Annotated in this window: 59 protein-coding genes and 1 pseudogene (2 of these 60 running past the window's edge); 50 read left to right on the forward strand and 10 right to left on the reverse strand. The window is 68.4% G+C overall.

Annotated features, from left to right (window positions below; genetic code table 11):
- Positions 1–46, forward strand: partial view of a protein-methionine-sulfoxide reductase catalytic subunit MsrP gene (gene msrP, locus ACSQ19_RS17780; RefSeq protein WP_296282989.1) — the end only. Its footprint begins 923 nt before the window's first position; only the last 46 of its 969 coding nucleotides appear in the window; its start codon lies off the left edge, out of view; its stop codon occupies positions 44–46.
- 9 nt (positions 47–55) lie between these two features.
- Entirely contained in the window at positions 56–685 is a 630-nt protein-coding gene (gene msrQ, locus ACSQ19_RS17785; RefSeq protein ID WP_296282988.1) for a protein-methionine-sulfoxide reductase heme-binding subunit MsrQ, read from the forward strand.
- Here the strand turns inward: msrQ and ACSQ19_RS17790 are convergent.
- Positions 654–1,457, reverse strand: a complete 804-nt coding sequence (locus tag ACSQ19_RS17790; RefSeq protein WP_296282986.1) for an FHA domain-containing protein — start codon at positions 1,455–1,457, stop codon at positions 654–656. The two genes, msrQ and ACSQ19_RS17790, sit on opposite strands and share 32 nt — an antisense overlap.
- 98 nt (positions 1,458–1,555) lie before the next feature.
- Here ACSQ19_RS17790 and ACSQ19_RS17795 point away from each other — a divergent pair, with 98 nt between their 5' ends.
- Positions 1,556–1,831 (forward strand): polyhydroxyalkanoic acid system family protein, encoded by a 276-nt coding sequence (locus ACSQ19_RS17795; RefSeq protein ID WP_296282985.1) that lies wholly within the window; start codon positions 1,556–1,558, stop codon positions 1,829–1,831.
- A gap of 3 nt (positions 1,832–1,834) precedes the next feature.
- Here ACSQ19_RS17795 and ACSQ19_RS17800 read toward each other — a convergent pair whose 3' ends face one another.
- Positions 1,835–2,551, reverse strand: coding sequence for an FFLEELY motif protein (locus ACSQ19_RS17800; RefSeq protein ID WP_296282983.1), 717 nt, complete (start codon positions 2,549–2,551; stop codon positions 1,835–1,837).
- Positions 2,552–2,637: 86 nt separating this feature from the next.
- Between ACSQ19_RS17800 and ACSQ19_RS17805 the strand changes: the two genes are divergently transcribed.
- The 4 genes from ACSQ19_RS17805 (at position 2,638) to ACSQ19_RS17820 (ending at position 6,246) form a co-directional block, all read left to right on the forward strand.
- On the forward strand, positions 2,638–3,882 hold the full coding sequence (locus tag ACSQ19_RS17805) for a patatin-like phospholipase family protein (protein WP_296282982.1): 1,245 nt from the start codon (positions 2,638–2,640) through the stop codon (positions 3,880–3,882).
- Positions 3,883–3,976: 94 nt separating this feature from the next.
- Positions 3,977–4,537, forward strand: coding sequence for a phasin family protein (locus ACSQ19_RS17810; protein ID WP_435998874.1), 561 nt, complete (start codon positions 3,977–3,979; stop codon positions 4,535–4,537).
- Between the two features lie 242 nt (positions 4,538–4,779).
- Entirely contained in the window at positions 4,780–5,733 is a 954-nt protein-coding gene (locus ACSQ19_RS17815; protein ID WP_435998876.1) for a restriction endonuclease, read from the forward strand.
- Positions 5,734–5,817: 84 nt separating this feature from the next.
- Complete coding sequence (locus tag ACSQ19_RS17820; RefSeq protein WP_435998878.1) at positions 5,818–6,246, forward strand: group II truncated hemoglobin; 429 nt, start codon at positions 5,818–5,820, stop codon at positions 6,244–6,246.
- Positions 6,247–6,324: 78 nt separating this feature from the next.
- On the opposite strand, the gene ACSQ19_RS17825 is transcribed toward ACSQ19_RS17820, so the two are convergent.
- Entirely contained in the window at positions 6,325–8,313 is a 1,989-nt protein-coding gene (locus tag ACSQ19_RS17825) for an SDR family oxidoreductase (protein ID WP_296282975.1), read from the reverse strand.
- A gap of 151 nt (positions 8,314–8,464) precedes the next feature.
- Between ACSQ19_RS17825 and ACSQ19_RS17830 the strand changes: the two genes are divergently transcribed.
- On the forward strand, positions 8,465–8,722 hold the full coding sequence (locus ACSQ19_RS17830; RefSeq protein WP_296282974.1) for an acyl-CoA-binding protein: 258 nt from the start codon (positions 8,465–8,467) through the stop codon (positions 8,720–8,722).
- The gene (locus tag ACSQ19_RS17835) at positions 8,722–9,348 is read left to right on the forward strand and encodes a TetR/AcrR family transcriptional regulator (RefSeq protein ID WP_296282972.1); all 627 of its coding nucleotides are present in this window, start codon (positions 8,722–8,724) and stop codon (positions 9,346–9,348) included. The genes ACSQ19_RS17830 and ACSQ19_RS17835 overlap by 1 nt, the downstream gene beginning before the upstream one ends.
- 51 nt (positions 9,349–9,399) lie before the next feature.
- On the opposite strand, the gene ACSQ19_RS17840 is transcribed toward ACSQ19_RS17835, so the two are convergent.
- A complete protein-coding gene (locus ACSQ19_RS17840; protein WP_435998881.1) occupies positions 9,400–10,353 on the reverse strand; it encodes a helix-turn-helix transcriptional regulator in 954 nt (317 codons plus the stop codon).
- 87 nt (positions 10,354–10,440) lie between these two features.
- On the opposite strand from ACSQ19_RS17840, the gene ACSQ19_RS17845 reads away from it, so the two are divergent.
- Positions 10,441–10,848 carry a GFA family protein gene (locus ACSQ19_RS17845; protein ID WP_299343764.1) on the forward strand — a complete coding sequence of 136 codons (408 nt, stop codon included), beginning with the start codon at positions 10,441–10,443 and terminating at the stop codon, positions 10,846–10,848.
- Positions 10,849–10,909: 61 nt separating this feature from the next.
- On the opposite strand, the gene ACSQ19_RS17850 is transcribed toward ACSQ19_RS17845, so the two are convergent.
- A complete protein-coding gene (locus ACSQ19_RS17850) occupies positions 10,910–11,362 on the reverse strand; it encodes a hypothetical protein (RefSeq protein ID WP_435998884.1) in 453 nt (150 codons plus the stop codon).
- A gap of 125 nt (positions 11,363–11,487) precedes the next feature.
- Between ACSQ19_RS17850 and ACSQ19_RS17855 the strand changes: the two genes are divergently transcribed.
- From ACSQ19_RS17855 to ACSQ19_RS18000, 30 genes and pseudogenes are all read left to right on the forward strand, one after another.
- Complete coding sequence (locus ACSQ19_RS17855; protein ID WP_435998886.1) at positions 11,488–12,342, forward strand: hypothetical protein; 855 nt, start codon at positions 11,488–11,490, stop codon at positions 12,340–12,342.
- On the forward strand, positions 12,326–12,889 hold the full coding sequence (locus ACSQ19_RS17860) for a hypothetical protein (RefSeq protein ID WP_435998888.1): 564 nt from the start codon (positions 12,326–12,328) through the stop codon (positions 12,887–12,889). Before ACSQ19_RS17855 ends, ACSQ19_RS17860 begins: the two co-directional genes overlap by 17 nt.
- A gap of 361 nt (positions 12,890–13,250) precedes the next feature.
- A complete protein-coding gene (locus ACSQ19_RS17865; RefSeq protein ID WP_299343757.1) occupies positions 13,251–14,462 on the forward strand; it encodes a flagellin in 1,212 nt (403 codons plus the stop codon).
- 81 nt (positions 14,463–14,543) lie between these two features.
- Positions 14,544–15,716, forward strand: coding sequence for a flagellin (locus ACSQ19_RS17870; RefSeq protein WP_299343756.1), 1,173 nt, complete (start codon positions 14,544–14,546; stop codon positions 15,714–15,716).
- Between the two features lie 79 nt (positions 15,717–15,795).
- Positions 15,796–17,001 carry a flagellin gene (locus tag ACSQ19_RS17875; protein WP_299343755.1) on the forward strand — a complete coding sequence of 402 codons (1,206 nt, stop codon included), beginning with the start codon at positions 15,796–15,798 and terminating at the stop codon, positions 16,999–17,001.
- 186 nt (positions 17,002–17,187) lie between these two features.
- Positions 17,188–18,336 (forward strand): flagellin, encoded by a 1,149-nt coding sequence (locus ACSQ19_RS17880; protein WP_299343753.1) that lies wholly within the window; start codon positions 17,188–17,190, stop codon positions 18,334–18,336.
- A gap of 174 nt (positions 18,337–18,510) precedes the next feature.
- Positions 18,511–19,710, forward strand: a complete 1,200-nt coding sequence (locus tag ACSQ19_RS17885) for a flagellin (protein WP_299343751.1) — start codon at positions 18,511–18,513, stop codon at positions 19,708–19,710.
- Between the two features lie 424 nt (positions 19,711–20,134).
- Complete coding sequence (gene fliD, locus ACSQ19_RS17890) at positions 20,135–21,502, forward strand: flagellar filament capping protein FliD (RefSeq protein ID WP_435998892.1); 1,368 nt, start codon at positions 20,135–20,137, stop codon at positions 21,500–21,502.
- 50 nt (positions 21,503–21,552) lie between these two features.
- Complete coding sequence (fliS, locus tag ACSQ19_RS17895; RefSeq protein ID WP_296281094.1) at positions 21,553–21,969, forward strand: flagellar export chaperone FliS; 417 nt, start codon at positions 21,553–21,555, stop codon at positions 21,967–21,969.
- On the forward strand, positions 21,966–22,271 hold the full coding sequence (locus tag ACSQ19_RS17900; protein ID WP_299343745.1) for a hypothetical protein: 306 nt from the start codon (positions 21,966–21,968) through the stop codon (positions 22,269–22,271). Before fliS ends, ACSQ19_RS17900 begins: the two co-directional genes overlap by 4 nt.
- 3 nt (positions 22,272–22,274) lie before the next feature.
- Entirely contained in the window at positions 22,275–22,859 is a 585-nt protein-coding gene (locus tag ACSQ19_RS17905; protein ID WP_296281097.1) for a PilZ domain-containing protein, read from the forward strand.
- 214 nt (positions 22,860–23,073) lie between these two features.
- Positions 23,074–23,706, forward strand: coding sequence for a response regulator (locus tag ACSQ19_RS17910; protein ID WP_296281099.1), 633 nt, complete (start codon positions 23,074–23,076; stop codon positions 23,704–23,706).
- A gap of 237 nt (positions 23,707–23,943) precedes the next feature.
- Positions 23,944–25,368 carry an RNA polymerase factor sigma-54 gene (gene rpoN / locus ACSQ19_RS17915; RefSeq protein ID WP_435998895.1) on the forward strand — a complete coding sequence of 475 codons (1,425 nt, stop codon included), beginning with the start codon at positions 23,944–23,946 and terminating at the stop codon, positions 25,366–25,368.
- A 15-nt stretch (positions 25,369–25,383) separates the two neighbouring features.
- On the forward strand, positions 25,384–25,764 hold the full coding sequence (locus ACSQ19_RS17920; protein WP_055944547.1) for a response regulator: 381 nt from the start codon (positions 25,384–25,386) through the stop codon (positions 25,762–25,764).
- A pseudogene (locus ACSQ19_RS17925) lies at positions 25,757–27,217 on the forward strand (sigma-54 dependent transcriptional regulator). The gene ACSQ19_RS17920 and the pseudogene ACSQ19_RS17925 overlap by 8 nt, the downstream one beginning before the upstream one ends.
- 76 nt (positions 27,218–27,293) lie before the next feature.
- Positions 27,294–27,653 carry a flagellar hook-basal body complex protein FliE gene (gene fliE / locus ACSQ19_RS17930; protein WP_296281105.1) on the forward strand — a complete coding sequence of 120 codons (360 nt, stop codon included), beginning with the start codon at positions 27,294–27,296 and terminating at the stop codon, positions 27,651–27,653.
- 47 nt (positions 27,654–27,700) lie between these two features.
- A complete protein-coding gene (fliF, locus tag ACSQ19_RS17935; protein ID WP_435998900.1) occupies positions 27,701–29,365 on the forward strand; it encodes a flagellar basal-body MS-ring/collar protein FliF in 1,665 nt (554 codons plus the stop codon).
- A 16-nt stretch (positions 29,366–29,381) separates the two neighbouring features.
- A complete protein-coding gene (gene fliG, locus ACSQ19_RS17940; RefSeq protein WP_296281165.1) occupies positions 29,382–30,368 on the forward strand; it encodes a flagellar motor switch protein FliG in 987 nt (328 codons plus the stop codon).
- Positions 30,365–30,982 (forward strand): FliH/SctL family protein, encoded by a 618-nt coding sequence (locus tag ACSQ19_RS17945; protein WP_435998902.1) that lies wholly within the window; start codon positions 30,365–30,367, stop codon positions 30,980–30,982. Before fliG ends, ACSQ19_RS17945 begins: the two co-directional genes overlap by 4 nt.
- Positions 30,979–32,376, forward strand: a complete 1,398-nt coding sequence (gene fliI, locus ACSQ19_RS17950) for a flagellar protein export ATPase FliI (RefSeq protein WP_435998904.1) — start codon at positions 30,979–30,981, stop codon at positions 32,374–32,376. The genes ACSQ19_RS17945 and fliI overlap by 4 nt, the downstream gene beginning before the upstream one ends.
- Before the next feature lie 18 nt (positions 32,377–32,394).
- Entirely contained in the window at positions 32,395–32,847 is a 453-nt protein-coding gene (gene fliJ, locus ACSQ19_RS17955; RefSeq protein ID WP_296281110.1) for a flagellar export protein FliJ, read from the forward strand.
- On the forward strand, positions 32,847–34,109 hold the full coding sequence (locus tag ACSQ19_RS17960; protein WP_435998907.1) for a flagellar hook-length control protein FliK: 1,263 nt from the start codon (positions 32,847–32,849) through the stop codon (positions 34,107–34,109). The genes fliJ and ACSQ19_RS17960 overlap by 1 nt, the downstream gene beginning before the upstream one ends.
- Positions 34,110–34,332: 223 nt before the next feature.
- A complete protein-coding gene (locus tag ACSQ19_RS17965; RefSeq protein ID WP_296281114.1) occupies positions 34,333–34,860 on the forward strand; it encodes a flagellar basal body-associated FliL family protein in 528 nt (175 codons plus the stop codon).
- 15 nt (positions 34,861–34,875) lie between these two features.
- A complete protein-coding gene (gene fliM / locus ACSQ19_RS17970) occupies positions 34,876–35,919 on the forward strand; it encodes a flagellar motor switch protein FliM (RefSeq protein ID WP_296281115.1) in 1,044 nt (347 codons plus the stop codon).
- Entirely contained in the window at positions 35,916–36,269 is a 354-nt protein-coding gene (fliN, locus tag ACSQ19_RS17975; protein ID WP_343125254.1) for a flagellar motor switch protein FliN, read from the forward strand. The genes fliM and fliN overlap by 4 nt, the downstream gene beginning before the upstream one ends.
- 8 nt (positions 36,270–36,277) lie before the next feature.
- Positions 36,278–36,670 (forward strand): flagellar biosynthetic protein FliO, encoded by a 393-nt coding sequence (fliO, locus tag ACSQ19_RS17980; protein WP_296281117.1) that lies wholly within the window; start codon positions 36,278–36,280, stop codon positions 36,668–36,670.
- 1 nt (position 36,671) lies between these two features.
- The gene (fliP, locus tag ACSQ19_RS17985; protein ID WP_296281119.1) at positions 36,672–37,484 is read left to right on the forward strand and encodes a flagellar type III secretion system pore protein FliP; all 813 of its coding nucleotides are present in this window, start codon (positions 36,672–36,674) and stop codon (positions 37,482–37,484) included.
- A gap of 10 nt (positions 37,485–37,494) precedes the next feature.
- A complete protein-coding gene (locus tag ACSQ19_RS17990) occupies positions 37,495–37,764 on the forward strand; it encodes a flagellar biosynthetic protein FliQ (protein WP_296281121.1) in 270 nt (89 codons plus the stop codon).
- Positions 37,765–37,782: 18 nt separating this feature from the next.
- A complete protein-coding gene (gene fliR / locus ACSQ19_RS17995; RefSeq protein ID WP_435998911.1) occupies positions 37,783–38,574 on the forward strand; it encodes a flagellar biosynthetic protein FliR in 792 nt (263 codons plus the stop codon).
- A 207-nt stretch (positions 38,575–38,781) separates the two neighbouring features.
- Positions 38,782–39,372 (forward strand): TetR/AcrR family transcriptional regulator, encoded by a 591-nt coding sequence (locus ACSQ19_RS18000; RefSeq protein ID WP_296281125.1) that lies wholly within the window; start codon positions 38,782–38,784, stop codon positions 39,370–39,372.
- Positions 39,373–39,442: 70 nt separating this feature from the next.
- Here ACSQ19_RS18000 and ACSQ19_RS18005 read toward each other — a convergent pair whose 3' ends face one another.
- The gene (locus tag ACSQ19_RS18005) at positions 39,443–40,090 is read right to left on the reverse strand and encodes a hypothetical protein (protein ID WP_435998914.1); all 648 of its coding nucleotides are present in this window, start codon (positions 40,088–40,090) and stop codon (positions 39,443–39,445) included.
- A 231-nt stretch (positions 40,091–40,321) separates the two neighbouring features.
- Between ACSQ19_RS18005 and ACSQ19_RS18010 the strand changes: the two genes are divergently transcribed.
- A complete protein-coding gene (locus ACSQ19_RS18010) occupies positions 40,322–41,305 on the forward strand; it encodes a diguanylate cyclase (protein ID WP_435998916.1) in 984 nt (327 codons plus the stop codon).
- Positions 41,306–41,373: 68 nt separating this feature from the next.
- Here ACSQ19_RS18010 and ACSQ19_RS18015 read toward each other — a convergent pair whose 3' ends face one another.
- The 4 genes from ACSQ19_RS18015 to ACSQ19_RS18030 all read right to left on the reverse strand — a co-directional run bounded on the left by ACSQ19_RS18015 (position 41,374) and on the right by ACSQ19_RS18030 (position 47,570).
- On the reverse strand, positions 41,374–44,535 hold the full coding sequence (locus ACSQ19_RS18015) for an efflux RND transporter permease subunit (RefSeq protein WP_436001023.1): 3,162 nt from the start codon (positions 44,533–44,535) through the stop codon (positions 41,374–41,376).
- A gap of 25 nt (positions 44,536–44,560) precedes the next feature.
- A complete protein-coding gene (locus ACSQ19_RS18020; RefSeq protein WP_435998918.1) occupies positions 44,561–45,838 on the reverse strand; it encodes an efflux RND transporter periplasmic adaptor subunit in 1,278 nt (425 codons plus the stop codon).
- A complete protein-coding gene (locus ACSQ19_RS18025; RefSeq protein ID WP_435998920.1) occupies positions 45,835–47,121 on the reverse strand; it encodes a TolC family protein in 1,287 nt (428 codons plus the stop codon). The genes ACSQ19_RS18020 and ACSQ19_RS18025 overlap by 4 nt, the downstream gene beginning before the upstream one ends.
- Positions 47,122–47,183: 62 nt before the next feature.
- Positions 47,184–47,570, reverse strand: coding sequence for a hypothetical protein (locus ACSQ19_RS18030; RefSeq protein WP_435998922.1), 387 nt, complete (start codon positions 47,568–47,570; stop codon positions 47,184–47,186).
- Positions 47,571–47,681: 111 nt separating this feature from the next.
- Here ACSQ19_RS18030 and flhB point away from each other — a divergent pair, with 111 nt between their 5' ends.
- From flhB to ACSQ19_RS18075, 9 genes are all read left to right on the forward strand, one after another.
- On the forward strand, positions 47,682–48,812 hold the full coding sequence (flhB, locus tag ACSQ19_RS18035) for a flagellar biosynthesis protein FlhB (protein WP_435998924.1): 1,131 nt from the start codon (positions 47,682–47,684) through the stop codon (positions 48,810–48,812).
- Complete coding sequence (gene flhA, locus ACSQ19_RS18040; RefSeq protein ID WP_435998926.1) at positions 48,809–50,893, forward strand: flagellar biosynthesis protein FlhA; 2,085 nt, start codon at positions 48,809–48,811, stop codon at positions 50,891–50,893. The genes flhB and flhA overlap by 4 nt, the downstream gene beginning before the upstream one ends.
- Before the next feature lie 48 nt (positions 50,894–50,941).
- Positions 50,942–52,630, forward strand: coding sequence for a flagellar biosynthesis protein FlhF (gene flhF, locus ACSQ19_RS18045; RefSeq protein WP_435998929.1), 1,689 nt, complete (start codon positions 50,942–50,944; stop codon positions 52,628–52,630).
- A complete protein-coding gene (locus ACSQ19_RS18050) occupies positions 52,620–53,498 on the forward strand; it encodes a MinD/ParA family protein (protein WP_435998931.1) in 879 nt (292 codons plus the stop codon). Before flhF ends, ACSQ19_RS18050 begins: the two co-directional genes overlap by 11 nt.
- Entirely contained in the window at positions 53,495–54,247 is a 753-nt protein-coding gene (locus ACSQ19_RS18055; RefSeq protein ID WP_296281142.1) for an RNA polymerase sigma factor FliA, read from the forward strand. The genes ACSQ19_RS18050 and ACSQ19_RS18055 overlap by 4 nt, the downstream gene beginning before the upstream one ends.
- Positions 54,248–54,371: 124 nt before the next feature.
- Positions 54,372–54,752, forward strand: a complete 381-nt coding sequence (locus ACSQ19_RS18060; protein WP_296281172.1) for a chemotaxis response regulator CheY — start codon at positions 54,372–54,374, stop codon at positions 54,750–54,752.
- A complete protein-coding gene (locus ACSQ19_RS18065; RefSeq protein WP_299343720.1) occupies positions 54,752–55,369 on the forward strand; it encodes a protein phosphatase CheZ in 618 nt (205 codons plus the stop codon). The genes ACSQ19_RS18060 and ACSQ19_RS18065 overlap by 1 nt, the downstream gene beginning before the upstream one ends.
- A 37-nt stretch (positions 55,370–55,406) precedes the next feature.
- Entirely contained in the window at positions 55,407–55,550 is a 144-nt protein-coding gene (locus ACSQ19_RS18070; RefSeq protein ID WP_296281146.1) for a hypothetical protein, read from the forward strand.
- Between the two features lie 27 nt (positions 55,551–55,577).
- Positions 55,578–55,798, forward strand: the start of a protein-coding gene (locus tag ACSQ19_RS18075) for a chemotaxis protein CheA (RefSeq protein WP_299343716.1). 1,525 nt of this gene lie beyond the right edge of the window; the window shows 221 of its 1,746 coding nt (coding positions 1–221); its start codon is at positions 55,578–55,580; the stop codon falls past the right edge of the window.

Here is a 55,798-nt window from a genome sequence, read left to right on the forward strand (position 1 = left end):
GGTGGCGTCCCTGTACGCCGGCATGGATCTGAAGAAATGGTACTGAGCCGACACGATGCGTAAGGCGTCCGCAGGCCTGGTGGCGGCCAAGAGCGTGGTGCATGCGCTGGCGCTGACGCCGCTGGCGATCCTGGGGTGGCAGTTCTACGACGTATGGCAGCGCGGCAGCGATGCGCTGGGCGCGGATCCGGTGGCGGAGATCGAGCACCGCACCGGCCTGTGGGCGCTGCGCCTGCTGATGGTGGCGCTGGCGGTCACTCCCCTTCGCCAGTTGACCGGGCAGCCGGTGCTGCTGCGCTTCCGGCGCATGCTGGGGCTCTACGCCTTCTTCTATGCCACGCTGCACCTGGCGGTCTACTTGGGCCTGGACCTGCGCGGATACTGGACGCAGATCTTCGAGGAGATCGCCAAGCGTCCCTACATCACGGTGGGCTTCACCGCCTGGCTGTTGCTGGTGCCGCTGGCGATCACCTCGACCCAGGGCTGGATGCGCCGGCTCGGCCGGCGCTGGGGCCAACTGCACAAGCTGGTGTACGCCATCGGCGTGCTGGCCGTGCTGCACTTCTGGTGGCTGGTGAAATCCGACATCCGCGAGCCGCTGCTGTACGCCGGCATCCTGGCGGTGCTGTTGGGCTGGCGCCTGTGGAAATCGGTCAGCCGGCGCCGAACAGCAGCAGCGCGCTGAGCGCGCCGGCCATCAGCAACGCCGCAAGCAGCAACCATGGCCAGCGAAGCGCGGACGGGCCCGCCGGACGGTCCGCATCGGCCACCGGGTGGTCGCGATCGGCGTCTTCCAGCGGGGCGGGCTCGTCGACCCTGGCCGTCGGCGCCCACGGCACTTCCAGCACGAAACGGTGCTGCGCATCGAACACGATCTGGTCACCCGCCGACAGCAGCGCATCCCGGACCGCGACCCCGTTGACCCGGGTGCCCTCGGAGGACCCCAGGTCGCGCAGCAGCACGCGCTCGCCCCGCAACTCGAGCCGCGCGTGCCGCTCGGCAAAACCGGGGTCGTCGATGCGGATGTGCGCATCGCGGGCGCGTCCGACGATCCGGGGCTGCTCGAGCGATACGCTCCTGCCGTGGTACTTGCCGCCCAGGCCGCGCAGCACCACGCGCACATCGCCTTGACCGGCGTCGCTGGTGTGCAGATCGGACGCCGGCGCGTAGCCGGACTGCAGCAGCAGCTCGACGCCTTCCACATAGACCGCGTCGCCCGGGCGGAGTACGGCCATGCGCTTCACCGGCCGGCCGTTGATGTGGACCCCGCGCATCCCGTTGGCCACCTGCAGCCACAGCCCGCGCCGGTCGACGCATATCTGCGCGAGCAATGCACCCTGCAGCGCATCGCCGACTCCGATGGTGCCGGCGGCCTCGCGCACGATGCGGTGCACGCCGGTGGTGAGTGGCCGGTCAGGCGCAGGGCGGTTGCTGAAATGAAGTCGGAGGTTCTGCACGCGACGGGAGCCTAGCAGGTTGGCGCGTGGCCGGCAGCACCGGCTTGGCATCTTCACGCGGCGGCCCGCAGAATACCGCCACGTCACAGGAGCCGCGCATGGCCAGCATCGACATCAAGCATCCCCATTCCAAGTCGCCGGCGCAGGCGCGCAAGGCCATCGAGGGCGTCGCGAAGAAGCTCGCCGAGCGCTTCGACATGGATTACGGATGGGACGGCGACACGCTCAACTTCAGCCGGTCGGGCGTGGACGGCAAGATCGCCCTGCTCGACGACACGCTGCGGGTCACCGCGAACCTGGGCTTTCTGCTGTCGGCGATGAAGGGCCCGATCGAAGCCGAGATCCGTCGGGTACTCAGCGAGAAGTTCGACTGACGCTCAGTCCCGGAACGGGTCCGGGTCCGACGAGAAGAGCCGCCGGGACACCGCCCGTTCCGCCCGCTCGATGTCGCGCACGAACGCCTTGCCATCGCCCAGCGCGGCAAACGCGGCGAAACCGCGCTCGAGGAAGCCCTGCAGTTCGCCCAGGCCGGTGGCCTTGGCCGGGCCGCGCGACAGCTTGAGCAGTGTGGCCACGCCCGGCGTCTTCACCGCGCGCGCGAGCCCGACCCCCACCTCGGCGATCAGATCGATCTGGTGCCTGCGCAAGCGGGGCAACCCGACCTGGCGATAGGCCTCGCCGTAAAGGCGCGCGTCCAGCTTGCGACGCTGGGGCGCCAAGCGATGCAGCGCCTCGGCCATGCGCATGTCCAGCGCATGCGTCAGCACGCCCAGTTCGATGCCGTGCGCCACCGTCTCCAGCACCGCGCCCGGCAACAGGCGCTGCATCATCGGCATCACCTTGGCGACATTGGCATCACGACCACTGAAATCATGGTCGCCGTAGACATCGGTCAGGAAAAACATCGCCGCCGCCCGTCGTGTCGGGTCATTCAGGAAATGGGCGAAGCTGGCCTCCAGGCGGGCGGCCTGCCATCGCCGGACTTCGGGGAGCCAGCGCAGCCGGTTGCGCGGCTCGCGGGCCGGGTCGTGCGCCGCCTGGTGCCAGGCCAGGCGCCTGCCGACGCGTTCGATCAACGGATTTCCTCGGGCCATGGCGCCATGATCCCGGCCAGGCGCGACCACCGCAAGCCGGCGACCGGTCGGCTACACTCGGCCGGCAACGTCATCACGGGTAGTACATGCTTTCGATCCACAGCGCGCGGCAACGGGGCCACAACGGCAAGATCGGACTGGCCATCGCCGGCGGCGGCCCCATCGGCGGCATGTACGAACTCGGCGCGCTGCGCGCCCTGGACGAAGCGCTGGACGGCCTGGACCTGACCCGGATGGACTGCTACGTGGGCGTCAGTTCCGGTGCCTTCCTCGCGGCGGGGCTGGCCAACCGCATGGGGACGGCCGAGATGTGCCGCATCTTCATCACCGGCACCAGCGACGACGCCCAGTTCCGCCCGGAAACCTTCCTGCGCCCCAATGTCGGCGAGTACCTGCGCCGCGCCGCGAGCCTGCCGGGCCTGTATGCCGACTGGCTGCAACGCCTGCTGCGGAATCCGCGCCGCGCCACCCGCTGGTCGGACCTGTTCCTCCGCTTCGGTGGCCTGGTGCCGACCGGCATCTTCGACAACGAAGAGGTCGAACGCTTCCTGCGCGACATCTTCAGCCGCCGCGGCCGCAGCAACGATTTCCGCACCCTGGACGCGGACCTGTTCGTGGTCGCGGTCGATCTGGACAGCGGCGAGGCCGTGCGGTTCGGCGAAGAGGGCTGGGACGACATCCCGATCTCGCGCGCCGTGCAGGCCAGCTCCGCCCTGCCCGGCCTGTATCCGCCGGTGGAGATCGGCGGCCGCCATTTCCTCGACGGCGCCCTCCGCCGCACGATGCACGCCAGCACCGTGCTGGACCGTGGCATCGACCTGATGATCGGCATCAACCCGCTGGTGCCGTTCGATGCCAACCAGGCCGCACCGCAGGCGGACCAGGCCGAACAGGTCGGCCTCGCCAGCGGCGGCCTGCCCGCCGTGTTGTCGCAGACGCTGCGCACGCTGCTGCAGTCGCGCATGCAGATCGGCATGGAGAAGTACCCGCATCGCTACCCGGACATCGATCAGCTGGTGTTCGAACCGAACTCGGACGACAGCGAACTGTTCTTCACCAACCTTTTCAGCTTTTCCTCGCGCCACCGCGTGTGCCAGCTGGCCTACCGCAATACGCTGGCCGACCTGCGCAAGCGCGCCGCCGTGCTCAAGCCGATGCTGGCCGCCCATGGCATCCGCTACAACGAGGACATCGTCAGCGACCGCCACCGTTCGATCCTGGACGGACTCGACGTGACCCCGCGCATGACCGAGACCACGGCCCGCCTGCGCCGCGCCCTGGACGATGTCGACCAGCTGGTGTCGCGCCGGCGCGCGACGCGCAGTTCCTGAGCCGATCACGGACACATCACCGGCTGGTGTGAAAACTCTAGACGCGCCGTCGATTCTGGCGCGCACTCCTTTCTCCAACGAACGACGGAACGCCATGGCCACGCTGAAGAAATCCGCACGCAAGAAGACCGCTTCCGCTTCCCGCAACGACGACCTGCAGGCGCAGGCCGAGCAGATGTCCAGGCGCCTGGGCGAATCGGCGCAGCAGGTGTGGCTGGCGGGCGTCGGGGCGTTCGGCCGCGCGCAGGCCGAGGGCACCAAGCTGTTCGAAACGCTGGTGAAGGAAGGCTTGTCGCTGGAGCACATCACGCGCAAGGCGGCCGGCGGCAAGGCGCAGGCCATGCGGGATGCGGTGGAGACCACGGTCGGGCAGGCGCGCGAGCGCGCATCGGATACGTGGGATCGCCTCGAGAAGGTTTTCGAAGAGCGCGTGCACCGCGCGCTGCGCAGACTCGAGGTCCCCAGCCGCGAAGACCTCTCCGCGCTGATCGACCGCGTCGATGCGTTGAATGCCGAGCTGCGCAAGCTCGGCGGCGCGCCTGCGGCGAAGTCGGCCCGTGCGGCACGCCCGCGCAAGGCCAGCGTCAAAAAAGCGGCGCCCGCCGCGAAGAAAACGCCCGCCAAACGTGCATCGCGCAAGAAGGCTGCACCATAAGGCTGCAGCGCGTTTTTGCAGGCTTTTCTGAACAAAATTTTGTTGCGCAGCACCATCGAATGGCGTAACAATCATTCCGCCCGCCAGTCCATCGAAGTTCGTTTGCTCCCCTCCCCTTACGGCTTCGGACTGGCGGGCTTTTCTTTGCCTGCATTCCGCGACGCCGAGCGGCCATCGAAAGACACGCGCCGGGCCGGCCCGGTAGAATCGCGGTCCTAATAACAACAACGCATCCGCGACGCATGTCCCTTTGGCTCCTTGGCTTGGCCGTCACCTTGGTGAGCGGCATCGCGGCGACCGCCTATCTCTGGCTGGTGCGTCGCCCCCGCGATGAAATGACCTACGGCCTGCATGCGCTGTCCGGATTGCGCTGGCGCGAATTCTCCAAGCTCGTCCTGGCCGCGATGGCCGGCCGCGGACTGGTGGAGGCCTCGCCCGAACCGCAGGAATCCCGCGAACCACAGTCGACCTTCCTGCTGCATCGCGGCGACGAGCGCTGGCTGCTGTCCTGCAAGCATGGGTCTGCCTATCGGATCGCCGCCGCGCCGGTCCATGAACTGGCGGCCAGCATTCGCCTGGGCGCCGCACAGGGCGGCATCCTCGCCACCGAAGGCAAGGTGGAAAAGGAAGGCCGCGATGCGGCGCAGGGCACGAACATCGAACTGCTCGACGGCCCCCGCCTGTGGCCGCAGGTACGCCACCTGATCGAACCCGCGCTGCGCGAACAGATCGATCAGTACGCCAGCGGTCGTGCCAAGCGCCATACGGGCATCTCTTGGCTGGGCGCGGTCGCCCTGGGCGCGCTGGCGATGGTCGCCTGGTCCAGCGGACATCCGGCGTCGATGGACGACGTGCCCGCTGCGGTGCCGCCTGCGTCCTCGGCCCGCCCGAGCACACCACCGCCACCCACCGTCACCGCCCCGCAGGCCACGTTCCGGGAACCGACGGAGGAGGAACTGGAGGTGCAGATGCGCGACGTGCTCAAGGCGCTGTCCAAGACCCCCGGCATCACGCGCGGCGTCTGGCAGACCAAGCTGACGCTGAGCATCGATCGCGTCGCCAGCGAGAAGGACATCTGGCCGTGGATCTGCCTGGAACTCGAGCGCTACCCGGCCCTGCGCGCGACCCGCGTGCAGCTCAATCCGCCACCGGGAAGCAGCGAGCCGGTGCGCTGGCGCCAGTGCAAGACGATGTGATCGCCGGCGCACCGCGACACTCCGTCGCTGTGCGTGCCATGTCGCTCCCGGGATGATGGCCACACGGCCCCCACGCTTTGCCCCATGACCGACGTCCCCGAACCCACGCCTTACGACCGCATCGGCGGCGAAGCCGGCCTGCGCCGGATGACGCAGCGCATGTATGCGTTGATGGACACGTTGCCGGAAGCGGCCGCGGTCCGCGCGCAGCATCCGGATACGCTTGAGGGCAGCGAGCAGAAGCTGCTCGAGTTCCTCAGCGGCTGGCTCGGCGGGCCGCCATTGTTCACCCGGAAACACGGCGCGCCGATGCTGCGCGCCCGCCACCTGCCGTTCCGGATCGGCATGGAGGAAGCCAGCGGCTGGCTGGCCTGCTTCCACGGCGCCATGACGGAGACGGTGGCGGACACGGAACTGCGGGAGTTTCTATGGTCGCGGATCGAGCCGCTCGCGCTGCACATGCGGAACATGCAAGCGGTGCCGCTGCGGTGGACGGATCCCCGGGACGCGTAGAGCGGAGCTTGCTCCGCTGCGTTCGCTGCCGCGCGATCGGCATCGATGGCGACGCCGCGCCGGCCCGGCGCGACGCCACTACCAGTGCACGCCCCGCATCAGCGACGCGAACGCGATCTGTTCCTGGCTCGGCGCGGACTCCTTCAGCGCCTTGCGGTCGCCCTTGGCGGCGGCGGAATCGGGGAACAGCTCGAAGGCCGTGTTCATCACCACCTCGTACGCCTTCGGCGCCACCGCATTGACGAGGGCCGCGAAGATGCCGAGGCGGGTCGCGATGCGGCTGGGCTTCTCGATGATCGCCTTGACCAGCAGGTCGGCCGCTTCCTCCGGCGACAGCGTCGGCACGCTGTCGTACATCTTGGTCGGCGCGATCATCGGCGTCTTCACCAGCGGCATGTTGATGGTGGTGAAGCTGATGCCCTTGCCCGACAGCTCGCCCTGCGCGCAGCGGCTGAACGCGTCCAGCGCCGCCTTCGATGCGACATACGCCGAGAAGCGCGGCGAGTTCGCCAGCACACCGATCGAACTGATGTTGATGATGTGGCCCTTTCGACGCTCGGTCATCTTCGGCAGGAAGCCCATGATTAGGCGGATGCTGCCGAAGTAGTTCAGCTGCATGGTGCGCTCGAAATCATGGAAACGGTCGTAGCTGGCCTCGATGGAACGGCGGATCGAGCGGCCGGCGTTGTTGATCAGGATGTCGACCTGGCCGTGCTCGTCGAGCACGGTCTTCACCAGCCGGTCGCAGTCGGCCATGTCCGCCAGGTCGGCGGTGTAGGCGAAGACCTTGCCGCCCGCCTTCTTCATGTCGTCGCGGGCCTTGAACAGTTCCTCTTCGCCACGCGCCACGATGATCGTGGTCGCGCCCGCTTCGGCCACGCGCTGGGCGGTGGACAGACCGATGCCGGAGGAACCGCCGGTGATGACGACCACCTTGTTGCGCACCTTCCCCTTCAACGAGCGATCTATGAACAGGTCCGGGTCGAGGTGGCGCTCCCAGTAGTCCCACAGGCGCCACGCATAGTCGTCCAGCCGCGGCACGGCGATGCCGCTGCCCTTCAGCGCCCGCTCCGTCTCGCGGCTGTCGAAGCGCGTCGGATAGGTGATGAACTTCAACACCTCTTTCGGGATCTTGAAATCGCGCAGCAGCATGCCGATGAAACGGCGCACCGGCGGCAGGTTGCCCACGGCCATGCGGATGCTGCCCGGCACGAAGGCGAACATGCGCGCATCGATGCGCATGGTCATCTCCGGCGCGTGGCCGGCGCGGCAGAACGTGTTGAGCACCTCACCGACGCGCATGGGTTCCGGGTCGGTCAGGTGGAAGGTGTGCCCGTCCAGCTTCGGCTTGTGCGCGATATGGTCCATCGCGTCGGCGACGAAATCCACCGGCACGATGTTGATGCGCCCCCCCTCGATGCCGAGCACCGGCACCCACTGCGGCAGGAGTTCGCGCAGCTTCTTGATAAGGGTGAAGAAGTAGTACGGGCCATCGATCTTGTCGATCTCGCCGGTCTTCGAGTGGCCGACGACCATGCCGGGGCGGTAGATCCGCCACTTGATGCGGGTTTCCTTGCGCACCAGGCCTTCGGAGTCGTGCTTGGTGCGCAGGTAGGGATCGTCCAGGCCTTCGGCTTCCTCGAACATGTCCTCGCGGAAGATGCCCGGGTACAGGCCGGCGGCGGCGATGGAACTGGTGTGGTGGAAGCAGCCGGCCTTCAGCGCCGCCGCCAGGTCGAGTGCGTGCTGCGTGCCGTCGATGTTGGCTGCCTGCTGCGCTTCGCGGCTGGCGGTCAGGTCGTAGACCGCGGCCAGGTGGAAGAAATGCTTCACCTTGCCGGTGAGGGCACGCAACTGGGCGGGGGTCAGGCCGCACTTCGGCTTGGTCATGTCACCGTGCACCACCGCCACGCGCTTCATGTCCCAGCCCGCTTTCTTCGCGATGGCGTCGAACTTCTTCTGCGAGTCCTTGCGGACCAGCACGTGGACCGTCCCGCTGCGCTTGAGGAGGTTGCCGACCAGATAGCGGCCAATGAATCCCGTGGCGCCCGTGACGAAATAGCTCATGACGACCCATCCCTCGAGTTGTGTGGGCCAGCCCCTCCGACCGCCCTGCGGGCTAACTTGCCAGAGCGGCCCACGTTCGACAATCCCGTCACGGATTGACCGCCCCCACCACCCGTGGTCAGATGGCCCCGATCACTGGGAGGGATCATCCATGGCAGATCTGAAGAGCGCATTCGAACAGGCATCCAAGGACATCCAGACGCTGTCGGAGCGTCCGGACAACGACACGCTGCTGCGCCTGTACGGCCTGTACAAGCAGGGCGCCGAGGGCGACGTGAAGGGCGACAAGCCGGGCTTCTTCGATTTCGTCGGTACGGCCAAGTACGAAGCCTGGGCCAAGCTGAAGGGTACTCCGCAGGAAGACGCGCAGAAGAAGTACGTGGACCTGGTGAAGAAGCTCATCGCGTAGTGGCACGCGACACGCGCCAGCGCATCCTCGACGCCGCCCTGGCGATGTTCAACACACAGGGCGAGCCTCACGTCACGACGAACCACATCGCCGACGAGCTGGAGATCAGCCCCGGCAACCTGTACTACCACTTCCGCAACAAGGACGACATCATCGAGCAGCTCTTCGCACGGTACGAAGAGCGCATGGACGCCGCACTGACCCCGCCCACCGAGCGCCTGCCGGGCCTCGAAGACATCTGGCTGCAGCTGCACCTGGTGTTCGAGTGCATCTGGGACTACCGGTTCCTCTACCGCGATCTGGTCGAGATACTCAGCCGCAACCGGCGGCTGCGCATGCGCTTCGCGCGCATCCTCAAGCGCGCCGACGACAGCGCGCATGCGGTGATGCGGGGAATGGGACACGCGGGCGTGATGCGGGCCTCGGCGGCGGAACTCGCCGCCACCGCCACCAACGTGCTGGTGGTCTCGACGTTCTGGCTCAACTATGCCTCCGCGCGTGGCGAAAAGGATGAGCAGGCCGCCATCCGGCAGGGCATCGTGCAGGTGATGATGCTGGTGGCGCCTTTCCTGCGCGATGCCGAGCGCGTCCATCTGAATACGCTGACGCAGGCTTACACCGCCTGAGCGGCCCCGGCATCGTGCGCGCCGGACGCGCGGCGTGCCGAACCTTCCCTTTCAGGCCGCCGCCAGCGTCGCGCCCAGGCGGGCCGATGCCGCCCGCAGGTCGGGCAGCAGTCCACGATCATCGACGATCTCGAAGTCCGGGCCGATCAGCGCCATCAGCGCGAGCAGCGCATCGACGGATTCCGCCCCGAGCTCGAGCATGCAATGGTCCGCATCGCCGGCCTCGAGGATCCCGCACCACGGCGGCACGCGCGCGGCCTGTTCTTCGATGGAACCCGGCAACCGCAGCCTGACCTGGAAGCGGGTGAACGGCTGCGTGATGGACTTGGCCACGTAGTCGGCGACGTCGCCCGGGAACGCGCGGGGCGGGAACTGCGTGCCGGTGTCGTGCAGCGCCTCCACGCGATCGACGCGGAACGTACGCCAGTCTTCCCGCTTCAGGTCCCAGGCCACCAGATACCAGCGGCTGCCCGTGTGCACCAGGCGCAGCGGTTCGATCAGGCGTTCGGTGGCACGCTGGCTGCGGTCGCGGTAGTGCATGCGCAGGCGGAACCCGTCGCGACAGGCGCCGGCGATACGCAGCAGGAGATCCACATCGGAGGTCGGCAGGCCGCCGGCCAGCGACAGGGTGACCGAATACAGCGCGCTGGCGCGCTTGCGCAGGCGCGCCGGCAGCCACTGGTCGAGTTTCGACAGCAGCCGCAGCGCCGTGTCTTCCATCCGCCCCACGCTGGCAGCGGCCGTGCGCAGCGCCACGGCCACCGCAACGGCTTCGTCATCCTCCAGCAGTACCGGCGGCATCGCGGATCCGGCGCCGAGGCGGTAGCCGCCGCCCAGCCCGGGCGAAGCATCGATGGGGTAACCCAGTTCGCGCAACCGCTCGACATCGCGGCGGAGGGTGCGGCGGTCGATTTCCAGCCGCTGGCTCAGCTCGGCACCGGTCCAATGGCGACGGGACTGCATCAGCGACAGCAGGCGGAGAAGGCGGTTGGACGTACTGAGCATGGAGCCAGTATGCCCCGGCATTGAGGACTGATTCTGTCCTCGATAGAGGGAACACTGGAGCCTCCCTCCTGCAGCGAGCGCGTCCCCATGACCGTCCAGACGTACACCGGCAGCTGCCATTGCGGCGCCGTGCGTTACGAAGCCGACCTCGACCTGTCCGCCGGAAGCGGCCGCTGCAACTGCTCGGTCTGCGCCAAGACGCGGTACTGGGGCGTGGTGGTGAAGCCGGATGCCTTCCGCCTGCTGCAGGGTGAAGAAGCGCTGACGCGCTATCCGTTCGGCACGGGCATGGTGGAACACCTGTTTTGCCGTCACTGCGGCGTCAAGTCGTTCGGACGCGGCGAGCTGGAGGTGTTGGGCGGGCGCTATTACTCGGTGAACGTCGCCTGCCTGGACGATGTGGAACCCGCCCTGCTGGCGGAGATCCCGATCCGCTACGCCAACGGCCGCGACAACGACTGGTTCTCGGAGCCTGCGATTACCGCGCACCTCTGATCGGCCCCCGAAACGCAGGACGCCCCGGCATGCCGGGGCGTCCAGTCCGGGATCATCGGCCTCAAGCGCGGCTGCGGCGGGCCGGACGCTTCGCGGCGGCCTTGCGGGGCGCAGCGGCGCGCGTGCGCTTGGCCGCCGGCTTCTTGCGGGTGCGGGACGCGGGCTTCTTGCGCGCCGACGCCTTCAGGCCCAGCTTGACCAGCACGGGCTGCAGGCGGGCTTCGACATCGGCGCTGAAGCGCTCCACGCTCGCCTCGCCCTGCTCGCGGGCCTCCGCCAGGCGCTCCCGTACATCGCGCCGGGCTTGCCCGGCAAGCGCTTCCGCCTGCTGGCGCGCGGCCTGGAGTTTTCCTGCAGCGTCGGCGAAGGTGGTGAGGGCTTCGCGGCGAGCGACGGCGATCAGGCCCAGGCCAGCGAGCCAGACGTGGCGCAGGGTGGGTTCGGGGGTCTTGCGGGTGTTCTTCTTGGCGGCCATGGGGCGATCCACATGCCGGCCGCGACGGCCGGCTTCCATGACGGGATGCTGTCCGGCCTGCGTCGAGCAATCACACTATTGGCCGTTGTCGCGATGGAATGCGTAGGGGTTGCCTGCGGACGCGGTTCGCGGCGATGCTCGCGGCATCCTGGGAGGGACGATCGATGGCAGCGAAATCATCCAAGTGGGCTCCGTTTCCGCACGACGCCAAGGCCTACGCCTATGCCGGCGATGCACTCAAGAAAGCCTGGCCTGCCCTGCATGCCGGCGACCAGGAGCCCTACCCCGACGAAAAACGCGCCAAGGCGCTGATCGCCGCGGCAGGCAAGGCCGCCAAGGGGATCGAGCCCGCCGAACTGGCGCAGCGCCTGCAGGAGGCATGGCGCGCCTTCCATCGCGGCGACTTCCAGACGGCGTTCGAGGCTGGCGAGGCCCTGGGCCCGCTGGGCGCCTCGGTGGCGGTCAAGGCCATGGGAATCCATGCCACGTATCTGGTGGACGACGAAGCCGAACGACTGAGGCGCTTCGAGCAGGCGGCGACGCTGGCGGAGGCTGCCGTCAAGGCCTTGCCCGGCGAGGCGAACAGTCACTATCGCCACGCCTTTGCGCTGGGCCGCTACAGCCAGGGGCTGAGCATCGCCAAGGCACTCAAGCAGGGGATCGCCGGCAAGGTGCGGGCCGCGCTCGACGCCACCCTGGAGCGCGAGCCCAAGCATGCCGAGGCGCACACGGCGCTGGCGCTTTACCACGCCGAGATCATCGACAAGATCGGCGCCATGATCGGCGGGCTGACGTACGGTGCCAAGGCGGGTGAAGCCGAGTCGCACATCAAGACCGCGCTGAAGCTCACACCCGATTCGCCCATCGCCCACGTCGAGTACGCCAACGTGCTGCTGCTCCTGCATGGCGACAAGAAGGAAGATGCGGCCGCTGCGTCGTTCGAGAAAGCGGGCAAGCTGAAACCGCGCGATGCCATGGAAGCACTGGACGCTGCCCACGCGAATGCGCAGATCGAGTAAGGCCTGGCCACTCGTGCTGGCGGCGCTGTCGCTGGCCGGCGCTCGCAGCCCGGCGTCCGCGCAAGCGGCCGTCGCACCGGCGCCGGTACCTGCGCCCGGACCCACGGACACGCTGCTGGACGCCCTCACGTGCCGCACCGCGATTGCCGACCTGCCGGCATTGCTGCAACGCCTCCGGCGTGAACGTCCCACGGAGTTCGTGCAGACCGAACGCCAGTACAGCGCGCCGATGATGGACCTCTACCGGCTGGAAGCGCCGGTGCAGGCATGGGGCCATCGCAGCGATGCGGTAGTCATCACCGACAGTCGCGTGCTGCTGCTGGTGGACAGCCCGATCGAGCAGGCCACTGCCCAGCTCGAGCGCGCGCTGGAGGACAGCAAGGACGCACCGCTGTCCGCCGCGCTGGACGACGGGCACGCGCTGGTGGTCTATCCCGGCGAACAGCCGGGCCTGCAGGGGCGCACGCTGGTCGGCTGCGAATACCGCATGCCTTCGCTCTCGCTGCTCGCCGATCCCGACGACGCCTGGCGGATACCCACGCGCTGATGCACCACGTGCGCGTCGCGCGCACGCCTTCATCCTGCCTTGCACCTGCACCCTGCGACCGCGCCATGCGCGCACGTTCGTGCGCGCCTGCGACGCGCCCTGGGGTGTACTCGCGCCCGCGAGCGCGCCTTAACGGCAGCCTGCGTGCCTTCTTTAGCCCTTTTCCACGCTTTCGCGCATCCACCGAAACGCCTGCGCCACAGGGGTTTCGGCGACCTAGCACATTTTTTCGACGACCCCCTAAAGGTTTTTTGGGCAGCGCCGTTATTCATTTCGCAACACGAAGACGACTAGCCCAACAAAACAATCCGGCAGCGTCTTTTCCCTTCAACGCCGTGAATCCAAATAAGAGGAGACGAACATGGCACAGGTAATCAACACCAACACGATGTCGCTCAACGCTCAGCGCAACCTGAGCACCAGCGGCGCTTCTCTGGCCACCACCATCCAGCGCCTGTCGTCGGGCCTGCGCATCAACAGTGCGAAGGACGACGCGGCCGGTCTGGCCATCTCCGAACGCTTCAGCACCCAGATCCGCGGCCTCGACGTCGCGGTCCGCAACGCCAACGACGGCATCTCGCTGGCCCAGGTGGCGGAAGGCTCGCTGACCGAGATCGGCAACAACCTGCAGCGCATCCGCGAACTGGCCGTGCAGTCCTCCAACGCCAGCAACTCCGCGTCCGACCGCGCCGCCCTGAATGCCGAAGTCAAGCAGCTGACCGCCGAAATCGACCGCGTCGCCAAGCAGGCCGACTTCAACGGCACCAAGCTGCTGGACGGCTCCTTCACCAGCCAGCTGTTCCAGGTCGGCGCCAACGCCGGCCAGGCCATCGCCATCGACAAGGTCGTGGACGCCCGCGCGCAGACGCTGGGCGGCGTAACCTTCGCCAACCTGTACACCGGCACCGCACTGGGCGCCGATGCGGCGGCAGCGGACACCACCTTCTCGCAGTTGCAGGTCACGGTCACGCCGACCGGCGGCACGGCGACCACGTACGATATCGGCGCCTTCGAAGTGAAGGCCGGCCAGTCGATCACCCAGGGCGCGGCGGCCGCGCTGAACGCCCGGCTGGGCGAAACCGGCGTCTATGCCGAGGTCAAGGCCGGCGTCATCAACCTGAGCGGCATCAAGGGCGGACAGGAATTCGCACTGGCCTTCGGCGGCCCCGTGGTCGCCGGCGCCACCGCGTCGACCGCCGCCAACCTCGGCCTGACCGAAACCAGCACCAACGGCGGCGACCTGGCCGCGGCGGGCAGCTTCGTCCAGGGCCTGGACATCACCACGTTCGCCGGTTCGCAGCGCGCGCTGGAAGTGGTCGACAAGGCCCTGACCTCGGTCAATGGCGCCCGCGCCGACCTGGGTGCCATCCAGAACCGCTTCACCTCGGTGGTCGCCAACCTGCAGACCAGCTCGGAAAACCTGGCCGCCTCGCGCAGCCGCATCCGCGATACCGACTTCGCCAAGGAAACCGCCGAACTGACCCGCACCCAGATCCTGCAGCAGGCCGGCACGGCCATGCTGGCCCAGGCCAACCAGGTGCCCCAGAACGTGATGTCCCTGCTGCGGAACTAAGCCTTTGCGTCCCGGGTTGCACGGCCGGGAAGCGTTGGAACCTCCATCCCCCGTGCGACAAACGCCTAAGGAAACCTTCTCATGGCACAGGTAATCAACACCAACACGATGTCGTTGAATGCTCAGCGCAACCTGAGCACCAGCGGCGCCTCGCTCGCCACGACCATCCAGCGTCTGTCGTCGGGTCTCCGCATCAACAGCGCCAAGGACGACGCCGCCGGCCTGGCGATTTCCGAACGCTTCAGCACGCAGATCCGCGGCCTCGACGTCGCGGTCCGCAACGCCAACGACGGCATCTCGCTGGCCCAGGTGGCGGAAGGCTCGCTGACCGAGATCGGCAACAACCTGCAGCGCATCCGTGAGCTGTCGGTGCAGTCGGCCAACGCGACGAACTCCTCGTCCGACCGTGCTGCGCTGAATGCGGAAGTCAAGCAGCTGACCGCCGAAATCGACCGCGTCGCCAAGCAGTCCGAGTTCAACGGCACCAAGCTGCTGGACGGTTCGTTCTCCAGCCAGCTGTTCCAGGTCGGCGCCAACGCCGGCCAGGCCATCGCCATCGACAAGACTGTCGATGCCAAGGCCAATGCGCTGGGCGGCGCCCAGTTCGCCACCGGCACGATCGCGGCGGTGACGGGCACGGACAATACCGACCAGGTGGTCGCGGCGTTTACCATCACCGACAGCAAGGGCACGGCGGTCAGCTTCGACGCCCTGACCGTCAAGAGCGTCGGCCTGGCCGCCGCCAACGCCAGCGAAACCGGCAAGCAGCTGGCCGCGCACATCAACAGCAAGGTCGGCGAAACCGGCGTGTATGCCGAAGCCAACGCGGCGGGCGCGGTCACCCTGACCTCGGTCAAGGACAGCGTCAACAGCAGCGGCGCGTTCACCGCATTCGCCACCACGGCGGCCGGCTACACCGCCGGCGCGGCACCGACCAAGCAGTACGCCAGCAACCTGGACATCAGCTCGGTCAAGGGCGCACAGCAGGCGCTGGAAATCGTCGACAAGGCCTTGACCTCGGTCAACGGTGCCCGCGCCGACCTGGGTGCTGTGCAGAACCGCTTCACCTCGGTGGTTGCCAACCTGCAGACCAGCTCGGAAAACCTGGCCGCCTCGCGCAGCCGCATCCGCGACACCGACTTCGCCAAGGAAACCGCCGAACTGACCCGCACCCAGATCCTGCAGCAGGCCGGTACGGCCATGCTCGCCCAGGCCAACCAGGTGCCGCAGAACGTGATGTCCCTGCTCCGCTAAACCGCTGAACGGCATCGGGCGGGCGGCACTCTCCCCGCACGCCTGATGCCCACCTCTCCACCGCCTTGAGGAACCCTCCATGGCACAGGTAATCAACACCAACACGATGTCGCTCAACGCTCAGCGCAACCTGAGCACCAGCGGCGCCTCGCTCGCCACAACCATCCAGCGTCTGTCGTCGGGTCTCCGCATCAACAGCGCCAAGGACGACGCCGCCGGCCTGGCGATTTCCGAACGCTTCAGCACGCAGATCCGCGGCCTCGACGTCGCGGTCCGCAACGCCAACGACGGCATTTCGCTGGCCCAGGTGGCGGAAGGCTCGCTGACCGAGATCGGCAACAACCTGCAGCGCATCCGTGAGCTGTCGGTGCAGTCGGCCAACGCGACGAACTCCTCGTCCGACCGTGCTGCGCTGAATGCGGAAGTCAAGCAGCTGACCGCCGAAATCGACCGCGTCGCCAAGCAGTCCGAGTTCAACGGCACCAAGCTGCTGGACGGTTCGTTCTCCAGCCAGCTGTTCCAGGTCGGCGCCAACGCCGGCCAGGCCATCGCCATCGACAAGACCGTCGATGCCAAGGCCAATGCGCTGGGCGGTGCGATGTTCGCCACGGCCACCTTCACCACGGCGACTCCCGCCGACGGCGTCACCGCCCTCAAGATCGAAGGCCTGCAGCTGACCAACGCCGATGGCGCCACGGTCACCATCGACACCGTCGACGTAGCCGCCCAGGGCACCGCCGCAGGTACCCGGGACGCGGCCGCGAAGGCCATGGTCACCGCGATCAACGCCAAGATCGGCGAGAGCGGCGTGTACGCCGAACTCGGCGCCGCGGGTGCGATCAACCTGACTTCGGTCAAGGACAGCGTCGGCACCAACGGTGCGTTCAAGGGCATCGCGATCGAGACCGGCACCTGGACCGGCGGTACCGCCCCGGCCGACGTCGCCGCCAGCACGGTCGCCACCACCAAGCAGTACGCCGCCAACCTGGACATCAGCTCGGTCAAGGGCGCGCAGCAGGCGCTGGAAATCGTCGACAAGGCCCTGACCGCCGTTAACGGCGCGCGTGCCGACCTGGGTGCAGTGCAGAACCGCTTCACCTCGGTGGTCGCCAACCTGCAGACCAGCTCGGAAAACCTGGCCGCTTCGCGCAGCCGCATCCGCGACACCGACTTCGCCAAGGAAACCGCCGAACTGACCCGCACCCAGATCCTGCAGCAGGCCGGTACGGCCATGCTGGCCCAGGCCAACCAGGTGCCCCAGAACGTGATGTCCCTGCTCCGCTAACCGCTTCACAGGAATCGTCGCCTGGCGCAGGCGTCCCGGAAGGATTCGTCTCCCTCCGTTTCGCGCCGGGATGGATGGCCCCGCCATCCGTCCGCCCTCCACCGGCTTGGTGGCGGGCGCCGGGCATTCCTCCCCGCTTCTGCTCCGCGTACCCCGCTTCACTCTCCCTTTTTCCAGGACTCCGTCATGGCACAGGTCATCAACACCAACACGATGTCGTTGAATGCTCAGCGCAACCTGAGCACCAGCGGCGCTTCGCTCGCCACCACCATCCAGCGCCTGTCTTCCGGCCTGCGCATCAACAGCGCGAAGGACGACGCGGCCGGCCTGGCCATCTCCGAGCGTTTCAGCACGCAGATCCGCGGCCTCGATGTCGCCGTGCGCAATGCCAACGACGGCATCTCGCTGGCCCAGGTCGCCGAAGGCTCGCTGACCGAGATCGGCAACAACCTGCAGCGCATCCGTGAGCTGTCGGTGCAGTCGGCCAACGCGACCAATTCCTCCTCCGACCGCGCCGCGCTGAACGCCGAAGTGAAGCAGCTGGCGTCGGAAATCGACCGCGTCGCCAAGCAGTCCGAGTTCAACGGCACCAAGCTGCTGGACGGTTCGTTCTCCAGCCAGCTGTTCCAGGTCGGTGCCAACGCCGGCCAGGCCATCGCCATCGACAAGGTGGTCGACGCGCGCTCGCAGTCGCTGGGCAACATCAAGTTCGCCGCCGACGTCACCGGCACGGCGATCGCCGACGCAGGCGCGGACGGCAGCATTGCCGGCCTGACGATCAACGCGATCGCGATCGACACCGTCGCTTACACCAACGGCACCAGCGGCGACGACATCGCCAAGACGCTGGCGACCGCGATCAACGCGAAAATGGGTGAGACCGGCGTGTACGCGTCGGTGACCGCCGACCAGGTGACCCTGAACTCGGTGAAGGCCGGCAAGGACCTGGTGGTGGGTGGCACGGTGACCGGGTCGGGCCTGACGGCCGCTACGACCACCGCCGCAGCGACCGCCACGGCCTCGTTCGTCAAGGATCTCGACATCACCTCGGTGGAAGGCGCACAGAAGGCGCTGGAAATCGTCGATTCCGCGCTGACCTCGGTCAACGGCGCCCGCGCCGACCTGGGTGCGGTGCAGAACCGCTTCACCTCGGTGGTCGCCAACCTGCAGACCAGCTCGGAAAACCTGGCCGCCTCGCGCAGCCGCATCCGCGATACCGACTTCGCCAAGGAAACCGCCGAACTGACCCGCACCCAGATCCTGCAGCAGGCCGGTACGGCCATGCTCGCCCAGGCCAACCAAGTGCCCCAGAACGTGATGTCCCTGCTCCGCTAAACCGCTTCACGGGAATCGTTGCCTGGCGCAGGCACCCCGGAAGGATTCGTCTCCCTCCGTTTCGCGCCGGGAGAGGTGGCCCCGCCACCTCTCCGCCCCACACCGGTCTGGTGGCGGGCGCCGGGCATTCCTTCTCTGTTGTAACCCCTTTCTTCTTTTCCACAGGTCCGCGCCATGGCACAGGTCATCAACACCAACACGATGTCGTTGAACGCCCAGCGCAACCTGAGCACCAGCGGCGCCTCTCTCGCCACCACCATCCAGCGTCTCTCGTCCGGCCTGCGCATCAACAGTGCGAAGGACGACGCGGCCGGCCTGGCGATCTCCGAACGCTTCAGCACCCAGATCCGGGGCCTCGATGTCGCCGTGCGCAATGCCAACGATGGCATCTCGCTGGCGCAGGTCGCCGAAGGCTCGCTGACCGAGATCGGCAACAACCTGCAACGCATCCGCGAACTGGCCGTGCAGTCGTCCAACGCGACCAATTCCTCCTCCGACCGCGCCGCGCTGAACGCCGAGGTCAAGCAGCTGACCGCCGAGATCGATCGCGTGGCCAAGCAGTCGGAGTTCAACGGCACCAAGCTGCTGGACGGTTCGTTCTCCAGCCAGCTGTTCCAGGTGGGCGCCAATGCCGGCCAGGCCATCGCCATCGACAAGACCGTCGACGCCAAGGCCGCCTCGCTTGGCAAGGCGCAATTCGGCTCCACCGGCGGTGTCAACGTCATGACCGGTACGGCGACCGCCGACGGCAAGATCACGGCGATCTCGGTGACCAATTCCGCCGGCAAGACGATCGCCATCGACGATGTCGACGTGAAAGCTGGCGAGACCGGGGCACAGGTCACCGCCAAGGTGATGGGCGCGATCAACGCCAAGGTCGGCGAGCATGGCATCTACGCCGAATCCACGGGTACGACCGGCGCGTTCTACACGGTAGGTGAAGCCGTGAACGCAAGCGGCGCGCCCGCTGCGATCAACATCGTCTACGGCACCAGCGGCGTCGCCGGCATCACCTCCGGCACCGGCGTGAATGGCGGTACGCCCGGCGCCGGCGAGATCAAGGGCCTGTCCGACCTTGACGTCACGTCGTACCTCAATGCCTCACGCGCCGTGACCATCGTCGACAAGGCGCTGACCGTGGTGAACTCGGCCCGCGCCGACCTGGGTGCGGTGCAGAACCGCTTCACCTCGGTGGTCGCCAACCTGCAGACCAGCTCGGAAAACCTGGCCGCCTCGCGCAGCCGCATCCGCGACACCGACTTCGCCAAGGAAACCGCCGAACTGACCCGCACCCAGATCCTGCAGCAGGCCGGTACGGCCATGCTCGCCCAGGCCAACCAGGTGCCCCAGAACGTGATGTCCCTGCTGCGCTGATACGCGGCCGCCCGTCTGCTCCTTAGTAGTTCCCTGTCGTCACGGACGGATTCGTCTCCCTCCGTTTGGCAGTACCCCAACCCCTGCCGGCAACGGCGGGGGTCTTTTTTTTGCAGGAGTGAGTGTGACGCGTGAGGCGTGAGCAAACGCGTCCAGCCGGCTCGGCAGCATTCGCCTCCATTCGGTCCCCGCGCCTCTCCGCTCACTCGCCACCCCACTGGCACAAACCCTGCATCACCGCCGTCGACCGCATTTCTTACCAGCACGCCGGACCCACGGCGGCGGTGGGAGACGGAGAAATGCGGCTAAAGAACGGCTCAGCCGGGCCGTTATTGGTACTGCACGGGCGGGTCCCATTCGTGATCGGATGGCGGCCCGCCCGGCCTCCCCTTTTTGCGGAAAGGGTCAGACAGGAGACAGGGCAATGGCAGATTATTCGCTGGGTTACGGCGGCATCGGTTCGGGGCTGGACATCACCGGCATGGTCGAACAGCTGGTCGCGGCCGATCGCAAGCCCGCCGACAATCGCCTGAACCGCATCGAGAGCCAGGCAAAGTTCAAGCTCTCGGCCATCGGCACCGTCAGTTCCGCCTTCAGCACGCTTGATACCGCGCTCAAGGCCCTGAAGTCCGCCACCGCGTTCGACGTGCGCTCGGTCAAGTCCGGCACCGACACGGTCGCCGGGGCCAGCGTCGCCAGCGGCACGCCCAACGGCATCTACAACGTTGAGGTGGTCGAGCTGGCCACCGCCAACAAATGGATCACCAACACCCCGGTCGGCGCCACCCAGACCTTCGGCGCCGGGCAATTGACGCTGACCGTCGGCGGCGAGTCGCTGGCCATCGACATCGCCGAGGGCGCAACCCTCCAGGACGTGCGCAGCGCCATCAACGACGTCGCCCGCAGCAAGGGCGTGCAGGCGAGCGTGCTGACCTCCAATGACGGCCAGTACCTGTCGGTGTCCTCGGACAAGACCGGCGCCGCGAACGGCATCACCCTGACCTTCGCCTCGGGCGGCAGCGACCTGCAGTCGCTCGCCACCAGCCTGCAGGAACGCGTGCCGGCCGCGGATGCCGAAGTGCTCATCGATGGTCTGACCGTCACCGCCAGCACCAACAAGATCACCGAAGCGGTGCCCGGCCTGACCCTCGACCTGAAGACCAAGGGCACCAGCACGGTCACCGTATCGACCGACACCGCGGCCGCCAGCAAGCTGATGCAGGATGTCGTGACCGCGTACAACACCGCCATCGGCGCGATCAACGCCAGCACCAAGTACAACGCCGAAAGCAACGAGCCTTCGGCGCTGACCGGCGACGCGCAGATGCGCAGCGCGGCCGGCCAGTTGCGCAACCTGATGGGCGACCTGCTCGGCGGCCTGGCGGCGCAGGGACTGGATGCGAAGACGATCGGCCTGCAGACCAAGGGTTATCCGACCTCCGACGGCACGCTTGTGTTCGACAGCAGCAAGTTCACCGCGGCCCTGACGGCTGACCCGGAGAAGATCCGCACCGCCTTCACCGGCGACACCGCGTTCGCCGGCCGGCTGCAGACCGCGGTCAGCAGCTATGTGGGCACCGATGGCGCGTTCACCCTGCGCACCAACGGGCTGAACGCGCAGATCAAGGATGTCGCCACGCAGCGCACCGCACTGGATGCGCGCATGGAGGCCGTCGGCAACCGCTACAAGGCGCAGTTCGTGGCGCTGGACAGCATGATTTCGCAGATGAACACCACCAGTTCCGCCCTCGCCCAGCAACTGGCGTCGCTCACCGCTCAGACGAGCAGTTAATCACCGCGGGTCCGGACCGCCTCCCCGACCGGATCCCCAGGAGAAATGGAATGTCACTTCAGTCCTACGCCGCGCAGTACCGCAACACCGGCCTCAGCAGCGCCGTGATGGAAGCGGATCCGCACCGTCTGGTCGCCCTGCTGCTGGCGGGCGCCTGCGAGCGCCTGCGCCTGGCGGAAGCCTGCGTGATGCGCGGCGACCTGGCCCGCAAGGGCAAGGCCATCGGCGAAGTCAGCGCCATCATCGGCCACCTCAACGGCTCGCTCGACCACGAGGCGGGCGGCGAGATCGCCGGCAGCCTGTCGGCCCTTTACGACTACGTGCAGACGCGCCTGATCGAAGCCAACCTCCACAACGATCCCGCCGCCCTGCGCGAATCGCTGGACCTGCTGGGCGAAATCGAGTCAGCGTGGAACGCCATTCCCAACGAGCAGCGCCAGGTCCCGGCGATGGCCGCGGCAGGATGAGCACCGCGCCGGCCCTCGACGAGCTGTTCGCCCAGCTGGACGCCATGCGTCGCGCCCTGCACGCCGGTGAACTGGAAGACGTGGAGCGCCTGCTCAATCGCCACGACCACGACGTGCGCGCCTTCCTCCATGCCGACGGCGGCCGGAGCGCAGGCTACGACGCGCTGGCCGTCCTGCTGCGCGCGCAGCTGGAACTGCAGAAGAGCATGCAGGACGCCCGCGAGCAGGCGCGCGTACGCATGCACGCCACGCAACGCGCGGATCGTGCCGCGCGCGCGTACCTGTCCGTCGTCGAGGGATGAGCCATGACTACCCCGATCGTGCTGGTCGAGCACCCCGCCGAGCACGCGCTCTTCGATGGCGCGCTCACCTGTGACGTCGTGCTGCCGGCGCGCTTCGACGCCGGCCAGCGCGCGTTGATGCAGGCACCCTCGGAAGCGCTGCTGAAGGGATTGGCCGTCGCCGAAGACGTCCGCGGCGACGATCCGGAAGAACGCAAGGAATCCACGCCCACGCAGCAGCGCATCGAAGCCAAGCTGGACCTGGTGCTCTCGCTGCTGGGCCGGCTCTCACGCCGCCACGAAGCCGCGCTTCCCGTGACCGGCCTGCGCTGGTCGCATCGGGGCATTCGCCTGGACGCGGCCTCGCTGCCCGCCTGCGCAAGCGGTACGCCCGGCATCGTCACGGTACAACCGGCGACGTGGCTGAGCGACCAGATCGAGTTGCCGGCGACCGTGCTGGACCATGTCGAGGGATCGCAGGGACTGTTCCACCTGTGGCTGCAGTTCGATGCCCTGAATGCCGGCCTGGCGGAAGCGCTGGACCGTCACCTGTTCCGCCTGCATCGCCGCCAGGTCGCCGAAGCACGGCAGCTGGCCAGCCGGACGTAAACGCGTTTCGCGCAGATCGTCCGGGAGCGCACCAGCGGCCGTGCGCGCGTCACGTCGACAATCTGCGGTATTCGCTGTTTTCGGCGGGACACGGACGCCGCAAGCGTGACGTGCGTCGTGCTTTCACCGCTCCATCGCGATTATGAATTGGCGCCGCGCACGTGCACCGTTATGGTGACTTGATCCTGCAACGCGACAACGACTGATTTCTCCCGTGCGTGTACTCATCGTCGACGACCACACCCTGGTCCGCGCCGGCATCGGCCGGCTGCTGCAGGCCCTGCCCGACGTCGATGTCGTGGCCGAGGCCTGCAATGCCCAACAGGCGCTCGACATGGCGGCGATCCACCGCCCCGACCTGATCCTGCTGGACCTGTCCCTGCCCGACCGCAGTGGCCTGGACCTGCTGCCCCTGTTGCGCGAATCGCTGCCGCAGACGCGCGTGGTGATGATGTCGATGCACAACGATCCCACCCAGGTACGCGTGGCGCTCGATCGCGGCTGCGCCGGCTTCGTGGTGAAGGAAGCCGCGCCGATGGAACTGGAACTCGCGTTGCGTGCGGCCGCCGACGGCCAGGTATTCCTGAGCCCGCAGGTGTCGTCGAAGATGCTGGCGCCGATGCTCAACCCGCAGCGTCCGACCGGCATCGCCGCACTCTCGCCGCGCCAGCGCGAAATCCTGCGCCAGCTCGGCAGCGGCATGAGCAGCAAGGAAATCGCCGCCCAGCTCGGCATCAGCGTCAAGACCGTCGAAACGCACCGCGCGCGGATGATGGAATCGCTGGGCTGCCGCCGCGCCAACGATCTGCTGCTGCTGGCCGCGCGCCACCAGAACGAACTGGCCTGAGCCTTGCAGTATCCCGGGAGCGACACCGCTTCCGTGACGGAATTCCGTTATCGCCACGCCCTTCCGGGCGCCTGCCTCCGCCATTGAACCGACGTCGTAGGGGAAACCCTGACGGCAGGTGGGGCGTGCCCGCAGCACGACCAGAAACGCCCTGATTTTTTTTCCGTCACCCGACCCGCACAGTGTCAACACGATGTGAAGCCAGCTCGGCATGCCATCGAATCGGGGATCACGGGAATGAAGACGGGACTTTCCACCCAGCTCGGGCAGCAACTCCACCTGACGCCGCAACTGCTGCAGTCGATCCGGCTGCTGCAGCTGGACGGCCTGCAGCTGGAGATGGAGGTGCGCCGGGCACTGGACCTCAATCCGCTGCTCGAAGTGGAGGAAGTACAGGACGCCGACCCGGCCGGTGACATCGAGGTGCTCCCCGCACAGGACGTGGCGACGCTGGAAACGGCCGCGTTCGACGAACTTCCCGAATCGAACCTGTGGGACGTGGCCGGTGCCGGCTGGCAGGACGGCGACGACGACCGCATGCAGCGCGTCGAGGCCGGTGAATCCAGCGACCCGCACGTCCGCGTGCTGGACCGCCTGGCGCTGGAACTGGACGATCGTGCGCTCGACGTGGTCGCGTTCTGGCTGGAGCACACCAACGACGCCGGCTACCTGGAGCAGGCACCCGATACGCTGGCGCTGCTGGCGTCGGCGCGCTTCGACCTCACCACCGGCGCCGCACTCGCCCTGCGCGAGCGCCTGCTGCGCGGCGAGTTCCCCGGCCTGACCGCGGCCGACGTGCGCGAATGCCTGCTGGTACAGCTGGACTGCCTGCAGGGGCGCGTGCCCGCCCGCCACGTCGCGCGCCGCATCGTCACCGACGGCATGGCCCTGCTGGCCGCGCACGAGTACGACGCCCTCGCCCGCCTGCTGGAGCTCGACCTGGACCAGGTCATGGAAGGCGTGCGGCTGGTGCTGTCGCTGGATGCGCGCCCGGGCGCGTCGCTGGCGCCTGCCCCGACCGGTTACATCGTGCCGGACGTGGTGGCCTGGCACGCCGACTGCGCGTGGCGCGTGGCACTGAACCCGGCCACCACCCCGCGCGTCCGCGTCAACGCCATGCAGGAACGCGCCCTGGACCAGGTCGAGCCGTCCGAAGGCGCCGGCAAGTTGCGCGAACTGCTGCAGGAGGCGCGCTGGCTGACCCGTGGCCTCTCCATCCGCTACGACACCCTGCTGCGCACCGCGCGCGCCATCGTCGAACGCCAGGCGGGCTTCCTGACCCAGGGCGACGAAGCGATGGCCCCGCTGACGCTGAAGGAGATCGCCGATGCCATCGGCATGCACGAGTCCACCGTCTCGCGCATCACCACCGGCAAGTACATGCAGACCCCGCGCGGCACGTTCGAGCTGAAGCACTTCTTCGCGGTACGTCTGGAAGGCGCCAACGTGTCCGGCCCGGCCGTCCGCGCGATGGTCCGCCGCCTGATCGATTCCGAACCGGCGGGCAAGCCGCTGGCCGACGAGGCCATCGCCGGCCTGCTGGCGCGCCAGGGCATCCATATCGCCCGCCGGACCGTCGCCAAGTACCGTGAACAACTCGATATCGCTCCCGCCCGGGAACGCCGACGCGCTACCGTATCCGTCTTGGCCAAGGCTGGATAACGGAGCACGACCGCAATGAGCAAGATCACCGTACTGCTGGTGGACGACCACGAAGGTTTCATCAATGCCGCCCTGCGCCACCTGCGCAAGGTGGAATGGCTGGACATCGTGGGCCGTGCCAGCAATGGCCTGGAAGCCATCGAACGCTCCGAGACCCTGCGTCCGGACGTGGTGCTGATGGACCTGGCCATGCCGGAAATGGGCGGCCTGCAGGCCACCCGCCTGATCAAGACGCAGGACGCCCCGCCCTTCATCGTCATCGCCAGCCACTTCGACGACGCGGAACACCGCGAACACGCGATGCGCGCCGGCGCCGACGACTTCGTCAGCAAGCTTTCCTACATCCAGGAAGTCTTGCCCATCCTCGAAAAATTCAAAGACCGCCGCCATGAGTGAATCCCGCATCCTCGTCATCGACGCCGACGCCACGCGTGCCGAACGCCTGGCCGGACTGCTCGAATTCATGGACCTGACGCCCCGCTGGGTCTCCAGCGCCGGTGACGTGGATGTCCGCCGCGCCCGGCAGCACGACTGGCTGGCGGTGGTGGTCGGTTCGCTCGACGACCAGAAGGCCGCCGACGGCTTCTTCGCGTGGCTGGGCAAGGCCCCGCTGCCCCCGCCGGTGCTGCTGCTGGAAGGCGACACCGCGGGCTTCGCGGCCGCCCACGGCCTGCACGAGGCCGGGGTCTGGGCGCTGGAAAGCCCCATCCGCCACGCCCAGCTGGAAGCCTGCCTGCGCCGCGCCAGCCTGAAGCGGCTGGATACCGAACACCAGGCCCAGCAGGTCAGCACCAGCGGCCCGACCGGCAACAGTCCCGCGGTCACCCGGCTGCGCCGCATGATCGAGCAGGTTGCCACCTTCGACACCACCGTGCTGGTGCTCGGCGAGTCCGGTACCGGCAAGGAAGTGGTGGCCCGCGCCATCCACGACCAGTCGCCGCGTCGCGACGGCCCGTTCGTGGCCATCAATTGCGGCGCCATCCCGCCGGACCTGCTGGAGAGCGAGCTGTTCGGCCACGAGAAAGGCGCCTTCACCGGCGCGCTGACCGCCCGCAAGGGCCGCTTCGAAATGGCCGAAGGCGGCACGCTGCTGCTGGACGAGATCGGCGACATGAGCCTGCCGATGCAGGTCAAGCTGCTGCGCGTGCTGCAGGAACGCAGCTTCGAGCGCGTCGGCGGCAACCAGACCATCCGCTGCAACGTGCGCGTGATCGCCGCCACCCACCGCAACCTGGAAGCGCGTATCGCCGACGGCCACTTCCGCGAAGACCTGTTCTACCGGCTCAACGTGTTCCCCATCGAGATGCCCGCGCTGCGCGAGCGCGCCGACGACCTGCCCGACCTGGTGATGACCATCGCCGCGCAGCTCTCGCGCACCGGCCGCGGCGAAGTGCGCTTCGCCAGCGAGACGCTGTAGGCGCTGCGCCTGTACGCCTGGCCGGGCAACGTGCGCGAGCTCACCAACCTGGTCGAGCGTCTTGCCGTGCTGCATCCCGGCGGCCTGGTGCGCGTGGCCGACCTGCCGAAGCGCTACCAGCCGGAAGGCGTCGAGGTGCCGGCCGCGCCTACCGTCGTCGCAGCGCCTGCGCCGGCCGCCACCGCACCCGCCCCGTCGGCCATCGTGGCGGCGGCCGTGACGCCCGCCGATCGCCTGCCCGAAGCCGGCATCGACCTGCGCGAGCACATCGCGCAGATCGAACTGAACCTGATCCGCGACGCGCTGGACCGCGCCGGCGGCGTGGTCGCGCATGCGGCCCAGTTGCTGGGCCTGCGCCGCACCACGCTGGTGGAAAAGCTGCGCAAGTACGGCATCGAGCGCGAAGACGTGGCGCTGGCGACGGAAAACTGACTGGCCCCGGGCGCGGTTTCCGGCACGGGTCTTGCAACCGACTACGCAAGACACCCGACGACCGAAGCACCCGCCCATGTCCGACGTCACTTCCATCCTCTCGCAGATCCGCAGCTACCAGCACCAGGTCGGTACCCGCGCACTGGAGCCGATGCCGAATCCGGGCGCGATCGGCCCGGGGCGGGTGGGACTGGAGCAGCCGGGCGTCAAGGCGCCCAGCTTCGGCGACACCCTGCAGAACGCGCTCGAGGGCGTGAACAACGCGCAGAAGACGTCCGGCGCGCTGGCCCAGGCCTTCGAACTCGGCGACCCGCGCGCCGACCTGGCGCGGGTGATGGTGGCCGCCCAGCAATCGCAGGTCGCTTTCCGCGCCACCGTCGAGGTCCGCAATCGCCTGGTGCAGGCCTACCAGGACGTGATGAACATGCCGCTGTGATGCGGCACCCACCTTCCCTTTCCTTCTCCTAGAACCGACCCGTCGCCATGGCCCTCACGCTGTCCAAGGAAGCCCTGAAGGAATCGCTGACCGCCGACAAGGCCGGCGCGGCGCTGACCAAGATGCAGGACGCCCGCGTGTTCAAGCAGATGGGCACGCTGCTGCTGATCGCCGGTGCGGTGGCGGTGGGCATGATGGTGTTCTTCTGGTCGCAGAAGCCGGCCTACACCCCGCTGTACACCGGCCTGGACGCCAAGGCCACCGCCGAAGCCACCGACATGCTGCGCGCGGCGCAGATCCCCTTCCAGCTGGACCAGGCCAGCGGCGCGATCTCCGTGCCCGAAGAAAACCTGCACGATGCCCGCCTGAAGCTGGCCGGCGCCGGCCTGGCCGAAAGCGGCCGCCTCGGCTTCGAGATGATGGAACGCGATCCCGGCTTCGGCGTCAGCCAGTTCGTCGAGAACGCGCGCTACCAGCACGCACTGGAAACCGAACTGGTCCGCACCATCACCACGCTGCGTCCGGTGCGCGACGCCCGCGTGCACCTGGCCATCCCCAAGCCCAGCGCGTTCACCCGGCAGCGCGAAGTGGCCAGCGCGTCCGTGGTGCTGGACCTGCGCTCGGGCACGATGCTGGAGCGCAACCAGGTCGATGCCATCGTCCACCTGGTCTCGTCCTCGATCCCCGACCTGGCCCCGGAGCGCGTCACCGTGGTCGACCAGAGCGGCCGCATGCTGACCATCAGCGACCCGAACAGCGAGGCCGCGCTCAACGCCGCCCAGTTCGAGCGCGTGCGCAAACTGGAAACGTCCTTCAACGAACGCATCCGCGAACTGCTGGAACCGCTGACCGGCCCCGGCCGCGTCAATGCGGAGGTCGCCGTGGACATGGACTTCTCCGTCACCGAAGAAGCGCGCGAAACCTTCGCCAACGACCCGGCCAAGATCCGCAGCGAGCAGGTCAGCCAGAACAGCGTCGCCGCCACCGGCCCGGAAGGCGTACCCGGCGCCACCAGCAACACGCCGCCGGGCCCGAATGCCGCCGCCGCGCCGAACCCCGCCGCCCCGGTGGAAACCAGCAGCAGCGCCACCCGCAACTTCGAGATGGACCGCACCCTGCAGCACACGCGCCAGCCCGCGGGCCGCGTGCGCCGCGTCACCGCCGCGGTGCTGGTCGACCACGTGCCGCGCACCGGCGAGAACGGCAAGGTGGTGATGACGGCGCTGGACGCCGCGACGCTGGCCCGCATCGAAGCGCTGGTGAAGGAGGCCGTGGGCTTCGACGCGGCGCGCGGCGACTCGGTGTCGGTGATGAACGCACCTTTCGTGCGCGAGACCGAAGCGCCCTCGGACGTTCCATTCTGGGAAAGCCCGTGGCTGCACAACCCGATGGTGCGCGACATCGCGCGCTACGGGCTGGGCGCGCTGGTGGTCGTCGCACTGCTGTTCGGCGTGCTGCGCCCGGCCATGCGCCAGATCATCAGCCCGACCGCCAAGCTGAAGCACGAGGACGACGGGATCGACGTCAACGTGGTGCACGCGGAAGACGAAGACGGCGTGGTCGCCACGCTCTCGCACGAGCACGCGCCACCGTTGCGCGCCCTGCCCTCCGATGCTTACGAAGACCGCCTGCGCCAGGCGCGGGAAGCGGTGAAGACCGACTCCAAGCAGGTCGCACAGGTGGTCAAGGACTGGGTGGCCAGCGATGAGTAACGCGCAGGACAACACGCTGACCGGTGTGCAGCGCGCCGCCGTGCTGCTGCTCTCGCTGGGCGAGGAGGACGCCGCCGAGGTGCTCAAGCACATGAACGCCAAGGAGGTGCAGAAGCTCGGCATCGCCATGGCCACCATCTCCGGCATCAGCCGCGAGCAGGTCATGCAGGTGATCTCGAACTTCGGCGAAGCGCTCGACAAGCAGACATCGCTGGGCATGGGTGCCGACGACTACGTGCGCAAGGTGCTGGTGCAGGCGCTGGGCGAGGACAAGGCCGGCAGCCTGATCGACCGCATCCTGCTGGGCCGCAACACCACCGGGCTGGACACGCTGAAGTGGATGGACCCGCGTGCCATCGCCGACCTGGTGCGCAACGAGCACCCGCAGATCATCGCCATCGTGCTGGCCCACCTGGACAGCGACCAGGCCGCCGATACGCTCAAGCTGCTGCCCGAGCGCACCCGCACCGACGTGCTGCTGCGCATCGCCACGCTGGACGGCATCCCGCCGAACGCGCTGAACGAGCTCAACGAAATCATGGAGCGCCAGTTCGCCGGCAACCAGAACCTCAAGGCCTCCAGCATCGGGGGCGTGAAGGTGGCGGCGAACATCCTGAACTTCATGGATTCGGGCCAGGACCAGGTGATCCTGGGCAGCATCACCCAGGTCGACGCCGACCTGGGCGCGCGCATCCAGGACCTGATGTTCGTCTTCGACAACCTGGCCGAACTCGGAGACCGCGAGCTGCAGGCGCTGCTGCGCGAAGTTCCGAACGACCGCCTGGGCCTGGCGCTGCGTGGGGCCGACGCCAAGGTCAAGGAAAAGATCACCCGCAACATGTCGCAGCGTGCCGCACAGATCCTGCTCGAGGACATGGAAGCGCGCGGCCCGGTGCGCCTGTCCGACGTGGAAGGCGCGCAGAAGGAAATCCTCGCCATCGTGCGCCGCCTGGCTGACCAGGGCGTCATCGCCCTGACCGCCAGCGCCGAGGAAATGGTATGAGCGCGCCCTCGCCCCTGCGCTGGATGCCGGCACCGCTCGACGTGGTCGTGTCCGATGCCGCCGCCGAACAGGAGGCACCGCCGCTGGTGCCGCCGACGCTGGACGAGATCCAGGCCATCCAGGACGCTGCCCATCGCGAGGGCCTGGAACGCGGCCTCGCCGAAGGCCATGCCGACGGATTCGCACAGGGCCAGTCCGAGGTGCGCCGCCTCGCCGCGCAGATGGAGGGCATCCTCGACAATTTCTCGCGTCCGCTCGACCGTCTGGAGAATGAGGTCGTCGCCGCGCTCTCCGAACTCGCCGTGCGCATCGCCGGTGCCCTGGTCGGGCGCGCGTACCAGACCGATCCGGTGTTGCTGCAGGAACTGGCGACCTCCGCGCTGGATGCCGTGGGCGGTTCGCAGCGCGAAGTCGAACTGCGCCTGCATCCGGACGACATCGCCGCACTGACGCCGGTGCTGGCAATGACGGCGCATACGCGCCTGACCGCCGACACTTCGCTGAGCCGGGGCGACCTGCGCGTGCATGCGGAAAGTGTGCGCATCGACGGCACGCTGGAAGCCCGCCTGCGCGGCGCGCTGGACACCGTGCTCAACCGGGGAGCGCGGGCATGAGTGCCCAGCCGCTGGAATGGCTGACCGCCCGCGACCTGCGCCTGTCCGCGCGGCTGTCGCAGATCAACCCCGAGCTCGGTGGCCGCGGCCTGATCCGCGAAGGCATCCTGCGCCGCGCCGTCGGCCTGACCCTGGAAGCCATCGGCTGCGAAGCGCCGATGGGCGCCACCTGCAAGGTGGAAGTCGTCGACGGCGGCTGGGTGGATGCGGAAGTCGTCGGTTTCTCCGGCGAACGCACCTACCTGATGCCCAGCGCCGAACTGCACGGACTGCTGCCCAATGCGCGCGTGGTGCCCTCGCGCCGTCGTGGCGGCGTGGAAGTCGGCGAAGGCCTGCTGGGCCGCGTCATCGACAGCGATGGCGTGCCGCTCGACGGACGCGGCCCGATCCGCGCCGAGGGCAGCGTCAGCCTCGCCGGCATCGCGATCAATCCGCTTTCGCGCGAACCCATCACCCAGCCGCTCGACGTCGGCGTGCGCGCGATCAACGCCCTGCTGCCGATCGGCCGTGGCCAGCGCGTCGGCCTGTTCGCCGGCTCCGGTGTCGGCAAGTCGACGTTGCTGGGCATGATGACCCGCTACACCGCCGCCGACGTGATCGTCGTCGGCCTGATCGGCGAACGCGGCCGCGAAGTTCGTGATTTCGTCGAGACCACACTCGGCCCGTCCGGCCTGGCACGCGCGGTCGTCGTCGCCAGCCCCGCCGACCGTCCGCCGCTGGCGCGCCTGCAGGGCGCGTACCGCGCCACGGCGATCGCCGAATGGTTCCGCGACCAGGGCCTGAATGTCCTGCTGCTGATGGATTCGCTGACCCGTTTTGCCCAGGCGCAACGCGAGATCGGCCTGTCGGTCGGCGAGCCGCCGACCACGCGCGGTTATCCGCCGTCCGTGTTCGCACGCCTGCCGGCGCTGGTCGAACGCGCGGGCAACGGCGCTAAGGGGCGCGGTTCCATCACCGCGTTCTACACGGTGCTCACCGAAGGCGACGATCCGCAGGACCCGATCGCCGACGCCGCGCGCGCCATCCTCGACGGCCACATCCTGCTGTCGCGCCGCGTGGCCGACGCCGGGCTCTACCCCGCCATCGATGTCGAATCCTCGGTCAGCCGCGTGGTCACCGAAATCGCCGACGAGACCTGGCGCGACCGCATCCGCAAGCTCAAGCGCCTGCTGTCGGCCTACAACAGCAACCGCGACCTGATCGCCATCGGCGCTTACCAGCGCGGCAACGATCCGACCGTGGACGAAGCGCTCGAACGCTGGCCGGAGATCGTCGAATTCCTCGGCCAGGACGTGGCGCGCGCCGCCGACCTGCCGAGCAGCCGCGCCGCCCTGGAATCCCTGATCCAACGCAACGCCGCCGCCGGCATTCCGCTGCCGCCCGGCCTGCAGTAACGCCAAGGAACCCCCGTCATGATGCAGTCCCGCCGAATCGATCCCCTGCTGCGCCGCGCGCAGGAGCACGAGGATTCCGTCGCCCGCGAGCTGGCCGAGCGCCAGAACACGCTGGCGCAGCACGAATCCCGGCTGGAGGAGCTCCGCCAGTACGCCGAGGACTACGCCAACAGCCAGATGGCCGCGACCAGCCCCGCGCAACTGGCCAACCGGCGCGCCTTCCTCGAGCGCATCGACCAGGCGCTCAAGCAGCAGTTGCAGAACGTCGACCGCAGCCGCGCCAGCGTGGACATCGAACGCGACCGCCTGCTGCTGGCCAGCCGCGACAAGCAGGTGCTTGAACAGCTCGCCGCGAGCTATCGCGTGCAGGAAAAGCTGATCGTGGACCGTCGCGACCAGCGCGAAATGGACGACGTGGGCGCGCGCCGCGCCCGCCTGGCCGCCACCGCCCGCGAGAACGAGGACGCCTGATGCCTTCATCGACGTCCGCGCTGCCGTTCGCGGCCAAGGCGCCGCCGCCTGCGCCGGCATCGGCATCGGCATCGGCCGGCACGGTGCCTGCAAGTGATGATCCGGGCACCGTGAAGAAGCCCGCGTTCGACGAGATGGTCCGTCGTCCCGTGAAACGCGACGACACCGCACGTGCGACCAGTGCGCGGGCCGGCGAAGCAAGAGACCCGTCTGCGCCACCGACCGGCGCGACTGCCCGCAAGACCGACGACGCCCGCGCCAGCACCGATGAAGACACGGCCGCTGCGCAGGACGCGGCGTCGCGGGTCGTGCTCACGTTGCTGGAAGCACCTGTGCCGGCACCGGTCATGGTCCCGGCGAATGCGGCCGCACCGACGATGATCGACCTGGCGGGCCATCCGTCCGGCACCCTCCTGCCGGACACGGCCTCGCCCACTGCCCCGCTGGAGCCCGATGCGTTGCTGGCCGGTACCCGCGCACCGATGCCTGCGTCGTTGCCCGGCGGCATGCCGGTCCTGGCAGCGGCCGGCATCGACGCCGCCAGCGCCGATCCCGCGCCGACGAACTCCGCCGATGGGTCGACCGCCACCGCGTTGCCCGCGGCAACGGCCGCGCCCGAGACGTCGGCCAAGGCCCCGCTGCAGAACCTGCTGTCGTTCGCGACCCATCTGGCGGCAGGCCAGGTCGCGGCGGCCGTGCCCGACGCGGTCCAGCTGGGTCGCGACATCGTCGATGCCCTGCGCTCCGACGACGGCGACGCTCCCGCGCCGGTGAACAACCTGCTGGCCGGCGTCGGCGCCTCGAACGCACCGCTCGGCCTGTCCCGCACCGAGACCGTCAACCCGATGGAAGCGCCCAGCGCCGACCTGCACGGCGGCCACTTCGACGACGACATCGGCGACGCCGTCCGCTGGATGGCGGACCAGAAGATCGGACATGCCCACATCAAGGTCACCCCCAACGACCTGGGCACGGTCGAGATACGCCTGCGCCTGGAGGGCGACCGCGTGCATGCCGACTTCAGCAGCGCGCAGGCCGAGGTCCGCCAGGCCCTGGAGAGCAGCCTGCCACGCCTGCGCGACATGCTCGGCCAGCACGGCTTCCAGCTCGCCCACGCCGATGTCGGCCAGCAGCACGCGCCGCCGTCACAGGGCAGCGCGCCGCAGCCCGGTGACGCCCGTGGCGATGCGGGCGAGCCCGTCGCCGACACGCCCCGCACCGTCCGCATGACCGCGCGCGGACTGGTGGACGCTTACGCCTGACGGGCCGATCCCGCTCCTGTGGGAGCGACGTAAGTCGCGAGAGCCGGATATCGGCGTCGGTACGCCCTCCGCCGCCAAGCGCTTCGGCTTCGATATCGCGACTTACGTCGCTCCCACGTCAGCACATCCTGGGCACCGCGCGTCAAAACCCCGTCGACCTTTCCCTCAGGCCCCGGCACGCCCCTTGCATCCCCTGGACTGACCCCTCAGGAGATCCATCGCCGTGGCAGCCGCCGACAAGAACGCAAGCAAATCCAAGGCCGACAAGGCCGACAAGCCCAAGGGCGGCAAGTCGTTGCTGACCATCGGGCTGGTGGCGGTCATCGCGGCCGGCGCTGCAGGCGGCGGCGCCTGGTACTTCGCCAGCCACGGCAGCAAGGACGAGAAGGCCGACGCTCCCAAGGCCAAGAGCCCGGGCGAAGTGCCCGCGCCTGCGCAGTACTTCGCGCTGGAGCCGCCCTTCGTGGTGAACCTGGTCGGCGAAACCGGCGGCGCGCGCTATCTGCAGGTGGAAGTGCAGCTGATGACGCGCGACCCCGAGGCGCTGACCGCCATCCAGCTGCATGCGCCCGCCATCCGCGCCCGCCTGCTGATGCTGTTCGCGCAGCAGGATGCCGCCGGCCTGATGTCGCGCGAAGGCAAGGAGCGCCTGCAGAACGCCGCTCTCGGTGAAGTGAAGGCCCTGCTGGTCGCCGAGACCGGCAAGCCGTGCGCCGAGTCCCTGCTGTTCACCAGCTTCGTGATGCAGTGACGGAACCGCGCCGCCATGATGACCAGTGACCTGCTGTCGCAAGACGAGATCGACGCCCTCCTCAACGGCGTCGATACCGGCGCGATCGAGACCGAGGAGCCGCCGCACGATCCCACCGTGGCGCGCACCTACGACTTCGCCAGCCAGGACCGCATCGTGCGCGGCCGCCTGCCGACGCTGGAAATGATCAACGAGCGCTTCGTGCGCACGTGGCGCATCGGCCTGTTCAACCTGTTGCGGCGCTCCGCCGAGCTGTCGGTGCGCGGCATCGAGACCATCAAGTTCGGCGACTACCTGCATTCGCTGTACGTGCCGACCAACCTCAACCTGGTCAAGTTCAAGCCGCTGCGTGGCGTGGGCCTGATCGTGTTCGAACCGAAGCTGGTGTTCACGATGGTGGACAACTTCTTCGGCGGCGATGGCCGCTACCCGGCCAAGATCGAAGGCCGCGAGTTCACCGCCACCGAGATGCGCGTGATCCAGCTGCTGCTCAAGCAGACCTTCGCCGACCTGATCGATGCCTGGGCCCCGGTGATGCCGGTGGACTTCGAATACATCACCAGTGAGGTCAACCCGCATTTCGCCAACATCGTCAGTCCGCGCGAGTACGTGGTGGTCAGCCGCTTCCATGTGGAACTGGACGGCGGCGGCGGCGACCTGCACGTCACGCTGCCCTATTCCATGCTGGAGCCTATCCGCGAACTGCTCGATGCCGGCATCCAGTCCGACCGCGTGCACGACGACGACAGCTTCCGCGTGACCATGCACGAACAGCTGCGCTCGGCCGAAGTCACCGTCTCCAGCGTGCTCGCGGAGAAGCGCATCAACCTGCGCGAGCTGACCCGCCTCAAGGTGGGCGACATCCTCCCCATCGACCTGCCGAAGTCCGTGCCGGTCTGCGTCGAGCAGGTGCCGGTGTTCACCGGGGAGTTCGGCATTTCCAACGGCCTCAACGCGGTGAAGATCACCGCGCACCACCCGCCCGGCAACCGCCACCAGCAATCCGCCGCCACCCGCCACGCCCTTGCACCCGTCGCCTTCCAGGACGCTACGCCATGATTCCCGAGAACGAAGAAGCCCTTGCCACCGCCCCCGGCGATACGGAGCTGTCCCACAACGGCCACGACGGCCACGCCGGCCACGACGCGGACATGAGCCTGGACGTCATCCTCGACGTGCCGGTGACGCTGTCGCTGGAAGTCGGCCGCACGCGCATGCCCATCCGCAACCTGCTGCAGCTCAACCAGGGCTCGGTGGTGGAACTGGAGCGCGGCGCGGGCGAACCGCTGGACGTGTACGTCAACGGGACGCTGATCGCGCACGGCGAAGTCGTCGTGGTCAACGACCGCTTCGGCGTGCGCCTGACCGACGTGGTCAGCCCCAGCGAACGCATCCGTCGCCTGCGCTGAGCCCGACCATGCACGCCTTCGCCCTCCTTGCCGCGGCCGCGGCACCCGCCCAGAAGATCGGCCAGCACGCGCCCTCCACGCCGGGCATCGGCGGTGCACTGGTCGGCCTGATCCTGGTGCTGGGCCTGATCCTGGGCCTGGCCTGGCTGCTGAAGCGCCTGCCCGGTGCCGGCCTGGGCATCCGCCCCAGCGAACAGCTGCGCGTGGTGTCGATGCTGTCGGTCGGCGCCAAGGAACGCGTGATGGTGATCGAAGTCGGCAAGGAGCAGTTGCTGATCGGCGTGACCGCCGGAGGCATCACCGCCCTGCATGCGCTGCCCGAACCCCTGGTCGTCGCGCCCGCGCCGACGATGCCCAACTTCGCCGAACTGCTGGCCAAGCGCCTGCGCAAAGAGTCCTGAGATGCGTCGTTTCGTTCTTTCCCTGATCTGCCTGCTGTGGTTGGCCGCGCCGACGCTTGCCTTCGCGCAGGCCACGACACCGGCCCCGGCACCCGTCGCCGCGCCGACGGCCCCGGCCGCACCGACCGCGCCCGCCTTGCCGACGTTGCCCAAGGTCAACGTGGGCCAGGTGGGCGACAACACCGTCAGCCTGCCGCTGCAGACGCTGCTGCTGATGACGGCGATCACGCTGATCCCGTCCGCGTTGCTGGCGATGACCGCCTTCACCCGCATCATCATCGTGCTCGGCCTGTTGCGGCAGGCACTTGGCACCGGCCAGACGCCGTCCAACCAGGTACTGGTGGGTCTGGCGCTGTTCCTCACCATGCTGGTGATGATGCCGGTGGGCGAGAAAGCCTGGGCCCAGGGCATGGCGCCCTATCTCAACGGCCAGATCGATTTCTCCACCGCGTGGACGCTGACCACCGGCCCGCTGCGCGACTTCATGCTGGCGCAGGTGCGCGAGACCGACCTGATGACGTTCGCCGGCCTGGCCGGGCACGGCAGCTACACGGGACCGGATGCCGTCCCGTTCCCGATCGTGGTCGCCTCCTTCATCACCAGCGAACTGAAGACCGCCTTCGAGATCGGCTTCCTGATCTTCATCCCGTTCGTGATCATCGACCTGGTCGTGGCCAGCGTGCTGATGTCGATGGGCATGATGATGCTCTCGCCGATGCTGGTGTCGGCGCCGTTCAAGATCCTGCTGTTCGTGCTGGTCGACGGCTGGGTGCTGATCGTCGGTTCGCTTGCCGCCAGCTTCAACGGCGTCTGAGGAGACTGGCATGAGTCCCGAAACCGCTCTTACCGAACTGCGCGGCGGCCTTGAGATCGCGCTCTGGGTCGGGGGTCCACTGCTGCTGGTCGTGCTGGTCGTCGGCGTGGTCGTCGGCGTGATCCAGGCCGCCACGCAGCTCAATGAACCCACCATCGCCTTCGTCGCCAAGGCCATCGCGCTGACCGCCGCGCTGTTCGCCACCGGCAGCTATCTGCTCGGCGTACTCGTGGAATACACGACGACGTTGTTCCAGCGATTGCCCCACCTGATCGGCTGACGCCGCGGACGCGACGCGATGGATCCCGCCACCCAGATGGTGATCGACGGCCAGCAGGCCTTCGGGATGATCAACGCCATCCTGTGGACGATGCTGCGCACGGGGGCGTTGCTGATGGCGGCGCCACTGATCGGTACGCGCGCGGTCTCGGTGCGCGTGCGCGTCATCATCGCCGGTGCGCTGGCGATGGCTCTGGCACCCTTGCTGCCCGGCACGCCGGACCACATCGCGTTCGACGCCAGCACCGTGCTCAACGTGGCGCGCGAACTCGCCGTCGGCGCGAGCATGGGGTTCATGCTGAGGCTGGCCTTCGAGGCCGGCGCGATGGCGGGCGAACTGATCTCGCAGGGAACGGGCCTCGCGTTCGCGCAGATGTCGGATCCGCTGCGTGGCGTGAATTCCGGCGTGGTCGGCCAGTGGTTCTACCTGGCCTTCGGCCTGCTGTTCTTTACCGCCAACGGTCATCTCGCGCTGGTCTCGCTGCTGGTGGACAGTTACCGCTCGCTGCCGATCGGCACGGCGCTGCCGGACGTGCAGCAGATGCTGGAAGTCGCTCCCATGCTGTTCACCGTCGTGCTCAGGGCCGCCGTCGGCCTGGCATTGCCGGTGATGGTGGCGATGCTGGCCGTGAACCTCGCCTTCGGCGTGCTGGGTCGCGCGGCGCCGGCGCTGAATCCCATCCAGCTCGGCCTGCCCACGGCACTGCTGCTGGGCCTGTTCCTGCTGGCGCTGCTCGCCGGGGAACTGGGACCTCCCGTGCAGCGGATCTTCGACGTGTCGTTTGATGCAGCGCGACAGATCACCGCGTGAAGACGTGAAAGTCATGTTTGTGAAAGCGCGGTAAGCGCTTCCATGAGGGGCGCAGCGCGTTCTTCTCACATCAGAGTGCGTCACCGGTTCCACTAAATGCATGAAGTTGTGCAGAATGGGGACGAGGGAGTTGCGACATACGCCTACGCACGGACGGAGCCGACCCGCCCGATGCCGGAGCGCTCCCCCCGCGAACCGGAGATTGCCGTGAACCACAGCCCTACCCAGAAGCGACGTACCAGTCAGGAAACGCGGGAAGCCGTACTCGCTGCCGCGCGCCGGCTGTTCTTCACCAAGGGCTTCGACCAGACCACGTTGATGGACCTGGGCGAAGAAACCGGACTCAGCGCGCGCGGCGTCATCCTGCACTTCGAGACCAAGGCCGACATCATCGCCACCCTGTTGATCCGCGACTACACCGCGCGGCGGGCACCGATGGTGGAACGTCCGCAGGGATCGACGCACGCACAGCGTATTCTCGATTTCTATTTCTGGATGGCGCGCGAGGACGCGGCCAACTTCATCGCCTTCCCTGCCTTGTGGAGCGTGTCGGCGCGCTGGTCGCCGGCCGTGGAGGCCGAAATGAACACGGCGCTCCGTCGCATGCGCGAACCGGTACGGTTGGAACTCAGTCGTGGCATGGGCGCCGGCGAGTTCCGCGGCGTCGACATCCAGCATGCCGACGAGATGATCTGGCAGAGCTACCAGCACGGCCTGCGCGCGGTGTCGGTCAACGGCGGCACCCCTGCCATGGCAGTGCCCCAGGTATTCAAGACGCTGGAAGCGCTGTCGGCCTGATCCGGGCACGACGCGCGTAAAGAAAAACGGCCTCCACGGGAGGCCGTTTCCCTGTCAGCGGGACGATGGCTCAGTCGCGTCCATTGCCCTTGCCGTTCCCCTTGCCAGGGTTGCCCTTGCCGCTGTTGCCAGGTCCCTTGCCGGCATTGCCCGGCCCGTGTCCCGCATGGTCATTCCTGGCCGGACCCGCCTGCGGCTTGCCGCCGGCAGCGCCCTTGCCCTGGCCCGGCCCGTGCTTGGACCAGTCGACACTGATGCGCTGGTCGACGCGGATGGGGTAACCCCAGCGATCGTACGTGCCTGCCGCACCCTTCTTCAGGGCATGGAAGGCAGGGGAGCCGGGCTTGATGCCCATCTGCTTGGCGAGATTGCCCCAGCCCTGGCCGGGATTGCGCTCGTACCGCTGCACCACGTCCACGCAGGGAATCCCCAGGGCGCGCGCGATGGAGCACGCGAAGTACACGTCGCCAGGTGCCCAACCGCGACGGTCGAGCAGATCCAGCACGAGCGAGCGCGGCGCGCCGTAGTAGCCCGTCATCTCCGACACGAACGGATCGCGGTAACGGCGCCCGTAATCGTTGATCTCGCCGAGCCGGGTATCCACCCAGACATCGCCGGTGCGGATGTTGTAGCCCACCGTCTGTGCGTGGGCCGGCAAGCTGCAGGCCATCGCCCAGCCCAGCGATGCCGCGAGTACCGTTGCTCTCAGTGCCTTCATGTCCGTTCTCCTCCAGTGCGGTGGCGAGAGTCTTCGCACGATCGGCTGAATACGCAATGACGCTGCGGGCCTTCTGTGAGAAGGAACGGCGGCCGCAAGCGTGACGGTGATCACTCGCGCCTTCAAGCCAACGCCTACACTGCGCGGGCGCCGGGGTGGCGCAGCCGACCTGTCCCGTTCCCGTTGAGCGACGAATCCACCGACTCCCCTCGCCGTCACCCGGCCCTCGCCATGAAGCCCAAACGTCGAGATTTCCGCCTGGACATCATCGTCCTGCTGGGCTCCATCACGGCAGTGACCATCGCCTCGTTCGGCGTGTACAGGGCCTGGCAGGGGCACACCAGCATGGCCGCCTTCGACCTCGCCGTCGTCCTGGTCGTGGTGGCGCCTGTCGTCTATGCGTGGCGCACGGGCGACAGCCTGCGTGCCGGCAACGTGCTGGCGGCGTTCAATTCGTGCGCCACGTTCGGTGCGTGCCTGATGCTCGGCCATACGGCGCTCACCTGGACCTACCTGGTGCTGCTGACCAACTTCTTCATCGCGCATCGCTGGGTGGCGGTAGGTTGCAACGTCGCGCTGATCGTCGGCATCCAGCTGATGCCCGGCTTCTTCCACGACGGCGTGCATGCGATCTCCGTGTTCGTCAGTGCCGCGCTTATCACCGCGTTCTCGCTGATCTTCGCCTCCCGCACGCAGGACGACCGCGTGCAACTCGAGCGCCTGGCCGCCATCGACGCACTGACCGGCGTCCCGAACCGGCGCAGCATGGAGCGTGCGCTGGGCGACGCGGTCGACCGCTTCCAGCGCGGCGAATGCTGCTTCGGCCTGGTGGTCCTGGACCTGGACCACTTCAAGGACGTCAACGACCAGTACGGACACGCGGCGGGCGATGCCGCCATCGCCGACCTGGCCTCCATTCTCCGCTTCGAGATGCGTCGCAACGACCAGGTGTTCCGTTTCGGTGGCGAGGAATTCGTGGCGCTGCTGCAGCTCGACAACACCGAGGACCTGGAGCGCGCCACCGAGCGGCTGCGCAAGGCCGTCCGTGGCGCGTTGCGTGGACCCGGGGGCCGCATCACCATCTCGCTGGGCGCCGCCCTGTTGAGGGAACAGGAAAAGACCTGGCACGACTGGTTCTCGCGCGCGGATGCCGCGCTCTACCGTGCCAAGTCGGCCGGGCGCGACAGCTACGTGATCGCGGACGAGCTGTTCTAGGAGGGCGCGGAGAAAGTGGGGAGTGAGGAAACCCCATTCCTCTCACCCCTCACTCCTCGCTCCATCACTCACTTCTCGTTTCCAGCCCACCACCACCGGTACAGCACCGGCAGCACCACCAGCGTCAGCAACGTTGACGACACGATGCCGCCGATTACCACCGTCGCCAGCGGACGCTGCACCTCCGAACCCGCACCGACATTGAACGCCATCGGCAGGAAGCCGAGCGAGGCGACCAGCGCCGTCATCAGCACCGGCCGCAGGCGACCGAGCGCGCCCTCCACCACCGCCTCGTCCAGAGGCATGCGCTGCGCGCGCAGCTTGCGGATGAAGGCGATCATCACCAGCCCGTTGAGCACGGCCACGCCCGACAGCGCGATGAACCCCACCCCGGCCGAGATCGACAGGGGAATCCCGCGCACGGCCAGCGCGATGACGCCACCGGTCAATGCCAGCGGGACGCCGGTGAAGACGATCGCGGCGTCCTTCGCCGAGCCGAACGCCCAGAACAAGAGCGCGAAGATTACCACCAGCGTCGCCGGTACGACGATCGCCAGGCGCTGGCTGGCCGAGATCAGCTGTTCGAACGTGCCGCCGTAGTCGATCCAGTAGCCTGCGGGCAGCTGCACCTCGGCGCCCACGCGCGTGCGCAGGTCATCGACGAAACCGCCGAGATCGCGACCGCGCACGTTGGCCGTCACCACCACGCGGCGCTTGCCGTTCTCGCGGTTGACCTGGTTCGGCCCCAGCGTGGTCTCGATCTTCGCCACCTCGCGCAACGGCACCGTGCCCGGCGTTCCCGAGACCCAGCTTGCCGCGCGCGTCGATTCGTCCTCGTTGCCGGCACCTCCCAGCGGAATCGGCAGGTCGTGCAGGGCGGCCGGATCCTGCCGCATCGTTTCCGGCAGGCGCACCACGATGTCGAAACGACGGTCGCCCTCGAACAGTTGCCCCGCCACCTCGCCACCGACCGCCGTCGCCACAGTGTCCTGCACGTCGCCGGGATTCAGGCCGTAACGGATCAATGCCTGCCGGTCCGGCGTGATGGTGAGCAGCGGCAGGCCGGTGGCCTGTTCCATGCGCACGTCGGCTGCACCTTCGATCGTCTTCGCGACAGCCTCGATACGCTCGCCCACTTCCACCAGCGTATCGAGATCATCGCCATAGAGCTTGATCGCGACGTCCGCACGCACGCCCGAGATCAGCTCGTTCATGCGCATCTGGATGGGCTGGGTGAACTCGTAGTTGTTGCCGGGAATCCCGGCCACCGCCTTTTCGATCTCCGCCACCAGCGTCGCCTTCGGCTTGCGCGGGTCGGGCCACTGGTTGCGCGGCTTCAGCATGACAAAGGTGTCCGCCACCGACGGCGGCATCGGATCGGTCGCCACTTCCGCCGTGCCCAGCTTGCCGAACACGCGGTGCACTTCCGGGAACTGCTTGATCCGCGCTTCCAGCGTGGACTGCATGCGTACCGCCTGGTCCAGGCTGGTGCCGGGGATGCGCATGGCGTGCATGGCGATGTCGCCTTCGTCCAGGCTGGGCACGAATTCGGTGCCCAGGCGCGTGGCCAGCAGGCCGCAGAGCACGACCAGCGCGAACGCACCGCCCGCCACGACGAGGCGCGCACGCAGTGCCCGCGCCAGCACCGGCGCGTAGGCGCGGCGGGCCCAGCCCATCACGCGCGTTTCCTTCTCCTGCACGCGACCGCGCAGGAACAGCGCGATGGCGGCCGGCACGAACGTCAGCGACAGCACCATCGCGCCGCTCAGCGCGAGCACCACGGTGATGGCCATCGGGTGGAACATCTTTCCCTCCACCCCGGTGAGCGCGAAGATCGGCAGGTAGACGGCAGTGATGATGCCCAGGCCGAACAGGCTGGGCCGGATGACCTCGGCCGTCGCCGACGCGGTCGCGTCGAGACGCTCCTCGTCCGTCGGCAGGCGACCGAGCCGCTGCTGCAGTTCGCCAAAACGGCGCAGGCAGTTCTCGATGATGATGACGGCACCATCGACGATCAGACCGAAGTCCAGCGCACCCAGGCTCATCAGGTTGCCCGACACGCCGCCGCGCACCATGCCGGTGAGGGTGAACAGCATCGACAGCGGGATCACCGCGGCGGTGATCAGCGCCGCGCGCACGTTGCCGAGCAGCAGGAACAGCACCACGACGACGAGGATCGCGCCCTCGACCAGGTTCCTGGCCACGGTGCGGATGGTGCGGTCGACCAGCGAGGTGCGGTCGTACATCGGTTCGGCGCGCACGCCGGCCGGCAGGCTGCGATTGGCTTCGGCCAATCGTGCGGCGACCGCTTGCGAGACCTCGCGGCTGTTGGCGCCGATCAGCATGAAGGTCGTGCCCAGCACGACCTCCTTGCCGTCCAGCGTCGCCGCACCGGTACGCAGCTCAGGCCCCTCGCCTACCTGCGCCACATCGCGCACCCGGATCGGCACGCCATCGCGGCGGTCCAGCACGATGTCGCGGATGCCGTCGAGGTCGGCGACCTGCCCCGGCGCACGCACGAGGAACTGCTGGCCGTTGCGCTCGATGTAGCCGGCGCCGACGTTCTGGTTGTTGCGCGCCACCGCCTGCACCACGTCGTGCAGGGTGAAGCCGAGTGCGACCAAGCGCGCGGGATCCGGGGTGATGTGGATCTGCCGCGCGAAGCCGCCGATGGTGTTGACCTCGGTCACGCCAGGCACGTTGCGCAGCTGCGGTCGCACTACCCAGTCCTGGAGCGTGCGCAGGTCGGTGGCGGTGTAGGGCGTGCCATCGGGCTTGCGCGCCTTCTCCTCCGCTTCCACCGTGTACATGAAGATCTCGCCCATGCCGGTGGCGATGGGCCCCATCTCCGGTTCCAGGCCGGCGGGCAGCTGCGACTTCACCTGCTGGATGCGCTCGCCGACCTGCTGGCGGGCGAAGTACACGTCGGTGCCGTCCTTGAACACCACCGTCACCTGCGACAGGCCGTAGCGCGAGATCGAACGCGTGTAGTCGAGGCCGGGCAGTCCGGCGAGCGCGGTTTCCAGCGTGAAGGTCACGCGCCGTTCCGATTCCAGAGGCGAATAGCCTGGCGCCTCCGTGTTGACCTGCACCTGCACGTTGGTGATGTCGGGGGTTACGTCAATCGGCAGCTTGCCGAAGCTCCACACGCCCACCGCGACGAGCGCCAACGTCAACGCCATCATCAGCCAGCGGTGCGCGATGGCGAAGCGCAGGATGCGCTCCAGCAGTCCGCGCCGTTCCCGGGTGTCGTACTCAATGGTCATGCGAGGCCCCCGATTTCTCGATGTCGGCCTTCACCAGATAACTCTGTTCGACGACGACCTGGTCGCCGGCCTTCAGCCCGGTCAGGACTTCGACCTGCTGCGCATCGCGCTTGCCCAGTTCGACCGGACGGATCTCGTAGGTATCGCCGACGCGAACGAACACCACATCCCAGTCGCGGAAGGTCTGCAGTGCAGCGAGCGGCACCACCATCGCAGCAGGCTGCTGCTCTACGGTAATGCGCGCCTTCACCGCCGAACCGGGACGCCACAGGCCATCGCTGTTCTCCAGCGTCGCGCGTGCAACCGTGCTCTGGCTGGCGGTCGCGGTGCCGGGCAGCACGCGCTCCAGCGTTGTCTGCGCGGTGACGCCATCACTCAGGCGCGTCACCGTCACCGGTACCCCGGGCACGATGTGCTGGGCGTCGGACCCGAAGATATGCAGGTCCACCCACAACGATGACAGGTCGGCGACTTCGAACAGCATGGCGCCCTCGCCCGCCACGCTACCGACGCTGGCGTTGCGCGCCAGCACCACGCCGCTGATCGGCGACGTGACCGAGTACGTGGTCAGGCTGAGATTGCTTTCCACCGTCGCCAGTGTCTGCCCGGCCCGAACACGGTCACCGGCATTGACGGCGAGGCGGCGGATCGGACCCGGGAAGCGCGCGGCGACGTTGGCGACGCGACCTTCCACCGGCGTCAGCAGGCCCTGCACCTCGTGTTCGTCGGCGATGGTGCCGGCCTGCACAGGGGCGACGCGGATGCCGGATTCCCCGGCGATCCTCGCGCCGATGGTGGTGCGGCCTTCGTAGCTGTCGTAGGTCCAGCGCAGCGATGTGCCTTCGACCTTGGCCAGTACTTCGACATCGAAGGAATGCGGTTCGCCGACCACGGTCTTCGCCAGCAGGCGGCCATCCGCCTGCGGCACCAATACGTGGTTCTCGCGCACGTTGCCAAGGCGGACCAGGCGGACCTCGACGCTGCCGGCGGTGGCCGGCAACGGTTTGCCGTCGCGATACAGCCACGCCTGGTAGGTCGGCGGCGTGCCGGACTCGGCGATGGCGAGTTCCACGCGGTAGCCGTCCTGTTCCAGCAGGCGGCCACCATGTTCTCCGCGTGCCGCGTCTCCTTCACCGTGGCCAGCGCCTTCGTCGTGGCCGTGGCCGGCTTCGCCATCCGGGTCGTTGGCGTGGCCGTCGTCCTTGCCGCCGCAGGCGGCCAGCAGCAGGGACAGCGCGAGCGCGCTCATCAGGGGACGCAAGATCATGGGGAGATTCCTTGTTCAGAGGTCGGTGCGGCCACGAGGGCCTGGCCGGTGAGGCGCTGCAGTTCGATCAGCGCGAGATGCGCCTCCAGCGCCGCGTCCAGTTGCTGACGGCGCGTCGCGGTGGTCTCGGACTGCAGTTGCGCCCATTCGAGATAGCTGATGGCGCCGGCGCGGTACGCGCGTTCGGCCGCCTGTTCGGCGCGCACCAGGCGTGGCAGTACGTCGTCGCGCGTGCGCTGCACATCGAGCTGCGCCACCCGGTAGCGGCCATGCGCATCGGTGAGGGTGGAATACAGCGCAACATCACGCGACTCGCGTTCGATCTCCAGCGATGCAAGATCGGCTTCGGCCGCGCGGATCCCGGGTTGCGCCCGGCGTGCACCGCCCAGCGCCAGCGACACGCCACCGACCAGTGCCGTGTCGTCGCCATCCTGCAAACGGCGCACGCCCACCTGCCAGTCGAGATCCGGGGTGGCGGCCGTACGCGCCAGGCGCACGCGTGCCTCGCGGATGCGGCGCTCGTCGGCAATCTGTGCCAGTTCGGGCGTGCCCTGCAGGAACGTGGCCAGCTCGGCCATGTCCGCCACCGGCGGCAACGCCAGCGGATCACCGTCGGCGAGGATGAACCGCGGATCACGCTCGCCCCACAACGCGGCCAGGTGCTGCCGCGCGGCCACGGATTGCTGTTCGGCGCGGGCGAGCGCGAGTTCCGCACGTGCCAGCGCCGCCTGCGCGGTCAGCACGACCGATTCGGGCGATGCACCCGCCTGCAGGCGCTGGCGTGCGGCCGCCACGGTACGCGTGCGCTGGGCGATGTCCCGGCGCGCCACGACAGCCGCGGCGCGTGCGCCGGTGACAGCGAGATAACGCCGTGCGACGTCGGCGAGCAGGTCGAGGCGCTGCGCCTCGCGCTGTACGGACAACGCATCGATACGGGCCTGCGCAAGCGTGCGGCGGGCATCCAGCTTGCCGCCGCGTTCCAGCACGCCGGCCAGGGTGAGGGTGACCTCCGCCTGATCGAAGCCACGCGCATTGCCGCTGCCGAGGACGTTTTCCACGTCCAGCCCGGCCCGCCATGCAGGCCGCTGCAGGGCGACCTCGCGTTCGGCCAGCAGGGTTTCGGTACGCGCGCCGAACAGGCGCAGGTCAGGGTGTACGCGGGCAACGCGCGCGATGGCGTCGTCCAGCGTCAGGGTGTCAGGGGGAACAGCAGGCGATGGCGCCTGTGCGTGCACGCACGGCGCGATCGCGAAGGCGGCCAATGCCGCCAGTCGCAACCACATGGGAAGTCTCCGGAACGTCGGTGATGGGGCGCGGGCGACAGGACGTCAGCCCGCTGCGGGCATCACGCGGCGATCGGAGGCCGCAGTAACGAAGCCCTTGGCGCGTGCGCCATGGGGACCGTCGCCATGATGGGAGTGACGTCAGGCAGGATCATCGCCGGCACGCGCATCGGCGCCGGCACGATCGCAGTCAGGTGGCCGCAGCAGTGGCTCGCATGCATCAGCGCATGCAGCAGATCACCCTCGCCCGCTTCTCCATCGGCATGGTCGTGCCCGGTGGCGACGTCGGCGTGCTCGTTGACGGCGTGCAGGTGCTCGTTGCCGTTGCCCAACTCGTGCAGGTCGCCCAGTGAGGCGAGCACGGGGTTGGCCAGTACCGCCAGCAACAGCATTGCCAGCGCAGGCAGGCGCAGCAAGGCAACACGGCGATGGCGGAGGAAGCGGAGCATCGGCGGGCATCCTAGCCGGCGCATGTGACGTTAGGCAATTTCACGCCGGGATTCCGGCCCGGTCTGGAACGGGTCTTGCAGCGACCACCCCGACCCCGTCGGAAATGCGCCATGTCTGAGCAGGACGAAAGCGGCGAACGCACTGAGTTACCCACCGAAAAACGACTTCGCGAGGCCCGTGAACAAGGGAACATCCCGCGATCGCGCGAGCTGGCGACGGCGGCGGTGTTCGGCGCGGGCGTGCTGGCCATCATCGGCATGGGCCCCGGCCTGGCGCGCGACGCGCTGGGCTGGATGAAGATGGCCCTGACGCCCGACCCCATGTTGATGCGCCAGCCGGACCAGCTGTTCGGCTACGTCGGTCTGTTGATGCTGAAGCTGCTGGTCGCGATCGCGCCGGTGGCGGCCATCTGCGTCGCGGCAGGTGTCGCGGCGCCGGCCCTGATGAGCGGCCTGCAGTTCTCGCAGAAGTCGCTGATGCCCGATTTCAAGCGACTGAACCCGGCGTCCGGCCTCAAGCGCCTCTATGGCCCGGAGAGCGTGGCCGAGCTGCTGAAATCCCTGCTGCGCGTGGCCCTGATCGGCGGCGCGGCGGCGGTCTGCCTGAAGCTGGGACTGAATCCGCTGCGCGAGCTGCTGACCATGCCACTGGAACAGGCCGTCCGCAGCGGCCTGTCCTTCACCAGCACCCTGCTGCTGGCGACCACCGGTGGCCTGATCCTGCTCGCCGCCATCGATGCGCCGTACCAGAAGTGGAACTGGCTGCGGAAGCTGAAGATGACCCGCGAAGAACTGCGCAAGGAGATGAAGGAAAGCGAAGGCAGCCCGGAAGTGAAAGGCCGCATCCGCCAGATGCAGCACCAGATGTCGCAGCGCCGGATGATGGAGGACGTGCCGACCGCCGACGTGATCGTGGTCAACCCCACCCACTACGCCGTCGCGCTGAAGTACCAGGCCGGGCAGATGGGCGCACCCACCGTGGTCGCCAAGGGCGTGGACGAGCTGGCCATGCGCATCCGCGAAGTGGCCGACGCCCACCGCATCGCCATCGTCTCGGCGCCGCCTTTGGCACGCGCCTTGTATCGCGAAGGGCAGCTTGGCCGGGAAATCCCCGTGAGAATGTACGCCGCCGTCGCCCAGATCCTCTCCTACGTCTATCAGCTGCGCGCCTGGCGCGTCGGCGAAGCCGCGCTGCCCGACCTGCCCAGCGTCGATATCGACGAACACGGAGGCCGGGCATGAGCGCCCAGCCGGCCACCGGCGGCATGCGCTGGATGGACATGCTGAAGAACGGCCTGGGAGCGCCGCTGGTCGTGCTGGCGCTGCTGGCCATGATCGTGGTGCCGCTGGCGCCGCCGGTGCTGGATGCGCTCTTCAGCTTCAACATCGCCATCTCGCTGGTGGTGTTGCTGGCCGTGATCTACGTCAAGCGGCCGCTCGACTTCACCATCTTCCCGATCATCCTGCTGATGACCACGATGCTGCGCCTGGCGCTGAACGTGGCCTCCACCCGCGTGATCCTCATCAACGGCCAGGACGGCCATGAGGCCGCCGGCAAGGTCATCGCGGCGTTCGGCGAGTTCGTGGTGGGCGGCAACTATGCGGTCGGCATCGTGGTGTTCGCGATCCTGACCATCATCAACTTCGTCGTCATCACCAAGGGCGCCGGCCGCATCGCCGAGGTCTCCGCGCGCTTCATCCTCGATGCGATGCCCGGCAAGCAGATGGCCATCGACGCCGACCTCAACGCCGGCATCCTGACCCGCGAGGAAGCCAAGGCCCGCCGCGAGGAAGTCCGCGCGGAAGCCGACTTCTACGGCTCGATGGACGGCGCCAACAAATTCATCCGCGGCGACGCCATCGCCGGCATCCTGATCCTGTTCATCAACCTCATCGGCGGTTTCGCCGTGGGCATGTTCCAGCACGGCATGCCGGCCGCCGAGGCGGCGTCCACCTACACCCTGCTGTCGATAGGCGACGGGCTGGTCGCCCAGCTGCCTGCCCTGCTGGTGTCCTCGGCGGTGGCCATGCTGGTGACCCGCGCCTCGCGCTCGGAGGACATGGGCCAGGCCGTGATGGGCCAGGCGTTCGGCCAGCACAAGGCGCTGGCCGTGGCGGCCGGCGTGCTGGGCCTGGTCGGCCTGGTGCCCGGCATGCCCAACGTCGCCTTTTTGACGCTGGCCGCCGGCATCGGCTACCTGGCCTGGAAGATGTGGAAGCGGACCCAGGAAAGCCCCGAAGCCGCCGCCGGCGACGTGCCTGCCCTGACCGGCCCCGGCGCGCCCGACCGCAACGCCGAACTGACCTGGGACGAACTGCGCCCGGTCGACCCGCTGGGCCTGGAAGTGGGCTACCGGCTCATCCCGCTGGTCGACAAGAACCAGGGCGGCGAACTGATGTCGCGCATCAAGGCCGTGCGTCGCAAGCTCACGCAGGACCTGGGCTTCCTGGTGCCGCCGGTTCACATCCGCGACAACCTGGAACTTCCCTCCAACGGGTACCGCCTGCTGGTGCACGGCGTGCCGGTCGCCTCGGCCGAGATCCATCCCGACCGCGAACTGGCCCTGGATCCGGGCGGCGCGTTCGGCACCATCGACGGCATCCCCGGCAAGGACCCGGCGTTCGGGCTGGACGCGGTGTGGATCCAGTCGCACCAGAAGGCGACCGCCGAATCGCTGGGCTACACCGTGGTCGATCCGGCCACCGTCATGGCCACGCACCTCTCGCACCTGGTGCGCGAACACGCCCCGGAGCTGCTCGGCCACGAGGAAGTGCAGCAGTTGCTCGCGCAGCTGGGCCGCAACGCGCCGAAGCTGGTCGAGGACCTCACGCCGAAGGCGCTGCCGCTGGCCACCGTGGTGCGCGTGCTGCAGAACCTGTTGATCGAGCGCGTGCCCATCCGCCAGCTGCGCCGCATCGTCGAGGCGCTGGTCGAATTCGCCCCGCAGAACGCCGACCCGGCCGCGCTCACCGCCGCCGTGCGCACCTCGCTGGGCCGTTTCATCGTGCAGGAGATCTCCGGCATGGCGCCGGAACTGCCCGTCTATACCTTGGCGCCGAATCTGGAACGCGTCTTGCAGGACAGCACCCAGGGAACCGGCGCGGCGCTGGAACCGGGACTGGCGGAACGCCTGCACCAGAGCCTCGCCGACGTGGTGACCAAGCAGGAAGCCCGCAGCGAGCCTGCGGTGGTGCTGGTACCGGGAACGGTCCGCGCCGCCCTTGCCCGCCTGGTCCGCCACAGCGTCCCCTCGCTGTCGGTGCTGGCCTACAGCGAGGTTCCCGAAGACAAGCGGTTGAAGCTGGTGGGCACGATCAGCTGAGACCGGGAGCAGCAGAACCCGACGCGATACCGAACCGGATAGCACGCCATGAAAATCAAACGCTTCGTCGCTCCCGACATGCGCACCGCCTTCGCCATGGTCCGCCAGGAACACGGCCCGGACGCGGTGATCCTGTCCAACCGCGTCACCGAAGACGGCGTCGAGATCGTCGCCGCCAGCAATTACGACGAAGCGCTGGTCAAGCACACCCTGGAGGCGATGCGCCCGGCCACGCCGGCCGCACCCCTGCATCCGCTGCTCGACCCTGCACCGCAGGCACCGGCCGCGAACGCGCCGACGCTGTCGCCGGCCGAAGCCGCCGCCAGCTATTTCGCCCGCCGCCAGCCCGCGACGCCCGCCGCACCGCGCGCCGAACCGGCGAAGCCCGCGCACGTCGCGACCGTCGCGGCGGCGCCCGCCCCGATCGTTCCGCCGCGCGCGCCTGAGGCCGCCACGCCGGCACCGGCCGCCGAGATGCCGGCACCGGTCGTGCGCGACATCGCGCCGTTGCTGATCGAACCCGAATCCTTCGCCGCCAAGCTCGCCGCCTGCCTGCCCGCCGCACCGGCCAACGAACCCGTCGCCGCCCCCGAACCCGCCAGGACCGCGCGCCGCCCGGCCGCGCCGCGCGCCGACATCGACGACACGCTGGACCTCGATGCGCTGCTGCCGTCGATCGCGCCGCCGGTGTCGTTGCCCGAACCCGAGCCGGCGCCCGTCGCCGTGCTGCACGCCAGCCGCATCACCGCCACCGGGCCCACGCCGCCCCCCGCCGCCATCACCGTGCCGACCCTGACGGTCGTCAGCGACAACGCCGCCGAGGCGCGCGAAAGCGATGAGCAACTGGTGCACATGCGCGGCGAACTGGCGGCCATGCGCGAGATGATCGAACGCGAAATGCACCGCCTCACCGACGAACGCCTGCGCGGTTCGCCGGTGCGCATGCAGGCGATGGAGCTGATGGAAGACTACGGCTTCGATGCCGGCATCACCCGCGACATCGCCCTGCAGATCCCCGCCGACACCGAAGCCCACCGTGGGCGCGGCCTGATGCTGGGCCTGCTGTCGAAGAAGTTGCCGGTGCTCGACGCCGACCTGCTGGAGACCGGCGGCGTGATCGCCCTGGTCGGCCCCACCGGTGCCGGCAAGACCACCACCATCGCCAAGCTGGCCGCCTGCTTCGCACAGCGCCACAACCCGCGCGACGTGGCGCTGGTGACCACCGACACCGTGCGCGTCGGCGGCCGCGAGCAGCTGCACGGCTACGGCCGCCAGCTCGGCATCGCCGTGCACGAGGCCGACAGCGCGCAGACCCTGGCGCTGGTGCTGGAACGCCTGCGCGACTACAAGCTTGTACTGATCGACACCGCCGGCCTGGGCCAGCGCGACCGCAACCTGGTCGGCCAGCTCAACTGGCTGCGCGCCTCGGGCCAGGTCAGGACCCTGCTCTGCCTGCCTGCGAATTCGCACTTCTCCGACCTGGACGAAGTCGTGCGCCGCTTCAACACCGTACAGCCGCAAGGCGTGGTGCTTACCAAGCTGGACGAGACCGGCCGCCTGGGCAGCGCGCTGAGCGTGGTCGTCGACCACCAGCTGCCGATGACCTGGGTGACCGACGGCCAGCGCGTCCCCGACGATCTCCACCGCGCCAACAGCGCCCACCTCGTGCTGCGGCTTGACCAGCTGCGCCGCGAAGCCGACGAACCCTGCTCGACCGAGGCCACCCATGTCGCCTGACCACCCGCTGCAGACCAATCCCCGCAGCACCCCGCCGTTGCCCGGCGCCTTCCATCCCGTGCGCGTCGTCGCCATCACCGGCGGCAAGGGCGGCGTGGGCAAGACCAACGTGTCGGTCAACCTGGCCGTGTCGCTCGCCGAAATGGGCAAGCGCACGCTGCTGATGGACGCCGACCTGGGCCTGGCCAACGTGGACGTGCTGCTCGGCCTGTCGCCGAAGTTCACCCTCGCCGATCTCGTCGCCGGCCGTTGCGGCCTGGAGGACGTGCTGCTGGAAGGGCCCGAAGGCGTGCTGGTGGTGCCCGCCTCGTCCGGTTTCCGCCACATGGCCGAACTGACGCCGGCCGAACACGTCGGCCTGGTCAACGTGTTCTCCGAACTGCAGCGCGCCCTCGACTTCATGGTGGTGGACACCGCCGCCGGCATCACCGACAGCGTGCTGACCTTCTGCCAGGCCGCGCAGGACACCGTGGTGGTGGTCTGCGACGAGCCGGCCTCGATCACCGACGCCTACGCGCTGATCAAGGTACTGGCGCGCGAACGCGGCCTGGACCGCGTGCACGTCATCGCCAACATGGTCCGCGACCCCAATGAAGGCCGGAAGCTGTACGAGAAGCTGGCCCGCGTCTGCGAACGTTTCCTCGGCGACGTCGCCCTGCACTACCTGGGCGCCGTGCCGCAGGACGACTGGTTGCGCCGTGCGGTGCAGCGCCAGCAGGCCGTCGTGAAGGCATACCCGGGCAGCCCCTCGGCGCGTGCCATCGCCGAGATAGCACGCACGACGGCGCGCTGGCAGCCGCCGGTCGGCGCCCGCGGCAACGTGGAGTTCTTCGTCGAACGCCTGATCCAGCGCGGGGTGGCCGCATGAACACCGCCGCCGCCCAGTACCGCGCCGTGCAGCGCGGCAACGCCAACGACTTCGTCACCCAGCACGCCGACCTGGTCCGCCGCATCGCGCACCACCTTGCGGCGCGACTGCCGGCCAGCGTGGAGATCGACGACCTGGTGCAGGCCGGCATGATCGGCCTGCTGGAAGCCTCGCGCAGCTACGACGCCGAACAGGGCGCGTCCTTCGAAACCTATGCCTCGATCCGCATCCGCGGTTCGATGATCGACGAGATCCGTCGCGGCGACTGGGTCCCGCGCTCGGTGCACCGTCGTGCCCGCCAGGCCGCGGCGACCGTGCGCGAGATCGAGCAGCGCACCGGCCGCGCCGCCATCGCCACCGAAGTCGCGTCCGCGATGGAGATGCCGTTGCCGGAGTACCTGCGCCTGATGGAAGACGCCGCGCGCGGCCAGGTCCTCAGCCTGGAATCGCACATCGACGACCACGGCGAACCCAACACCTCCCGCACCGGCGGTCCGTCGCCGCAGCAGAACCTGGAGCGCAGCGAGTTCCGCCAGCAACTGGTCAAGGCGATCGGCCACCTGCCCGAGCGCGAGCAGCTGGTGCTGTCGATGTATTACGAGCAGGAGCTCAACCTGAAGGAAATCGGCGCCGTACTCGGCGTGAGCGAATCCCGCGTCTGCCAGATCCACGGCCAGGCGATGGTGCGCTTGCGCGGCCGCCTGCAGGTGTTCGAGAAGGCGGACGCGGGGCTGGAAGACGACGAGTGACCTTGGCAATCGCGCGACCCCGCAGGAGCGGTGTCGCCTCCGCTAAACCTTTCCCGCCCCCGGCCGATATCCCCACCAGACCCACCGTCCACGCAATACCGGAGCATCCGTGACCAACAAGAACATGCGCATCCTGATCGTGGACGACTTCTCCACCATGCGCCGCATCATCAAGAACCTGCTCAACGACCTCGGCTACACCAATACCGCCGAGGCCGAGGACGGCAACAGCGCGCTGACCGCGCTGGGCCAGGGCAGTTTCGACTTCGTGGTCACCGACTGGAACATGCCCGGCATGACCGGCATCGAGCTGCTGAAAGCCATCCGCGCCGACGATCGCTACAAGACCCTGCCGGTGCTGATGGTGACGGCCGAAGCCAAGCGCGAGCAGATCATCGAAGCGGCGCAGAACGGTGTGAACGGCTACATCATCAAGCCGTTCACCGCGCAGACGCTGGAAGAGAAGCTCGGCAAGATTTTCGAACGTCTCGGAGCGGCCGCCTGATGAGCGCCGTCGCCGATGCCACCAGCGCCCGCGCGGCACTCGTGGAGAAACTGCAGACCGCACTCGACGCCCTCGAACAGGGCGACGAAGCCGGCTGGCGGCGCGAACTGGATGCCATCGCCGCCTGGCGCACGCAGCCCATGATGCAGGGCCTGGGGCGGCTTGCCCGCGAACTGGCGCAGACGCTGGGCGAACTGCCGCCGACCGACGCCGGCGATCTCGACGATGCCTGCGCGCGACTGGACCACGTGGTCGAAATGACCGAACAGGCCAGCCACAAGACCCTGGACCTGGCCGAGCAGTGCCGGGGCTACGCCACCCAGCTGAAAACCACCCCGCTGTCCGCCGAGCAGGCCGCGCTGGTGGACAGCATCGGCAAGGGGCTGTCGGAGATGGCGCTGGCACAGAGCTACCAGGACCTGACGGGCCAGATCATCCGCCGGGTGGCCGGCATCGTGCGACGCGTGCACGAAGGTTTCGGCGCCCTCGGCCTTCCGCCGCCGGAAAAAAACCGCGACAAGCCTTCAGAACTCGCCGGCCCGGCCGTTGCTGGTCTGGACCGCAATGCATTTTCGCAGGACGACGCCGACGACCTGCTGTCCGGTCTGGGGTTGTAGCCCCGGGGGACGCGCACTGCGGAACCGGAGACCTGCCATGCCCGTCGCGTCCGCCCCCCGCTACCGCCATCCCGTCGTCCTCGTGCTCGTGGGCCTGCTGCTGGTCTGCGACGTGCTGGTCGGTCGCATGCTCCGCCGGCGCCACGCGCATGCGATGCGCCTGCTCGACTCCTCCCGCTGATCGCCCGACCCGGTAACCGTCCCGCCCATGTCCGCCGTCACCCCCGAAATCGCCGCCGACTTCCTGATCGAAGCGCAGGAAATCCTCGACCGGCTCGGCGAACAGCTGGTCACGCTGGAGCAGGATCCCTCGGACAGCGAACAGCTCAACGCGGTCTTCCGCGGCTTCCACACGCTGAAGGGCGGCGCCGGCTTCCTCGGCATCCAGCCGATGGTCAACCTGTGCCATGCGGCCGAAGAGACGCTCGG

Origin of the sequence: Pseudoxanthomonas sp. LjRoot127, from assembly GCF_964253495.1 — a bacterium.
Lineage (GTDB): Bacteria > Pseudomonadota > Gammaproteobacteria > Xanthomonadales > Xanthomonadaceae > Pseudoxanthomonas_A.

Coding starts and splice junctions, on each gene's coding strand:
- fliN (WP_343125254.1), top strand. CDS start 35,916: ATGATTCCCGAGAACGAAGAAGCCCTTGCCACCGCCCCCGGCGATACG.
- ACSQ19_RS18005 (WP_435998914.1), bottom strand. CDS start 40,090: ATGAAGGCACTGAGAGCAACGGTACTCGCGGCATCGCTGGGCTGGGCG.
- ACSQ19_RS17840 (WP_435998881.1), bottom strand. CDS start 10,353: ATGCTCAGTACGTCCAACCGCCTTCTCCGCCTGCTGTCGCTGATGCAG.
- ACSQ19_RS17880 (WP_299343753.1), top strand. CDS start 17,188: ATGGCACAGGTCATCAACACCAACACGATGTCGTTGAATGCTCAGCGC.
- flhF (WP_435998929.1), top strand. CDS start 50,942: ATGAAAATCAAACGCTTCGTCGCTCCCGACATGCGCACCGCCTTCGCC.
- flhB (WP_435998924.1), top strand. CDS start 47,682: ATGTCTGAGCAGGACGAAAGCGGCGAACGCACTGAGTTACCCACCGAA.
- fliM (WP_296281115.1), top strand. CDS start 34,876: ATGATGACCAGTGACCTGCTGTCGCAAGACGAGATCGACGCCCTCCTC.
- ACSQ19_RS18050 (WP_435998931.1), top strand. CDS start 52,620: ATGTCGCCTGACCACCCGCTGCAGACCAATCCCCGCAGCACCCCGCCG.
- ACSQ19_RS17860 (WP_435998888.1), top strand. CDS start 12,326: ATGCGCAGATCGAGTAAGGCCTGGCCACTCGTGCTGGCGGCGCTGTCG.
- ACSQ19_RS17850 (WP_435998884.1), bottom strand. CDS start 11,362: ATGGAAGCCGGCCGTCGCGGCCGGCATGTGGATCGCCCCATGGCCGCC.
- ACSQ19_RS18025 (WP_435998920.1), bottom strand. CDS start 47,121: ATGTGGTTGCGACTGGCGGCATTGGCCGCCTTCGCGATCGCGCCGTGC.
- ACSQ19_RS18055 (WP_296281142.1), top strand. CDS start 53,495: ATGAACACCGCCGCCGCCCAGTACCGCGCCGTGCAGCGCGGCAACGCC.
- ACSQ19_RS17885 (WP_299343751.1), top strand. CDS start 18,511: ATGGCACAGGTCATCAACACCAACACGATGTCGTTGAACGCCCAGCGC.
- rpoN (WP_435998895.1), top strand. CDS start 23,944: ATGAAGACGGGACTTTCCACCCAGCTCGGGCAGCAACTCCACCTGACG.
- ACSQ19_RS18030 (WP_435998922.1), bottom strand. CDS start 47,570: ATGCTCCGCTTCCTCCGCCATCGCCGTGTTGCCTTGCTGCGCCTGCCT.
- ACSQ19_RS17820 (WP_435998878.1), top strand. CDS start 5,818: ATGACCGACGTCCCCGAACCCACGCCTTACGACCGCATCGGCGGCGAA.
- ACSQ19_RS17900 (WP_299343745.1), top strand. CDS start 21,966: ATGAGCACCGCGCCGGCCCTCGACGAGCTGTTCGCCCAGCTGGACGCC.
- ACSQ19_RS17795 (WP_296282985.1), top strand. CDS start 1,556: ATGGCCAGCATCGACATCAAGCATCCCCATTCCAAGTCGCCGGCGCAG.
- ACSQ19_RS17945 (WP_435998902.1), top strand. CDS start 30,365: ATGAGCGCGCCCTCGCCCCTGCGCTGGATGCCGGCACCGCTCGACGTG.
- fliP (WP_296281119.1), top strand. CDS start 36,672: ATGCGTCGTTTCGTTCTTTCCCTGATCTGCCTGCTGTGGTTGGCCGCG.
- fliI (WP_435998904.1), top strand. CDS start 30,979: ATGAGTGCCCAGCCGCTGGAATGGCTGACCGCCCGCGACCTGCGCCTG.
- ACSQ19_RS17800 (WP_296282983.1), bottom strand. CDS start 2,551: ATGGCCCGAGGAAATCCGTTGATCGAACGCGTCGGCAGGCGCCTGGCC.
- ACSQ19_RS18020 (WP_435998918.1), bottom strand. CDS start 45,838: ATGATCTTGCGTCCCCTGATGAGCGCGCTCGCGCTGTCCCTGCTGCTG.
- fliO (WP_296281117.1), top strand. CDS start 36,278: ATGCACGCCTTCGCCCTCCTTGCCGCGGCCGCGGCACCCGCCCAGAAG.
- ACSQ19_RS18070 (WP_296281146.1), top strand. CDS start 55,407: ATGCCCGTCGCGTCCGCCCCCCGCTACCGCCATCCCGTCGTCCTCGTG.
- ACSQ19_RS17805 (WP_296282982.1), top strand. CDS start 2,638: ATGCTTTCGATCCACAGCGCGCGGCAACGGGGCCACAACGGCAAGATC.
- ACSQ19_RS17830 (WP_296282974.1), top strand. CDS start 8,465: ATGGCAGATCTGAAGAGCGCATTCGAACAGGCATCCAAGGACATCCAG.
- fliR (WP_435998911.1), top strand. CDS start 37,783: ATGGATCCCGCCACCCAGATGGTGATCGACGGCCAGCAGGCCTTCGGG.
- ACSQ19_RS17845 (WP_299343764.1), top strand. CDS start 10,441: ATGACCGTCCAGACGTACACCGGCAGCTGCCATTGCGGCGCCGTGCGT.
- ACSQ19_RS18065 (WP_299343720.1), top strand. CDS start 54,752: ATGAGCGCCGTCGCCGATGCCACCAGCGCCCGCGCGGCACTCGTGGAG.
- ACSQ19_RS18010 (WP_435998916.1), top strand. CDS start 40,322: ATGAAGCCCAAACGTCGAGATTTCCGCCTGGACATCATCGTCCTGCTG.
- ACSQ19_RS17960 (WP_435998907.1), top strand. CDS start 32,847: ATGCCTTCATCGACGTCCGCGCTGCCGTTCGCGGCCAAGGCGCCGCCG.
- ACSQ19_RS17905 (WP_296281097.1), top strand. CDS start 22,275: ATGACTACCCCGATCGTGCTGGTCGAGCACCCCGCCGAGCACGCGCTC.
- ACSQ19_RS17815 (WP_435998876.1), top strand. CDS start 4,780: ATGTCCCTTTGGCTCCTTGGCTTGGCCGTCACCTTGGTGAGCGGCATC.
- fliE (WP_296281105.1), top strand. CDS start 27,294: ATGTCCGACGTCACTTCCATCCTCTCGCAGATCCGCAGCTACCAGCAC.
- fliF (WP_435998900.1), top strand. CDS start 27,701: ATGGCCCTCACGCTGTCCAAGGAAGCCCTGAAGGAATCGCTGACCGCC.
- ACSQ19_RS18060 (WP_296281172.1), top strand. CDS start 54,372: ATGCGCATCCTGATCGTGGACGACTTCTCCACCATGCGCCGCATCATC.
- ACSQ19_RS17865 (WP_299343757.1), top strand. CDS start 13,251: ATGGCACAGGTAATCAACACCAACACGATGTCGCTCAACGCTCAGCGC.
- fliJ (WP_296281110.1), top strand. CDS start 32,395: ATGATGCAGTCCCGCCGAATCGATCCCCTGCTGCGCCGCGCGCAGGAG.
- ACSQ19_RS17825 (WP_296282975.1), bottom strand. CDS start 8,313: ATGAGCTATTTCGTCACGGGCGCCACGGGATTCATTGGCCGCTATCTG.
- ACSQ19_RS17875 (WP_299343755.1), top strand. CDS start 15,796: ATGGCACAGGTAATCAACACCAACACGATGTCGCTCAACGCTCAGCGC.
- ACSQ19_RS17870 (WP_299343756.1), top strand. CDS start 14,544: ATGGCACAGGTAATCAACACCAACACGATGTCGTTGAATGCTCAGCGC.
- fliD (WP_435998892.1), top strand. CDS start 20,135: ATGGCAGATTATTCGCTGGGTTACGGCGGCATCGGTTCGGGGCTGGAC.
- ACSQ19_RS17810 (WP_435998874.1), top strand. CDS start 3,977: ATGGCCACGCTGAAGAAATCCGCACGCAAGAAGACCGCTTCCGCTTCC.
- ACSQ19_RS17920 (WP_055944547.1), top strand. CDS start 25,384: ATGAGCAAGATCACCGTACTGCTGGTGGACGACCACGAAGGTTTCATC.
- flhA (WP_435998926.1), top strand. CDS start 48,809: ATGAGCGCCCAGCCGGCCACCGGCGGCATGCGCTGGATGGACATGCTG.
- ACSQ19_RS17990 (WP_296281121.1), top strand. CDS start 37,495: ATGAGTCCCGAAACCGCTCTTACCGAACTGCGCGGCGGCCTTGAGATC.
- ACSQ19_RS17855 (WP_435998886.1), top strand. CDS start 11,488: ATGGCAGCGAAATCATCCAAGTGGGCTCCGTTTCCGCACGACGCCAAG.
- msrQ (WP_296282988.1), top strand. CDS start 56: ATGCGTAAGGCGTCCGCAGGCCTGGTGGCGGCCAAGAGCGTGGTGCAT.
- fliS (WP_296281094.1), top strand. CDS start 21,553: ATGTCACTTCAGTCCTACGCCGCGCAGTACCGCAACACCGGCCTCAGC.